48 protein-coding genes and 3 pseudogenes (1 of these 51 running past the window's edge) are annotated in these 53,513 nt (G+C 56.8%); 26 read left to right on the forward strand and 25 right to left on the reverse strand.

The features are described from left to right. Positions 1-471 carry the final stretch of a cysteine synthase A gene (gene cysK / locus MU521_RS05485; RefSeq protein WP_092687624.1) on the forward strand. Its footprint begins 483 nt before the window's first position, so only the last 471 of its 954 coding nucleotides appear in the window; its start codon lies beyond the left edge, outside the window; the stop codon is at positions 469-471. A 34-nt stretch (positions 472-505) separates the two neighbouring features. Here cysK and MU521_RS05490 read toward each other — a convergent pair whose 3' ends face one another. The 3 genes from MU521_RS05490 to MU521_RS05500 all read right to left on the reverse strand — a co-directional run bounded on the left by MU521_RS05490 (position 506) and on the right by MU521_RS05500 (position 3,885). Continuing rightward, positions 506-655 carry a hypothetical protein gene (locus tag MU521_RS05490; protein WP_175452755.1) on the reverse strand — a complete coding sequence of 50 codons (150 nt, stop codon included), beginning with the start codon at positions 653-655 and terminating at the stop codon, positions 506-508. Between the two features lie 147 nt (positions 656-802). Further along, positions 803-2,983 (reverse strand): catalase/peroxidase HPI, encoded by a 2,181-nt coding sequence (katG, locus tag MU521_RS05495; RefSeq protein ID WP_092687618.1) that lies wholly within the window; start codon positions 2,981-2,983, stop codon positions 803-805. Between the two features lie 179 nt (positions 2,984-3,162). Then, on the reverse strand, positions 3,163-3,885 hold the full coding sequence (locus tag MU521_RS05500; RefSeq protein ID WP_092687615.1) for a DUF5828 family protein: 723 nt from the start codon (positions 3,883-3,885) through the stop codon (positions 3,163-3,165). Between the two features lie 110 nt (positions 3,886-3,995). On the opposite strand from MU521_RS05500, the gene MU521_RS05505 reads away from it, so the two are divergent. Continuing rightward, the gene (locus MU521_RS05505; RefSeq protein ID WP_092687612.1) at positions 3,996-4,682 is read left to right on the forward strand and encodes a type 1 glutamine amidotransferase domain-containing protein; all 687 of its coding nucleotides are present in this window, start codon (positions 3,996-3,998) and stop codon (positions 4,680-4,682) included. Positions 4,683-4,752: 70 nt separating this feature from the next. Next, positions 4,753-5,427: a uracil phosphoribosyltransferase gene (gene upp / locus MU521_RS05510; RefSeq protein ID WP_092687609.1), complete on the forward strand. Its 675-nt coding sequence runs from the start codon at positions 4,753-4,755 to the stop codon at positions 5,425-5,427. A 153-nt stretch (positions 5,428-5,580) separates the two neighbouring features. On the opposite strand, the gene MU521_RS05515 is transcribed toward upp, so the two are convergent. Next, the gene (locus tag MU521_RS05515) at positions 5,581-6,177 is read right to left on the reverse strand and encodes an IMPACT family protein (protein ID WP_092687606.1); all 597 of its coding nucleotides are present in this window, start codon (positions 6,175-6,177) and stop codon (positions 5,581-5,583) included. 99 nt (positions 6,178-6,276) lie between these two features. On the opposite strand from MU521_RS05515, the gene MU521_RS05520 reads away from it, so the two are divergent. Further along, positions 6,277-7,659, forward strand: a complete 1,383-nt coding sequence (locus MU521_RS05520) for an RAD55 family ATPase (protein ID WP_092687603.1) — start codon at positions 6,277-6,279, stop codon at positions 7,657-7,659. A gap of 1 nt (position 7,660) precedes the next feature. Here MU521_RS05520 and MU521_RS05525 read toward each other — a convergent pair whose 3' ends face one another. Both MU521_RS05525 and trpY read right to left on the reverse strand, forming a co-directional pair. Then, on the reverse strand, positions 7,661-8,038 hold the full coding sequence (locus MU521_RS05525; RefSeq protein WP_092687600.1) for a 2Fe-2S iron-sulfur cluster-binding protein: 378 nt from the start codon (positions 8,036-8,038) through the stop codon (positions 7,661-7,663). Further along, positions 8,035-8,538: a TrpY family transcription regulator gene (gene trpY, locus MU521_RS05530; protein WP_092687597.1), complete on the reverse strand. Its 504-nt coding sequence runs from the start codon at positions 8,536-8,538 to the stop codon at positions 8,035-8,037. Before trpY ends, MU521_RS05525 begins: the two co-directional genes overlap by 4 nt. Positions 8,539-8,680: 142 nt before the next feature. Here trpY and MU521_RS05535 point away from each other — a divergent pair, with 142 nt between their 5' ends. From MU521_RS05535 to MU521_RS05555, 5 genes are all read left to right on the forward strand, one after another. Beyond that, the gene (locus tag MU521_RS05535; RefSeq protein ID WP_092687594.1) at positions 8,681-9,781 is read left to right on the forward strand and encodes a mandelate racemase/muconate lactonizing enzyme family protein; all 1,101 of its coding nucleotides are present in this window, start codon (positions 8,681-8,683) and stop codon (positions 9,779-9,781) included. Next, positions 9,778-10,575, forward strand: coding sequence for an SDR family NAD(P)-dependent oxidoreductase (locus MU521_RS05540; protein WP_092687591.1), 798 nt, complete (start codon positions 9,778-9,780; stop codon positions 10,573-10,575). The genes MU521_RS05535 and MU521_RS05540 overlap by 4 nt, the downstream gene beginning before the upstream one ends. A gap of 183 nt (positions 10,576-10,758) precedes the next feature. Beyond that, entirely contained in the window at positions 10,759-11,166 is a 408-nt protein-coding gene (locus MU521_RS05545; protein WP_139171043.1) for a hypothetical protein, read from the forward strand. Between the two features lie 82 nt (positions 11,167-11,248). Beyond that, complete coding sequence (locus MU521_RS05550) at positions 11,249-11,680, forward strand: SCP2 sterol-binding domain-containing protein (protein ID WP_092687585.1); 432 nt, start codon at positions 11,249-11,251, stop codon at positions 11,678-11,680. Between the two features lie 45 nt (positions 11,681-11,725). After that, the gene (locus MU521_RS05555) at positions 11,726-12,385 is read left to right on the forward strand and encodes a helix-turn-helix domain-containing protein (RefSeq protein WP_092687582.1); all 660 of its coding nucleotides are present in this window, start codon (positions 11,726-11,728) and stop codon (positions 12,383-12,385) included. Here MU521_RS05555 and hisB read toward each other — a convergent pair. Beyond that, positions 12,382-12,969, reverse strand: a complete 588-nt coding sequence (gene hisB, locus MU521_RS05560; RefSeq protein ID WP_092687579.1) for an imidazoleglycerol-phosphate dehydratase HisB — start codon at positions 12,967-12,969, stop codon at positions 12,382-12,384. The genes MU521_RS05555 and hisB overlap by 4 nt on opposite strands. Positions 12,970-13,088: 119 nt before the next feature. Between hisB and MU521_RS05565 the strand changes: the two genes are divergently transcribed. From MU521_RS05565 to MU521_RS05590, 6 genes are read left to right on the forward strand one after another with little or no spacing between them, the layout of a single operon-like run. Beyond that, a complete protein-coding gene (locus tag MU521_RS05565; RefSeq protein ID WP_175452754.1) occupies positions 13,089-14,171 on the forward strand; it encodes an extracellular solute-binding protein in 1,083 nt (360 codons plus the stop codon). A 9-nt stretch (positions 14,172-14,180) separates the two neighbouring features. Continuing rightward, a complete protein-coding gene (locus MU521_RS05570) occupies positions 14,181-15,296 on the forward strand; it encodes an ABC transporter ATP-binding protein (protein WP_092687575.1) in 1,116 nt (371 codons plus the stop codon). Then, positions 15,293-16,186: an ABC transporter permease gene (locus tag MU521_RS05575; protein WP_092687572.1), complete on the forward strand. Its 894-nt coding sequence runs from the start codon at positions 15,293-15,295 to the stop codon at positions 16,184-16,186. Before MU521_RS05570 ends, MU521_RS05575 begins: the two co-directional genes overlap by 4 nt. Further along, the gene (locus MU521_RS05580) at positions 16,179-16,976 is read left to right on the forward strand and encodes an ABC transporter permease (RefSeq protein ID WP_092687569.1); all 798 of its coding nucleotides are present in this window, start codon (positions 16,179-16,181) and stop codon (positions 16,974-16,976) included. Before MU521_RS05575 ends, MU521_RS05580 begins: the two co-directional genes overlap by 8 nt. A gap of 55 nt (positions 16,977-17,031) precedes the next feature. Then, positions 17,032-17,217 (forward strand): hypothetical protein, encoded by a 186-nt coding sequence (locus MU521_RS05585; protein WP_092687566.1) that lies wholly within the window; start codon positions 17,032-17,034, stop codon positions 17,215-17,217. 53 nt (positions 17,218-17,270) lie between these two features. Continuing rightward, complete coding sequence (locus tag MU521_RS05590; RefSeq protein ID WP_092687563.1) at positions 17,271-18,116, forward strand: rhodanese-like domain-containing protein; 846 nt, start codon at positions 17,271-17,273, stop codon at positions 18,114-18,116. Here MU521_RS05590 and hisA read toward each other — a convergent pair whose 3' ends face one another. Further along, complete coding sequence (gene hisA, locus MU521_RS05595; RefSeq protein ID WP_092687560.1) at positions 18,117-18,839, reverse strand: 1-(5-phosphoribosyl)-5-[(5-phosphoribosylamino)methylideneamino]imidazole-4-carboxamide isomerase; 723 nt, start codon at positions 18,837-18,839, stop codon at positions 18,117-18,119. 129 nt (positions 18,840-18,968) lie between these two features. Here hisA and MU521_RS05600 point away from each other — a divergent pair, with 129 nt between their 5' ends. Both MU521_RS05600 and fer read left to right on the forward strand, forming a co-directional pair. Continuing rightward, positions 18,969-20,162 carry an inorganic phosphate transporter gene (locus tag MU521_RS05600; RefSeq protein ID WP_092687557.1) on the forward strand — a complete coding sequence of 398 codons (1,194 nt, stop codon included), beginning with the start codon at positions 18,969-18,971 and terminating at the stop codon, positions 20,160-20,162. Between the two features lie 90 nt (positions 20,163-20,252). Beyond that, positions 20,253-20,642: a ferredoxin Fer gene (fer, locus tag MU521_RS05605; protein WP_092687554.1), complete on the forward strand. Its 390-nt coding sequence runs from the start codon at positions 20,253-20,255 to the stop codon at positions 20,640-20,642. Between the two features lie 214 nt (positions 20,643-20,856). On the opposite strand, the pseudogene MU521_RS05610 reads toward fer, so the two are convergent. Together MU521_RS05610 and MU521_RS05615 are read right to left on the reverse strand one after the other, a co-directional pair. Continuing rightward, positions 20,857-21,390, reverse strand: a pseudogene (locus MU521_RS05610) (DUF7983 family protein); the annotation flags it as partial. A 177-nt stretch (positions 21,391-21,567) separates the two neighbouring features. Further along, on the reverse strand, positions 21,568-23,370 hold the full coding sequence (locus tag MU521_RS05615) for a hypothetical protein (RefSeq protein ID WP_139171042.1): 1,803 nt from the start codon (positions 23,368-23,370) through the stop codon (positions 21,568-21,570). Between the two features lie 869 nt (positions 23,371-24,239). Here MU521_RS05615 and MU521_RS05620 point away from each other — a divergent pair. Continuing rightward, on the forward strand, positions 24,240-25,451 hold the full coding sequence (locus MU521_RS05620; RefSeq protein ID WP_092687548.1) for a hypothetical protein: 1,212 nt from the start codon (positions 24,240-24,242) through the stop codon (positions 25,449-25,451). A 4-nt stretch (positions 25,452-25,455) separates the two neighbouring features. Beyond that, positions 25,456-25,608 (forward strand): annotated as a pseudogene (locus MU521_RS05625) (IS4 family transposase); the annotation flags it as partial. A 21-nt stretch (positions 25,609-25,629) separates the two neighbouring features. On the opposite strand, the gene MU521_RS05630 reads toward MU521_RS05625, so the two are convergent. Further along, entirely contained in the window at positions 25,630-25,785 is a 156-nt protein-coding gene (locus tag MU521_RS05630) for a DUF7837 family putative zinc-binding protein (RefSeq protein WP_175452753.1), read from the reverse strand. A gap of 346 nt (positions 25,786-26,131) precedes the next feature. Between MU521_RS05630 and MU521_RS05635 the strand changes: the two genes are divergently transcribed. After that, entirely contained in the window at positions 26,132-26,329 is a 198-nt protein-coding gene (locus tag MU521_RS05635; protein WP_139171041.1) for a hypothetical protein, read from the forward strand. 267 nt (positions 26,330-26,596) lie between these two features. On the opposite strand, the gene MU521_RS05640 is transcribed toward MU521_RS05635, so the two are convergent. Together MU521_RS05640 and MU521_RS05645 are read right to left on the reverse strand one after the other, a co-directional pair. Then, positions 26,597-26,839 carry a hypothetical protein gene (locus MU521_RS05640; RefSeq protein ID WP_250864790.1) on the reverse strand — a complete coding sequence of 81 codons (243 nt, stop codon included), beginning with the start codon at positions 26,837-26,839 and terminating at the stop codon, positions 26,597-26,599. A gap of 462 nt (positions 26,840-27,301) precedes the next feature. Continuing rightward, positions 27,302-29,578, reverse strand: a complete 2,277-nt coding sequence (locus tag MU521_RS05645; protein WP_139171039.1) for an ATP-binding protein — start codon at positions 29,576-29,578, stop codon at positions 27,302-27,304. Between the two features lie 358 nt (positions 29,579-29,936). Between MU521_RS05645 and MU521_RS21925 the strand changes: the two genes are divergently transcribed. Beyond that, complete coding sequence (locus MU521_RS21925) at positions 29,937-30,137, forward strand: DUF8105 family protein (protein ID WP_490166456.1); 201 nt, start codon at positions 29,937-29,939, stop codon at positions 30,135-30,137. A 38-nt stretch (positions 30,138-30,175) separates the two neighbouring features. Here the strand turns inward: MU521_RS21925 and MU521_RS05650 are convergent, their stop codons facing one another. The 5 genes from MU521_RS05650 to MU521_RS05670 form a co-directional block, all read right to left on the reverse strand. Continuing rightward, a complete protein-coding gene (locus MU521_RS05650) occupies positions 30,176-30,493 on the reverse strand; it encodes a hypothetical protein (protein ID WP_139171038.1) in 318 nt (105 codons plus the stop codon). Positions 30,494-30,864: 371 nt separating this feature from the next. Then, on the reverse strand, positions 30,865-31,347 hold the full coding sequence (locus tag MU521_RS05655) for a DUF8009 family protein (RefSeq protein ID WP_139171037.1): 483 nt from the start codon (positions 31,345-31,347) through the stop codon (positions 30,865-30,867). After that, on the reverse strand, positions 31,344-32,324 hold the full coding sequence (locus MU521_RS05660) for a hypothetical protein (protein ID WP_139171036.1): 981 nt from the start codon (positions 32,322-32,324) through the stop codon (positions 31,344-31,346). Before MU521_RS05660 ends, MU521_RS05655 begins: the two co-directional genes overlap by 4 nt. Positions 32,325-33,006: 682 nt before the next feature. Further along, positions 33,007-33,414, reverse strand: a complete 408-nt coding sequence (locus MU521_RS05665; RefSeq protein ID WP_139171035.1) for a hypothetical protein — start codon at positions 33,412-33,414, stop codon at positions 33,007-33,009. A 283-nt stretch (positions 33,415-33,697) separates the two neighbouring features. Continuing rightward, a complete protein-coding gene (locus MU521_RS05670; protein ID WP_139171034.1) occupies positions 33,698-34,096 on the reverse strand; it encodes a hypothetical protein in 399 nt (132 codons plus the stop codon). Positions 34,097-34,509: 413 nt separating this feature from the next. On the opposite strand from MU521_RS05670, the gene MU521_RS05675 reads away from it, so the two are divergent. Then, a complete protein-coding gene (locus tag MU521_RS05675) occupies positions 34,510-37,242 on the forward strand; it encodes a helicase-related protein (protein ID WP_245681131.1) in 2,733 nt (910 codons plus the stop codon). Between the two features lie 2 nt (positions 37,243-37,244). After that, a complete protein-coding gene (locus MU521_RS05680; RefSeq protein ID WP_092687533.1) occupies positions 37,245-41,303 on the forward strand; it encodes an Eco57I restriction-modification methylase domain-containing protein in 4,059 nt (1,352 codons plus the stop codon). A gap of 4 nt (positions 41,304-41,307) precedes the next feature. Here the strand turns inward: MU521_RS05680 and MU521_RS05685 are convergent, their stop codons facing one another. Then, entirely contained in the window at positions 41,308-41,895 is a 588-nt protein-coding gene (locus MU521_RS05685) for a TATA-box-binding protein (RefSeq protein ID WP_092687530.1), read from the reverse strand. 93 nt (positions 41,896-41,988) lie between these two features. Continuing rightward, positions 41,989-42,294 (reverse strand): TBP family protein, encoded by a 306-nt coding sequence (locus MU521_RS05690; RefSeq protein WP_175452752.1) that lies wholly within the window; start codon positions 42,292-42,294, stop codon positions 41,989-41,991. 186 nt (positions 42,295-42,480) lie between these two features. On the opposite strand from MU521_RS05690, the gene MU521_RS05695 reads away from it, so the two are divergent. From MU521_RS05695 to MU521_RS05705, 3 genes are all read left to right on the forward strand, one after another. After that, complete coding sequence (locus MU521_RS05695; protein WP_217630101.1) at positions 42,481-42,726, forward strand: hypothetical protein; 246 nt, start codon at positions 42,481-42,483, stop codon at positions 42,724-42,726. A 7-nt stretch (positions 42,727-42,733) separates the two neighbouring features. After that, positions 42,734-48,034 (forward strand): DEAD/DEAH box helicase, encoded by a 5,301-nt coding sequence (locus MU521_RS05700; RefSeq protein ID WP_092687524.1) that lies wholly within the window; start codon positions 42,734-42,736, stop codon positions 48,032-48,034. 170 nt (positions 48,035-48,204) lie between these two features. After that, entirely contained in the window at positions 48,205-48,864 is a 660-nt protein-coding gene (locus MU521_RS05705) for a hypothetical protein (protein ID WP_139171033.1), read from the forward strand. Between the two features lie 525 nt (positions 48,865-49,389). On the opposite strand, the gene MU521_RS05710 is transcribed toward MU521_RS05705, so the two are convergent. The 5 genes and pseudogenes from MU521_RS05710 to MU521_RS05730 form a co-directional block, all read right to left on the reverse strand. Next, positions 49,390-50,595: a hypothetical protein gene (locus MU521_RS05710; RefSeq protein WP_092687521.1), complete on the reverse strand. Its 1,206-nt coding sequence runs from the start codon at positions 50,593-50,595 to the stop codon at positions 49,390-49,392. Beyond that, positions 50,579-52,069, reverse strand: coding sequence for a hypothetical protein (locus tag MU521_RS05715; protein WP_092687518.1), 1,491 nt, complete (start codon positions 52,067-52,069; stop codon positions 50,579-50,581). The genes MU521_RS05710 and MU521_RS05715 overlap by 17 nt, the downstream gene beginning before the upstream one ends. Next, positions 52,059-52,412 carry a histone-like protein gene (locus tag MU521_RS05720; protein ID WP_092687515.1) on the reverse strand — a complete coding sequence of 118 codons (354 nt, stop codon included), beginning with the start codon at positions 52,410-52,412 and terminating at the stop codon, positions 52,059-52,061. Before MU521_RS05720 ends, MU521_RS05715 begins: the two co-directional genes overlap by 11 nt. 260 nt (positions 52,413-52,672) lie before the next feature. Then, positions 52,673-53,233: a hypothetical protein gene (locus MU521_RS05725; protein ID WP_139171032.1), complete on the reverse strand. Its 561-nt coding sequence runs from the start codon at positions 53,231-53,233 to the stop codon at positions 52,673-52,675. 168 nt (positions 53,234-53,401) lie between these two features. After that, positions 53,402-53,513, reverse strand: a pseudogene (locus MU521_RS05730) (IS630 family transposase); the annotation flags it as partial.

A 53,513-nucleotide genomic window follows, 5' to 3' on the forward strand; every position in this document is an offset into this window, starting at 1 on the left:
CGCGCCCATCGCGAGACGACCGGCCCGGAAATCTGGGCGGACACCGACGGCGCGGTCGACGCCGTCGTCGCCGGCGTCGGCACCGGCGGGACGATTACGGGCGTCTCGAAACACATCGAGGAGGACCGCGGCGCCTCACTGCGCTCGGTCGCGGTCGAGCCCGCGGGGTCACCCATCCTCTCGAAGGGCGAGGGCGGCTCACACGGCATCCAGGGCATCGGGCCGAGTTTCGTCCCCGACACCCTCGACCCGGACGTGATCGACGAGGTGCGGACGATCCACGAGGACGACGCGAAAGCGACCACCCGACGACTGGCCCGGGAGGCGGGTCTGCTCGTCGGGGTCTCCAGCGGCGCGGCGGCGGCCGCGGCGTTCGACGTGGCCCGGGACTACCCCGAGGAAGTGACCGTGGTGATCCTGCCGGACACCGGCGAGCGATACCTCTCGACGGGGCTGTTCGACGAGGCGTGACGGCGGTGACCGAACCGACGGGGACGACTACGTCCTAGCCGCGCCCTCGCTCTGACTCGATCCGGCGTCGCCAGTCGAAAACGAGACCGAGGCCGACGAAAAGGAGTGCCGTCACCGCTCCCTCCAGCAGTGTCGTCGACAGGTCGCCCCGATCGAGGAGCGGACTGATCGTGATCCAGGCCACGAACCGGACGACACCGCGTTTCAGTTCTCGCAGCTGAGTCGTGTCTGTCCATGCGTGACGATCTGAGAGACGGTCCAGGTGCTCCGGGCTACAGCGGCAGAACTGAAAGAAGTTCACTCCGGCTACAGGACGCCGGTTGACCGCCGCTTACTCCAGATCGAAGCGGTCGGCCCGCATGACCTTCGTCCAGACGTCGACGAAGTCCTCGACGAGCATCTCCTCGCCGTCCTCGGCCGCGTAGGTCTCCGCGATGGCCCGGAGCCGGTCGTGCGAGCCGAAGATGAGGTCGAGGCGGGTGGCCTCCCACTCGAGGTCACCCGTCTCGCGGTCCCGGCCCTCGTAGACGGTTTCCGAGTCGCGGGTCTGCTCCCACTCCGTGCCCATGTCGAGCAGGTTCACGAAGAAGTCGTTGGTCAGCGCGCCCTCCGCCTCGGTGAGGACGCCGAGGTGGGAGTCGCGGTAGGTCGCACCCAGTGCGCGGGCACCCCCGACCAGCGCCGTCAGCTCCTCGGCGGTCAGGTCGAGCAGGTCGGCCTTGTCGACCATCACTTCCTCGGCCGGCTTCTGGACGTCGTCGCGGATGTAGTTGCGGAACGGATCGGCCCGCGGCTTGAGCGCCTCGAAGGAGTCGGCGTCGGTCTGCTCCTCGGTGGCGTCGGTCCGGCCCGGCTCGAAGGGGACGGAGACGTCGTAGCCGGCCTCGGCGGCCGCCTCCTCGACGGCGGCGTTACCGCCCAGGACGATCAGATCGGCCAGCGAGACCCGGGTGTCGTCCGAGCGGGACTCGTTGAATTCCTGCTGGATGTCCTCGTACGTTTCGAGGGCCGTCTCCAACTCTTCGGGCTCGTTGACCTCCCAGTTCCGCTGGGGTTCCAGCCGGATACGGGCGCCGTTGGCACCGCCGCGCTTGTCGCTGTCGCGGTAGGTCGAGGCCGAGGCCCACGCGGTCTTGACGAGCCGGGTGCGTGAGAGGTCGGAGTCGAGAATCTCGGCTTTGAGCTGGTCGATCTCCTCGTCGCCGATCAGGTCGTAGTCGGCGTCGGGGATGGGGTCTTGCCAGACCATCGTCTCCTCGGGCACTTCCGGGCCGGAGAACCGCTCGGGCGGGCCCATGTCGCGGTGGGTCAGCTTGTACCAGGCCTTCGCGAAGGACATCCCGAACTCCATGGGGTTCTCCTGGAAGTCCTCCATGATTTCGCGGTACGTGGGGTCACGCTTCAGCGCGATGTCCGTCGTCAGCATCATCGGCGTGACCTCCTCGTCGGGGTTCTGGGCGTCCGGGGCCGCCTCGACGTCCTCGCCCTCCGTGGGCGTCCACTGCCAGGCGCCGCCGGGACCCTTCTCGGGTTCCCACTCGTACTCGAGCAGGTTGTCGACGTAGCCCATGTCCCACTCGGTCGGCGAGGACGTCCAGGGGCCTTCGATGCCGCTCGTCGTGACGCCCTCCTCGCGGGCGGTCTCGCCGTCCTGCCAGCCAAGCCCCATGTTCTCGATGGGTGCTTCCTCGGGGTCGGGGCCGTGTGCGTTCTCGGTGCTGTCGGCACCGTGGACCTTCCCGAAGGTGTGCCCGCCGGCGATCAGCGCCGCGGTCTGTCGGTCGTCCATCGCCATCCGGGAGAAGGTCTGACGGATGTTCTCCGCCGACGCTTCCGGATCCGGTTGGCCGTCCGGGCCTTCGGGGTTCACGTAGATGAGGCCCATGACGGAGGCGCCCAGGCCCTCCTGGATCTCGCCGGCCTCGTCGAAGCGCTCCTGGGTCTCGAGTTCCTCCTCGGGCCCCCAGTCGACGCCCTTGTCGGGCTCGAAGGAGTCCTCACGGCCGCCGGCGAAGCCGAAGGTCTGGAACCCCATCGACTCGACGGCGACGTTCCCCGCCAGGATCATCAGGTCGGCCCACGAGAGGTTGCGGCCGTACTTCTGTTTGACCGGCCAGAGCAGGCGGCGCGCCTTGTCGAGGTTGGCGTTGTCCGGCCAGCTGCTGATGGGGGCGAAGCGCTGGCGGCCGCCGGCGGCGCCGCCACGGCCGTCGTAGGCGCGGTAGGTGCCGGCGCTGTGCCAGGCCATCCGGATCATGAACGGGCCGTAGTGGTCGTAGTCCGCTGGCCACCACTCCTTGGGCTCGGTGATGACCTGCTCGATGTCGGCTTTGACCTCGTCGAGGTCGAGGCTCTGGAAGGCCTCGCCGTAGTCGAAGTCGTCGCTCACCGGCCCGGCATCACGGGCGTTCTGGTCGAGGATCTCGAGGTCCAGCCGATTTGGCCACCAGTCCGTGTTCGGTTTTCGCGCGTTAGGGGACGGCGTCCCTGGTGATGACTCGTCGGATGACATTGTGTGCTCGTTCCTAAACAGTGCCTCGCTGGATACAAATGTTTGGTTATGACCCGAGAGTATTTTTACGCACACCGAATTGATTTTTGTCTTTGAATAGGGGCCACCGCGGGCGCAGCGACTCGGCGGTCCGATCGGCAGAGTGGTCGGCGACCGCGTCGGGGGTCTGCTCGCCGCCGTCACCCGTCTTCGGGGGCGGGTTCGTTGGACTCGGCGACGAGGTCGTCGCTGGGCTCGGGCGGTTCGACGCCCTCGGCGGCGGCGACGGTGTCGGTGTCTTTGGGCGTGTCGACGTGCCAGCGGTCGACCGAGGACTCGTAGTCGGCGAGTGTGTTCGACACCCGGATCTTCAGGTCGTCGTCGTTGACGTTGACCTCGAAGACGTACTCGGGGGCCTCGCCGCGGCCGGAGCGCTGGAGGTTCGCGGAGACGAGTTCGTTGTCGAAGTAGTAGGGGGCGATCTGGGTCATCACGTTCTTGTAGACGGCCCCCTCGACGGCCCGGAGGGCCTTCCGGCCGGCCGAGTCGGCGGCGCGGGCCACGTAGTCGATGGACTCGCCCCACTTGTCGACGGCCTCGTCCGGGTCGTCGTCGAGTTTCTCGTAGGATTCGGTGAGTTTCTCGCCGGCTTTCTGGAGGTCCTCGTCGGGTTCCTTGCCGGCCTTCTCCCCCTCGCCCTCGTCGACGCTCGCCTGTTCGGCGGTCTTCTCGTTGACGTCTTCGTCGAGTCGTTCGTCGGATTTGGGCCGCCAGTCGTCGAATTCCGCCAGTGCGTCCTCGTCGACGGCGTCGACGTCGGAGTCTTCGGCGAGGTCCGTCAGCGCGCGCACGATCCGTTCGCCGTGTTCCACCACGTCGACCCAGCGGCCACGCTGTTTGAACCCCGAGACACTCTCTTCCATCGGTTCTCCACGGGTAAGGTACGACCCAATATAGCTTTTCCCCCATCCTCGGCAGTCGTCAGCGGAGCGGAAGACGGGCTTTTCCGTCCGAAACTTCTACCTCGGTGTCCATGCCATCCGCACTGTTCGTCGTCAGCGAAGAAGGTTACTGGGGCGAGGAATGTATCGAACCGCTCACCACACTCAGCGACGCCGGAGTCGACATCGAGGTCGCCACCCCGAGCGGGCGCGAACCGGTGATCGACGAGCGCTCGATCGACCCCGAGGAGGTCGGCGAGGAGACCGCCGAACACGTCCGTGAAGTCGCCGAATCCGACGAACGACTGGCCGACCCGACGCCGCTGGCACAGGTCGATCCCGGCGGGTACGACGCGGTCGTGTTCCCCGGCGGCCACGGCACCGCGTGGGACGTGAACCAGGACCGGCACGCCCGGGCCGCGCTCCGGACGGCGGTCGAGGCGGGCGACAGCAAGGCGCTGGTCGTCTGTCACGCCGCCGGCATCCTCGCGTTCACCCGCGATTCCGACGGCGGGTTCCTCGTGGAGGGCCGTGACGTGACCGGTTTCCCCAACGCCTGGGAGGAGGGCATCGTCGACGAGAACGACACCATGCCCGACGGGCGAAAACTGCCATACTGGGTCGAGGACGAGGTGCGCGCGGCCGGCGGGAATTTCGACCCCGACCTCGGTGACGACACGTCCGTCACCGTCGACGGCGACCTCGTGACTGCGCGGGGGCCGCCGTCCTCGCACGCGGCCGCCGTGACGCTGCTGGCGGAGATGGGCGTCGAGTACTGACGACCGTCGGCCAGCGTGCCAGCGGCCGCGATCCGTCCGATTTTATGCTGTCGGCGGTGACATCGCCAGTATGGCCATCGAACGACGCGGCGACGCGTACCTCGTCACGCACGCGCTCGCCACGCACACGCTCTCGGACCTGCGTAGTGTCGAGACCGAACAGGTCGCCTTCCGCAAAGGACTCGTGAAACTCGGCCGCATCTGTGGCTACGAGATCATCGACGGGGCGATGGACACGGAGTACGTCGAGATCGAGACGCCGCTGACCGACACGATGGGCGAACGCGTCACCGGCCTCGACGATGTGGTGATCGTCAACGTCCTCCGGGCGGCCACCCCCTTCGTCGAAGGGCTTCTGAAGGCCTTCCCGCACGCGAAACAGGGTGTCATCAGCGCCGGCCGCGACGAGAGCGCCGGGATGGACGACGAGGGGCAGTTCCCCATCGACGTGGACTACGAGAAGATGCCCGAGATCACCGACGAGGACACCGTCATCGTCGCCGACCCGATGCTGGCGACGGGGTCGACCATGACCGCCGTGCTGGAGCGGGTCACCGCCGCGGGCGACCCCGAGAACCTCCTGGTCCTCTCGGCGGTCAGCGCCCCGGCCGGGATCACCCGCGTCGCCGAGCAGTTCCCCGCTGTCGACCTGCTCACCGTCAGCATCGACGACCACCTCGACGACGACGGCTTCATCGTCCCCGGTCTGGGTGACGCCGGCGACCGCGCGTTCCGCACGACCTGACCCGACAGTGTGGGGAATGTCGACGCACGTCGAAACCCCCCGGTTTCACCTGGAAAACCGCAATACAACGACCGATCTGTAACCTGCACCCGAACACCAGTTCGGCTATTTATATGTCAGCGTGTTCGACCGTGCTGGCGGTGTGACCGCGTCTCACTCGATGGTCGCCCGGCCGCTGGTCGCGCTCCGGATGCGGTCCCGGAGGGCGGCGGCGTCGGCGACCGGGACGCGCACGTCGAAGGTCACGTCGGCCCGGTACTCGGCGTCGAACTCGACGCCCTCGGATTCGAGGATGCCACGGACGGTGCCGGAGTCGTCGTATTCGACGGTTATCGAGAACGACTCGTGGGGACGGCGTTCGGTGATCCCGGCGTCCTCGACGGCGACCGTGACCCCCTGTGAGTAGGCGCGGGCCAGGCCACCCACGCCGAGTTTCGTCCCGCCGTAGTAGCGGGTGACGACGACGACGACGTTCTCCAGGTTCTCGCCCTGGAGGACGTTCAGCGCGGGTTTCCCGGCGGATCCGGAGGGTTCGTCGGCGTCAGAGGCCCACTCGGTGAGCGGGTCGGTCCGGACGCGGTAGGCCGGGACGTTGTGGGTCGCGTCGGCGTACGCCTCGCGGATCTCTTCGACGAAGGCCTCTGCGGCCTCGACACTGGTCGCGGGGGCGGCGTGGCCGACGAACTCCGAGCCCCTGATCTCGAAGGCGGCCCGGCCGCGCCCGGCGAGGGTCCAGTAGCGGTCGGTCACTGGCGGGGATAGCGGGGCGAGGATCAAACCCCTTCCGCCGTCGTTTTCGGGGCCGAGCCGTGCCGACCTTATTTGTCACTCGGGCACCCTGTAGGGGGTATGTCACGGTCGACCGGTGACGAAATGCTCGACGAGATGCTCGGCGGGGGCGTGCCCGAGGGCCGGACGCTCCTCGTCCGTGGCCCGTCGGGCGTGGGAAAGAGCCGCCTCGCGATGCAGTTTCTCGACGCGGGCGCCGACGCGGACGAGGACTGTCTGTACGTGACCACTGACGAGCCCCTCGGGGTCGTCCGGACATCGCTGGACCCGGCCGAGCGCATCACGCTCGCGGCCGTCCACCGGGACACGAGCGGCGGCGGCGGTGTCCGCTTCGTCACCGCCGACGGTGCCGACACGATCCCGTTCGGTTCGCTGATCGAGCGCCTGAGCGAGGACCAGTGGGACCGGCTGGTCGTCGACGGGGCCGGCGGGCTGGTCGAACTCGCGCCGGATCGCGAGCGGGGCCGTCACGGCCGCTTTCACCTGCTCGAACGGCTCGACGACCACGAGACGACGGCGGTGTTGACCGCCACTGACGACGAACCGGAGTCGGTCGCGCGCCTGGCCCACGGCGTCGTCGACTGCTGGCGCGAGGAGGTCGAGGGCGACGCCCGACCGTTCTGCCGGGTCGAGAAACTCCGGAGCCGGGACCACGACACCCGCCGGCACGCACTCGCCCACGACGACGACGGCGTCGCCGTGTCGGCACGGGAGTGGGCGACCCACGAGGACCCCTTCCGGACCGGTATCCCGGGCCTCGACGACCTCACCGGCGGGTTCGTCCGCAACGGGACCACCCTCCTCGAACACGACGGGACGGCCGACCACTGGCCCTTTACCGCCGCGCTAACCGCCCGCGCCGTCGAGCAGGACGCACCGGTCGTGCTGGTGACCGCGCCGGGAACGCTCGTCAACCGGGTGGACGGCCTGCTGGCCGAGGCGGTCGCCCCAGTCACCGAGTTGATGGACCGGAACCTGCTGTACCTGATCGACCCAATCAGCCGAAGCCCGAACGAACCGGTCGTCGCCAGCCTCGACTCCGACAACGTCGTCCTGCAGGCGGAGGAGGGCAGTATCCAGGAGGCGTTCCGGACGCTGGTCGCGGAACTGGGCGGTCGGGTCGAGGAGGCCGTGGCGATCATCGAACACTCGGCGATGGCCCACCTGGTCACCGAAAACGAGTCCCGACAGCTCTACTACTGGGCCGACGGCAACGTGATGAACGGCGAGTACGACCTCACACTGGTACTGGCCGGCGACCGCTCGGTGGCCGGCGACCGGCTCACCGCCTTCTTCTCGGGCGTCGCGGATCAGGTGATGCGCACCTGGCGCGGGAGCGACGAACTCCAGTACCTCTCGGTCCCCAAATCGCCCGCCGGGACGCCCGGCCACACCCGCGTCGTCGAACCGCTAGAGGACCCCCCGTACGTCCAGTTGCGCTGACTCACTCGCGGCCGCCCCAGACGCGTTTCTCCGGAATCTCGACGGTCACGTCCCGGGTCAGCCGGTACTGGCAGGAGAGTCGCGGATAGCCGAACCGGTCGGCCAGCCGGTCGTGCCAGTGGTCGGGGGCCGTCTCGCCCTCGCGGATACGCACCCCACAGGTGGCACAGAACCCGCGCCCCCCGCAGTTCAGCCGCTCGGTGTAGCGAGTGTAGGGGGAGATGCCGGCGTCGCGCAACACGTCCCGGAGGACCGCGCCGACGGGCGCGGTGAGCTGACGGGTTCCGTCGTCGGTACGGACCGTGACGGTGACGGCCTCGGCGGCGTCGGGCCTGCCGTCGTCGGCGTCACCGTCGGCGGGCGGCGACTGGTCGGTCACTGCAACTCGATCTTGCGCACGTAGTCGCGGTCACGGATCTCGTTGAGGAGGTCGCCGGGCAGGGCCGCCTCGGTCACGATGTAGAGCTTGGGGTCGACGGCGAACTCGGGGTCTTCCGAGACGGTCTGGCGCATCGAGATGCCCTCGTCGGCGATCATGCCTGCGATCTCGGCGACGATGCCGGGCTGTTCGGTGTCGTAGACGTCGACGGTCAGGACGTGCAGGTCCAGCACCGGAGCCAGGTCCATCAGGCTGGGGATCTGGGAGATGTTCTGGAAGATCCGCCGCAGTTGCTCGTCGTCGAGGATGGCGTCGGTCGTCGAGTCCACGACCCGCCGATCCACGTCGATCTCCCGGGCGATGCCGGTGTTGGGAATCTCGATGCCGCCCGAGACGACCCGGCCGTCGTCGTTGACCGAGAAGCCCCGTTCGAGGAGGAGCCGGATGACCGCCTGCTGGGAGGGACTGCCCTCGAATTTCTCCATGATCTCCGCGAACATACTCCCCAACACGACCGCCGACCGTAGTATGTCTTGGCATCGGGACGTCCGGGCGACGGCCGAAACCGTGACGCCCGGGTCATAAAGACGCGTCCCGATTCGTGAGAACCGGTACCAGTGAGGCCGACGACGGGGACACGAGATGCAGATAACCGGAGTCACGCAACATCACGTCAGCCAGCCGCTCGAGGATAGCTTCGGACCGAACTGGATCCCCGGCTACCCGCAGGGGAGCCACGAGGCCGAAGTGTTCGAGATCGAGACCGACGCCGGCATCACGGGCGTCACCGCGAGCCCGAGTTTCGCCGGCGGGCTCGACTACGCCACACCGCTCTCGCTGTTCCTGCAGGGCGAGGACCCCCACGACGTCGAGGGGATCATGCGCAAGCTGGAGACCGTCGACCTGATCGGGCCGCGGCCGTGGCACCTCGAACTCGCGCTGTGGGACATCGTCGGCAAGGACGCCGGCAAACCCGTCTACGAGTTGCTCGGCGGGAGCGACGACCCGATCCGGGCCTACGCCAGCACCGGCGAGGTCCAGCCGGCCGACGAGCGCATCGAGTACGTCCAGGAGCGCGTCGACGAGGGGTTCGAGGCCGTCAAGCTCCGGATCGCCGAGCGGTCGGATCTCGACGTGGTTCGTGCGGTCCGCGAGGCGTTCCCCGATCTCACGCTCATGGTCGACGCAAACAAGGGGTGGGCGGTCCGTGTGATGGAAGAGGAGACCCAGTGGTCGGTGGCCGAGGCCGAAGCGGTCGCCCGCGAGCTGGCCGACATCGGCGGGATCGAGTGGTTCGAAGAACCGCTGCCACGCCACGACTACGCGGGATACGCACGCCTGCGTGACGCCGCCGAGGTCCCCATCGCCGGCGGGGAGTTCAACGGCGGCCCACAGGAGCTGTACGAGTTCCTCGGCCGCGACGCCGTGGACGTGCTTCAGCCCGACGCGGCGCTCGTGACCGGGATCAAGCGGGCCGTCGAGGTCGCCGGGGCCGCCCGGAACCAGGGCGTGCGGTTCGTCCCGCACACCTGGACCAACGCCATCGGCTTCGCCGCCAACCTGCACGTGATGGCCGCGGTCGGCGCCGACTGGTGTGAGTTCCCCCACGACCCGCCGTGGACGCCCGAGGCGTGGTCGGCACCGATCCACGGCGAGTTCGCCGCGGACGGCACCGTCACGCCGCCCCAGGGGCCGGGACTGGGCGTCGAACTGAACCGCGACCTGCTGGAGGGCGACCGATGACGGTCCTCGACGAGTTCCGGCTGGACGGGTCGGTCGCGCTGGTGACCGGCGCGGCGGGCGGGCTGGGCAGTGCCTTCGCGGCCGCGATGGCCGAGGCCGGCGCGGACGTGGTCGTCGCGGATCTCGACGAATCCGGCGCGCAGGCGGTCGCCGACGACCTCGAAGACGAAACGGAGGCCGAGACGCTGGCCCTGGAAGTGGACGTGACCGACGAGGCGGCCGTCGAGGGGATGGTCGAGGCGACGCTCGACCGGTTCGGTCGGCTCGACGCCGCCTTCGCGAACGCGGGCATCGGCGAACTCGAACGCCCCGTCGAACACTACGAGATGGCCCAGTGGGACCGCATCGTCGACGTGAACCTCCGTGGTGTGTGGCTCACCGACCTGTACGCCGCCCGCGCGATGGCCGAGCAGGAGTCCGGTGGGTCCATCGTCAACACGGCCTCCGTCTACGGGCTGGTCGGCAGTGACGCGATGGGGTACAACCCGGCCTACGCCGCCTCGAAGGGTGGGGTCGTCAACCTCACGCGGACGCTCGGGGCCGAGTGGGCCCCCGAGATTCGGGTCAACGCCATCGCGCCGAGTCACGCCCGGACGAACATCGGCGGCGGCTACCTCGACGAGGACAGCCGCGTCGGGCAGGACATCGAGGAGGATATCGTCGAGAACACGCCCGCCGACCGGATCGCGGAGCCCGAGGCGCTCCAGGGGATGGCCCTGTTCCTGGCCAGCGAGGCCGCCCGCTACTGCACCGGCTACACCTACGCCGTCGACGGCGGGTGGCTGGCCCGGTAACGGCGTGTCGTCGAGCGATTCGTTTCCGGTGGATTCCCGTACACCGGCGAGAACACCGGTGAGAGGTGTATTTACGGACGCCAGTGTGAGAGAGAGAGTGGTTTAATTCAGCGCACAGGCTAGAATTACAGTCGTCGACGTATTGTATCAAATACGATGGGCCGAGAGACGCGGGAGTTACAGATGCACGTCACGCCCACGGAGGTCGCGGCCGGGGAGACATCGTACGTGAGGGTTGTTGACGGAGAGGGGGTTCCCGTTTCGGGCGCAGTTGTGTCTCTCTCGTCCGGCGAGAGGGCGACGACGGATCAGGAAGGCATGGCCGCGTTCGTGACCGACGAACCAGGACAATACGTCCTCACGGCAGAGAAATCCGCCGGCGAGTATGCCGAGTTCATCTCCGACAACGCGATCGTCGAAGTACGAGCGGAAGACGTTCGATCCGAACCCTCGGAACCGACGGAGCTCGACGGTGGCGACAGCGATGTGACTGGTACCGAGGCGCAAACGGAGTCGCAATTTTGGGATCAGGTACGGGTCGGGATCGAACGAGGACTGCCGACGATAATCTACGAAGGAAGCGACACGTGACACACAGAAGACAGGCTGTCGCTTATAAAGACACGGCTCGATTAGCGGGAATCACTACGGTCCGAGAGCCAGATCAGCGGGTATGGCACTCACACTACCGAGTGACGCGGACGCGTGGATCGACGCGTGGGGCGAGAAACTGAACGACTCGGCGGAGTACAGCGAGGTCGGCGCGGGCTGGGGCGTCGACTTCAACGGCGACTTCCTCTTTCACATCCGGCCCGACGACACATACGACGGCGAGGACCTGTACTTCTTCGTCGGCCTCGAAGACGGCGTGTGTACCGACGCATTCCGGACGGGCGACCCCGACGGCGTCGACTGGGGTTTTGCCTTCCGTGGCGAGTACAGCACCTGGAAGCGCCTGCTCCGGCAGGACCTGGGGGCCATCGACGGGCTGATGAGCGGCGAGTTCGAGCTGGACGGGGACATGCAGCGGACTCTCCAGTACAGCGACGCGGCCGTCGTCATGACCGAGGAGGCCGCGGCCGTCGAGACCGAGTTCGAGTACTGAGCCGGGGGACAGACCCATGACAGCAGCTCTCGTGAGGGAACACTGATGCGCGCAGTGGAGCTCCGGCTGTTGCCCGACGGGCAGGCGTTCCCGGGCGTCGACGCGGCCATCGGGAGCGTCGCGGGGGTCCGCCGGGAGGCGCTGGTGGCCCTGGAGTGGCACAGCGACGGGACCTACGCGCTCCTGTACCGCCTGGCCGGCGACGACGCCGCGGCGCTATCGACCGTCTTCGGCGAGCGCGACGACGTGTACGACTACGACGTGATCGACGGCGGCGACGGCCAACTGTTCGCGTTCGTCCACGTCAGCGAGCGCGAGACGCTGAGCGAGTTGCTCGCCATCGCCGAGTCCTACGCCCTCCTGCTCGACCCGCCCTTCCGGTACACGGATCGAGGTGTGCGGGTCACGGTCGCGGGCACCGAGGCGGCGCTGCAGGCGGCCTTCGCCGAGGTGACCGACCGGATCGCCGTCGACGTCGAGTGGATCGGCGAGTACACGCCCGACGAACCGGGGTATCTCGGCCGGTTGACCGACCGCCAGCGCGAGGCGGTGCTGGTCGCCCACGAGCTGGGCTACTACGAGACGCCGCGGGCCACGTCCTTCGAGGCCGTGGCCGAGGAACTGGGGTGTGCGCCGAGCACCGCGAACGAACTGCTCCGGCGGGCCGAGTCGGTCCTGCTGGACGCGCTGCTGGCGCAGTCCTAGAGTTCGCCTTTCGTGCTCGGCGTGTCGCTGCGGCGCTCGTCGATCCGGGTGGCGTCGTCCAGCGCCCGCGCCAGCGCCTTGAACAGCGCCTCGACCTGGTGGTGGGCATTCTCGCCGGTGACGGCGGCGTGCAGGGTGAGGCCGGCGTTCGTCGCCAGCGAGCGCAGGAAGTGCTGGCCCATCTGGCTGGTAAAGTCGCCGACGGTCTCCTGGGCGAACGTGCCGTCGAACTCGAAGAACGGGCGGCCCGACACGTCGACGACGACCTCGGCGACGGCCTCGTCGAGGGGGACCTTGCGGTCGGCGTAGCGGCGGATGCCGCGTTTGTCGCCCAGCGCCTCCTCGAAGGCCTGACCGAGAGTGATCGCCACGTCCTCGACGGTGTGGTGGTCGTCGATCTCCAGGTCGCCGTCGCAGTCCACGGTGAGGTCGAACAGGCCGTGCTTGGCCAGCGATTCCAGCATGTGGTCGAAGAAGCCGATCCCGGTATCGACCGTCGCGTCGCCGTCGCCGTCCACGTCGAGGGTCACCTCGATCTCGGTTTCGGCGGTCTCGCGGGTCACCGCCGCCGTCCGGTCGCTCATACCACGACACAGACGGCCGGATGCTAAATGCCCTTGCGTTCGTTCACGAGCCGGGACCGAACGGTGAATCAGGTTACCGAAGCAGGGGTCTTTTTTGAATGGAGTGTTATCGAAGATTGATGACCGAATCCGGGCGGCGGTCTCTGGTCAGTAGACGAGCGTTCCTCGCAACGGGCGCCGCGACGGCGACTGCACTGGCTGGGTGTGTCGGGAGCGGCGGCGGGAGCGACACTCTCAGGGTATCGACTTGGAGCGGAACGAACAAAACGGTCTTCGAGAACGTCGTCAAGCCGAAATACGAGGACGAAACCGGAAACTCGCTGGAAGTGGTCGGGAACTGGTCGGGTATCGTGCCGAAAGTCCGCCAGTCGCCGGAGGACAGCCCGCCGTTCGACGTGACAATCGGTGGGAGCCGAATCACGTACCGTGGCAATCAGGACGACCTCTGGGAGCCAGTCCGGTACGACAATCTCAGCAACAGCGACAAGTTGAAAGACCGGCTCATGCAGTACGAAGCGGCAAAGACGGCCGTCCCGGTCTCGTACGGAGTTCACGCCTACGTCTACAACAAAGACGCGACTACCTGGACGCCGGAGACGTGGAGCGATATCGTCTCGGACGAGGCGTCGAACGTGACCCTTTCGAGTGCATTCTGGTTGAAGAACCTGATGATGGCGGCGGTGATCGACGACAGCGAACCGCTCGCACAGGAGGTGTACGACAGGCAAAACGCCGATGCGCTCTTCGATCTGATCGAAGAGGTACCGACGACGAGTTTCTACCAGGGTGCACAGGACCTCTGGACGAAGCTCAATCAGGGGATCGCGAACGTCGGTCACTACTTCTTCGCGTACGGGCTGGCGAAGGCGGCGTCCTCGGACAAACTGAACATCGGCGTGACCGTCCCGCCGAAGACGACGGGATACATCGACTACTATCACGTCGTCCGTGGGTCGGGCAAGCGGGAGATGGCCGAGGAGTTCCTCGACTTCCTCATCAGTTCGGAGTTACAGACGGCGTACGCAAAGGAGTTCAACCTGGGGATGTCGAACACGAACACGGAGTATCCCGAGCAGACACGGGAGCAACTACCGACGAGCAACGACGAACTCGGCGACGTCGGGTTCCGCGACTTCGCACGGGTCGCGGACTACTCCTCGGAACTGAACAAGCGCTACCGGAAGCTGGTGCAGAACAACTGAGGACGGACGATGCTCGAAGTTGAGGGGGTCACGACACGGTACGGAGAACTGACCGCTGTCGACGACGTCTCGTTGACCGTGGCGGACGGCGAGCTGTTCTGTCTGCTCGGGCCGAGCGGGTGCGGGAAGTCGACAGTCCTGCGGACCATCGCCGGCTTCGAGGAGCCGGCGAGCGGGGACATCTCGATACGCGGGACCGACATAACCGGCCGGCCGCCACACCAGCGGGACTGCTCGATCGTCTTCCAGGACTGGGCACTGTTTCCACACAAGACCGCCTTGGAGAACGTCGCGTTCGGTCTGAAGATGCAGGGGGTCGATGCGGCCGAGCGCCGGGAGCGGGCACAGGAGGCGCTCGACCTCGTCGAGGTGGGGTCACAGGCCGAGGCAGCCCCCGACGAACTGAGCGGCGGGCAGCGACAGCGGGTCGCCCTGGCGCGGTCGCTGACGGTCGATCCGGATCTGCTCTTGCTCGACGAGCCGCTCTCGAACCTCGACCGTCGGCTGCGCGAATCGATGCAGATCGAGCTCAAAGACATTCAGCGCCGTCTGGAGACGACGATGGTGTACGTGACCCACGATCAGAACGAGGCGTTCACGCTCGCGGACCGGCTTGGCGTGATGAACGACGGGGAGCTGGTGCAGGTCGGGGACCCGGGGACGGTATACGACGATCCCAAAAGCCGCTTCGTCGAGGCGTTTCTCGGGTCGACAAACTTCGTCCCGTGTCGCGTCGTCGCTGTCGAGGAGCAGCCGATACTGGCGGCACCGTTCGGCGTCCGGTTCCAAGCGCCCATCGACGCCGGGTCGCTGGCGCAGGATGATACCATCGTCGTCTCCCTTCGTCCCGAGCGGCTGGACCTCAACCCGGCCGCGGAGGTGGCGGCGAGGGCCGTCGAGGACGGTGGCGTCGCCACGGACGAGGTGAGCGTTCCCTGTGCAGTCGTCGAGACGATTCGCCGGGGTTCCAGCGTCCGGATCCGGCTGTCGGCCGAGGAGACGGACCTGTTCGTCGAGGTACCGGTCGAAGAGGGTATCGATATGACGGCTGGCGATACCGTCGCGTTACAGTGGGCCACCGATGACGCCGTCTACTTCGCCGAGACGGGTGAGCGGTGCCGATGAGCACGGGAACGGGTCGGCTCTCCGTTCCGGCGCTGCCGGAGCGCTGGCGGACGCTGTTGTTGTTGCTCCCCGTCTTGCTTCTGGACATCGGCGCCTTCCTCGTGCCGATGGGATACCTGCTCAGGCTCAGCGTCACCGCGCGGACGTCACAGGGCGCGTTCGTCGAGGGGTCCTGGTCAATCGACGGGTACCGGTACGTCGCCTCGTCGGATCTCGTTCACCAGATCTTCGCGTTCACGGTCTCGTTCGGGGTCGGGGTGACGCTGCTCGCGGTCGCCATCGGCGTCGTGTACGCGTACGCGGCGTGGCAGGCGGGGCGTGCCGGCCGCATCGCGCTTTTGAGCGTGGCCGTGCTCTCGCTGTTTACGACGCTCGTGATCAAACTGTTCGCCGTCGTGTTGGTGTTTGCGCCACAGGGTGTTCTCAACGACCTGCTAACCGGGGTCGGACTGCTATCGGAGCCGGTACTGCTGGTCGACAACCTCGTCGGAGCGGTGCTCGGCCAGCTGTACATCGTCACGCCGTATGCGATTCTCGCGGTGTACGCAGTGCTGTCGACGCTCGACAGGCATCAGGTCGAGGCCGCACGGGACCTGGGCGCCGGTCGGTGGGACGCGTTCCGCGAGGTGATACTCCCACATATCCGTCCCGGTATCGCCGTCGCGACCGTGGTGAGTTTCACCTGGTCCATCGGTGCGTACGCCGCCCCGTTGCTGTTGGGATCGGGAAGCGAGCAGACGACGGGCATCCTGATTTCCGAGCTGTTGCTCACGCAGTTCGACTGGCCGGCGGCGGCGGCACTCGCAGTCATCACGGTGACGCTCGTGTTCTCGATCCTGATGGTCATACTGTGGCGGTTCGACGAGAGCGGAGGGATCCTCAATGCGTAAGCGTATCGGGACGTGGTTGTTCCGAGCGGTCGTCGGTCTCCTCGTCGTGTTTCTGTCGCTTCCGCTGTTGATCGTCGTCGCGACGGCGTTCGACGCGTCGGGTGCGGTGGTGTTCCCGCCCGAACAGTTCTCCGTGCGGTGGTTCGGGGCGCTTCTCGAACGACCGACCTGGATCCGCTCGGTACTGAACAGCCTGTTCATCGCAGGGGGAACGACGGTCGTCTCGATGATCGTCGGTGTGGCGGCCGCACTCGGTGTCCGTCGGTTCAGTGGGGCCGGTCGAACGGCGGTCGTTGGCCTGACCGTCCTCCCGCTTTTCGTCCCGGGTATCGTCATCGGGATCGTCCTGTTGACGTTCTTCAGTCGCTTCGGCCTCCAGCAGAGTTACCTCGCGATCATCGTCGCACACTCGCTGTGGGCGACGCCGCTGACGTTCTCGGTCGTGCAGGCGTCGTTCGCCCGGTTCGACTGGCACGTCGCAGAAGCGGCGCGAGACCTCGGTGCGACCCCCAGACGGGCGTTCCTGACGGTCGTCGCTCCGAACGTTCGTGCCGGACTCCTCGTCGCGGCACTGGTCGCGTTCGTCGTGAGCCTCCAGGAGTTCATCATGACGCTGTTTCTCTCCGGGCCGGATACCCGAACCGTCCCGGTCCAGGCCTGGAACTCGCTCAGACAGGGGCTGGATCCGCTGGTCAGCGTCGTCTCGACGATCCTGATCGTCGCCGTGACGGTTCTGATCCTCGCGGCGAGTGCCCTCGTCGGCCTCGACCGACTGGCTACCGACACCTGACGCGATGACGCGCGTCTGACTGAGTTATTTGTGTGTGACCGGTGACCACACTGGTATGCACAAGCGCGACGCGCTCGGCGCGCTCGTGGCGGCCACAGGACTGTTGTTCGTCGACACCGGCCCGACGCTGCCCGTCGCTGTGGTGCTGTTCGCGGCTGGGGCGTACCTGCTCGCCGCCCCGCGGTTTTCCGGGTCTCGGCGGCGCGTTGACCGCCCCGGCGGCCGGCAGGACCGGACCTGAACTCGAACACGACAGGCGTCATCGTTTTGCCTCCGGGGTGCTGGCTTACTGACATGGATCGCCGTCGATTCCTGGTGGCGGTGGGGGCCGCCGCCGGCCTGACGGGTTGTATGGGGGGATCCTCGGACGGGACGCCGAGCGACGCCGGACCGGGGAGTGGCGGGACCGACAGCGGGACGCCGGAACCGGTCTCGGCCGAGAACGACGGGTATCCCGATCCGTCGGGGATCGACGAGACGCCGCCAGCACCGGACGCGGACACGTCGTCGTTCCGGACAATCACCTACGAACAGGGGATCGAGGTCCCGCTGGTGCCCATCGACGTAGCCTACGACTGGTACCGCCGGCGCGACGCGCGCTTCGCGGACGCCCGTGGCGAGCGACAGTACGCGACCTCGCACATCACCGGCGCAGTCCTCAGTCCGGCCAGCGGCCGCCGGGACGACCCGGCGGCGGCCTGGCCGCAGAGCGACCGGATCGTAACCTACTGTGGCTGCCCACACCATCTCTCGTCGATGCGGGCGGCCCAGCTGTATCAGAACGGCTACGAGGAGGTGTACGCCATCGACGAGGGGTTCTGGGAGTGGCACCGGCTGGACTACCCGATGACCGGCGAGAACGTCGAGTACCAGCCCTACGGGTTCCTGATCGAAGGAGCCGCCGACCCCGCGACCGCCGGCGAGTACGCCTGGGCCCGGACGGCCGACGGGAGTCAGGAGGAAGCCCACCCCATCGGATCGGACGGCTCCTACGAACTCGTCTTGCACTTCTCGGACGTGACCGACGGGACGCAGATCACCGTCGAGACGCCCTCCTACAGCCTCACCGAGCCCCTCGGCGAGTTGACCAGTGGCGTCGTGACCCGGGAGGGAACCGTCGCTGGCGGCACGCGGGCCTGACTACTCGACCGCGGCCATCGCGTCTTCGAGCGTGAACTGCCCCTCGTAGAGGGCGCTCCCGACGACGACGGCGCTCGCGCCGGCCGCCTGCAGGTCGCGCACGTCGTCGATGGTGGCGACGCCGCCGCTGGCGATCACGGGGATGTCGACGGCCTCGACGACCCGGCGGACGGGGTCGGTCCGCACTCCTTCTAGCTGGCCCTCCACGTCCACGTCGGTAAAGAGGATCGCCCCCGCGCCGCGGTCCTCGTACCGGGTCGCGGCCTCGGCCGGGTCGAGGCCGGTGCCTTCGGTCCAGCCCGAGACGACGACCTCGCCGTCCTTGGCGTCGAGACTGACCGTCACGCTTCCGGGATGGGCCTCGCTGATCTCCGCGACGATCTCGGGTGTCTCGACGGCGGCGGTGCCGAGGATGACGCGGTCGACGCCCCGGTCCAGCAGATCGGTGGCGTCGGCGACGGTGCGGATGCCACCGCCCAGTTGTACGTCCACGTCGACCTCGTCGAGGATGGCGTCGACGGCGGGGGCGTTCTCGCGCTCGCCCTCGAACGCGCCGTCGAGGTCGACGAGGTGGAGGGTGCGTGCGCCGGCCTCGACCCAGCGGCGGGCGGCCTCGACGGGATCGCCGTACTCCGTGCCGGTGCCGCGCTCGCCGCCGACGAGCTGGACGACCTGCCCGTCCTGCATGTCCACGGCGGGGACGACCTCGAACTCGGGAAACATGTGCCCGACTCCGCGGGCGACTGCGGAAAGCGTGTCGGTCGCAGGCGGCCGAGCGACGGGTACCTCCCAACGATGGCGGGTATCGTCGGAAGCGCCATCGTTTAATCGCCGGCACTCGGACGGCCGAGTATGGTATCGGTGCTTCTCGTGGTCGGACTTCTCGTCGCGGTGTTCGTCGGGTTCAACATCGGCGGTTCTTCGACGGGCGTGGCGTTCGGTCCGGCGGTCGGGAGCAAAACCATCTCGAAGATCGTCGCGGCAGGGCTGATGAGCGGCTTTTTCCTGCTCGGCGGCGCGACCCTGGGAACCGAGGTCATCGAGACGATGGGCGGGGACATCGTGCCGGCAGAGATGTTCACGCTCGCGACCAGCGTGGGCGTCCTGTTTTTCGTCGGGTTCGCGCTGCTCATCTCGAACCTCTTCGGCGTCCCCGCCTCGACATCGATGACGGCGGTCGGGGCCATCGCAGGGCTGGGCGTCGCGACCGGCACGATAGACTGGAGCGTCATGGGGCAGATCGTCTCGTGGTGGCTGTTCGCGCCGGTACTCGCGTTCTGGGTCTGTGCCGTCATCGGTCGGTACTTCTACCCGTACATCCAGCAGTGGTTCCCGCTCGAAGGCGCAAGGGGTTCGCCGGTTGTAATCGACAGATCAGGGGCGATTCCGCTGCCGCGGAAGCGACCCGGAACCGGGAACAAGGAGGTGCTCGCCGGGTTCCTGGTCGTCGGCATCGCCTGTTATATGGCCTTCTCGGCGGGTGCGTCCAACGCGGCCAACGCCGTCGCACCGCTGGTCGGAAGCGGCCGGCTCGGCCTGTATCCGGGCGTGTTCCTCGCCAGCGGCGCGGTGGCGCTCGGCGCGTTCACCATCGCCCGCCGGACGCTCGATACCGTCGGCAACGACCTGACCGACCTGCCGATCCTAGCGGCGCTCATCGTCGAATCGGTGAGTGCGACCATCATCACGGCACTCTCGTGGATGGGGATTCCCGCGAGTCTGGCGGTCAGCGCGACCATGTGTATCGTCGGGCTGGGCTGGGGTCGGGCGACCCGGACGACGACCATCTCCGACGCCGCGAGCGCAGCAGTCAAAGGCGAGAGTGCCACGGAGATGTCGGTCGACGTGCTCGCGGCCGACGAGGCGGAGGCGATGGACGAGGGCACGAGCGTCTCGAAGATCGGTGAGGAAGAGCAGACCGAAATCACGGCAGCGGACCTGTTCGACCCGGCAGCGACGGGGCGAGTGGTGATGCTGTGGATTCTCACGCCGACGCTGTCGGGCGTGGCGTCGTACCTGCTCTTCCGGTTCGCGCCGGTGTTTTGACCACCTGCCCCGAAAAATCCGGCATAATTGTTCATCGGGGGAACCCGAAAACAGCAAAGTCTAACAGTCGGGGGACCGAATGAAAAGGTGATGCCCACGGTAGAGTACCTTAATTACGAAGTACTGGACGATCACGGTTGGGACATGTACGACAACGAGACGTTCGACAAGGCCGCAGACGCCGACCTCGACGACGAGGACTACGGCACTCTGGAGGTCAACGAGGGTGAGTACATCCTCGAGGCCGCCGAATCCCAGGGCTACGACTGGCCGTTCTCCTGTCGCGCCGGCGCGTGTGCGAACTGCGCCGCCATCGTCGTCGAAGGCGAGATCGACATGGACATGCAGCAGATCCTCTCAGACGAGGAGGTCGAAGACAAGAACGTCCGTCTGACCTGTATCGGCAGCCCCGACGCCGACGAGGTCCGGATCGTCTACAACGCGAAGCACCTCGACTACCTGCAGAACCGCGTCATCTAAACCTGCAGCGTACCCACAATGTGGGTACACATTCTTGAGTGAACGACCGTGGAAACAGTTAGTAGTGGAAATACTACGCGGTAGAAGCCCTCTATCGGGTTTTCCATCATGTGTTGAGTTGCCCCCAGATGCTCCTGTAGGCCCAAGGTTGGTAGACAGGGCAAAGGACTGAAGCAAAATTTGAGGCGTGTGTCCCGTTCCCCATCTCGCTTGATCATTCACTACTCGCGCGCGTACGGAAGGAGGCACCAGACTTGAACTCGGTCAGTTCTTCGATGCGCGATTCCAGTTCTTCAATCTCATTGCAGAGTTCCTCGGCTCCGTCGCTTTCACTCGCTGCGAGTTGGTCCTTGAGACCCTGCAGTCGCGTCTCCTTCTCGTCTTCATTGACCTCGGATTTTCGGGCATACTCGCTTTCGTTTATCTCGTATACGTCCGACTCTGAGAGTTCGGTCACATCAAGTGCGTCGTCTACCTTGTCAGTATCGACACTCGTTAGTTGTTCGCGATTGATACCGGCGGCTTCCAGCGCCTTCAAGACCAGCTCCTCATCTTTGAGCGAGCGATTACGGCGGGAGGTACGTTGGACAGAGCCGAACTGGCCGCTGACGGGTTGGTCGTGGTGCAGTCGGCTGATCAATACTTCGGCAACCGACTTGCGCAAGTCGTTAGCATTCCGCTGCACGTCCGAAAGTAGCGTGTAGATATTCACAAGTGCAGGTGTCTCCACGTTGTTGAGTTTCCCGACGAATAGGACGACAATCTACTCCGGTATCTCATATAAATTTGCGATAAAACGGCTCCACAGTAAATCTGTATTTGAGATCTTAGTAGTGAATTTAGAAGGGAAATTGGTAAGACCGAGTGAGACAATTATCAATTCTTCATTATGAGGTTGTTCGATAGCTTGTAGGAACAACTTAGACTACCGATTGTAATCGACAAATACAGCCTGCGCGCTGCGGTTTTTACCACCGTAATCTACAATCTTCACGCGGATAGTGTCATACTTTTCAAGATCCTGTGGGGCTTGATTGACAAAAATCTTCAAACTATTCTTAGTTCCCATAATCGTCGCCGGAGGGGAACTGTAGTCAACTTCCTTAAGAACAAGTAATATTTCTTCTCCTAACTCTACTACTTCAGATGGATCACGCTGTTGCGCACGTCGGTGTGCCCGTTCCGCTTGATGATCATCATACTTCGTTGATGAAGTATACTTGCTGTCCCCTTCACCTTTCGTACTAGATGCCATTTCGCCGGGTATCTCTTGTCTGAGAACAGTCTTCTCACTTTCAGTTTTCGACATCGACTGTTCTCCATCAGATTCTGGTTCTGAAGAAACACCATCATCTATTGACGAGCCGGGTTTTGATTCAGTATCACGGTTTATAGATTCCTTTACAGTATTTCCGCTACCATTTGATCCAACCCCTGGAAACCTGTTTGGATCAAGTAAGTTTGATTCCACTCCTCTATCATTCTCATCTCCCGGGTCTGTAGGAAATTCATTTAATATGGCGAATGCTTCTGGGAGTTCTTCCGGATCAGGGTTAATAGGGATAACCCGGCCAGATTCTGGCGATACTGGCAGTTGAACTTCTCCATCAAAATATTCTTCATCTTGTTCCAGTGGGGCACTGGTAGTTATTGCTGGAAAATCTGTTACGATGTCACCATCACCATGAACCGTTCTGTATCCAGCAAAATTAAAATCATTATACTTTGCGTATTGCTTTCTGTAAGAAAGGTTACCACTAGCAAGACCCTCTTCTTCAATCAAAATTGAGTTGATTGCAAATTTCCAAAGTAAATCAGCATCTCTAGGCAAGGCTCTATAAATAATGGAAAACCCGTCAGTAAGATCAGCTAGTTCGTTAGGGGGGATTTTGATATTTGCAGAGCGTGCAGAGTAATCTACCGGGAAGTCATCTAATCGACTTCTAGGGAGAACTATCCCAAATTCAGCACCATACCGATCCTCCACTTCCATAGAAGTGAGCTTGACAAACCCGTAGCTGTTCATCCTTTCCCACAGGCTATTCAATTCGTTTTTGAGTTTATCGTTGATTTCCCCAGGTATTTCTTTGGGAAGTTCAAATATATGAGTATCTATTTCTGGAGTTTCAATAAAAACAACATCCCTGTCAATACCGAGGACATTTCGGTTTGATTCATCGCTATAATCATCTTTAAAAGTTGCAGAATCTTGGAACCATTTAGTTTTCAGATAGCTACACAACGCAATTTCAAGGGCTTTCTCATCATCTCCCATCTCTGAGGAATGCGTAATAATTGTCATATATTTGTATCCAGCAGCCCGCGCAACTGTCGACAATAGAGGTCGAATGAGGTTACCAGATTCACCAAGGATAGAGTAGACCCATCTCCCTGCTTCACCGGGATAGAGGGCTTCAACATCATGGGTTTCTACAATCTGAATTAAAATATCAACACGCTCTTTGACAGGTTGCTGTTCGAGAGTTTGGATATATGCATCGGAGTTCTTCAATTCCGCATCTAAGTTGTCCTCACTCTTTTTTGAAATATGTCCGAGGTCGCAAACGAGAGAAAATAATCGATTAAAAAAGAATTCGCCGACTTCGTTACCGCCGCTCTTGATTATTTCAGCACCCTGCTTGGTTATCTCGTAAGTATTGGCTGAAGTATAATCATCCGTAACACGAATATAGTAGTTACCGTCCTCACGACACTTCAAATATGGCATATGCACTCATATTGTAGTTGCATAAATAAACCCCCGGCAGAGATTGTCTCTGATGTGATGTTCTTATTGTTAGATCATCGGTGTTCGGTTAAGCACTGGATCGCCTCGTGAAGGCTTCAACCACTCGTTCGGGCAGTAGTTGGCGGGATCGCTCTGGTTGTCGAGCTTCACGGAACAACAACTCCACGTCATCTAAACCTGCAGCGTGCCCACATTGTGGGTACACATTCTTGAAGGAGCGACCGTGGAAACAGTTAGTAGTGGAAATACTACGCGGTAGAAGCCCTCTATCGGGTTTTCCACCATGTGCTAAATTGCCCCCAGATACTTCTGCGGGCCCAATGTTGATAGACTGGACAAAAAGGTCTTTCCACGCTTGGACTTGTAATAAATACGGCGTTTCGAGTATAATAAGATATAACAGCGAGCATATAAAGGTGGTGTCCGGAGAGGTGATCACGGGGACGTGGCGTCAAACCCACAGTCTAGCCCCTAGCCGTGAAAATGGCCGCAAGGTAAGGGGCGGAGCCTCTCCTACGAACACCCTATGAGGTGTTCACTGCGAGAGATCCCTCGCGAAAAGGCCACAACAAGTTCACATGGGCTTGTTGGGTGCGGTTGGATGGCCACTCGCGAAGCGGACCCCTGACTGATCACCAGTGGTCGCAGCAGGCGGGTGGGCCCTTCTCCGTGAGGAGAAGTGCGCTCCGGTATAGCCTTCGGGCAAAATACCGGGTCGTTCGTCCAGCCGATTTTGAATGCATCTGACTAAGCTGGGAGATATAGTTATCCTACAGATCGATCACCGGTAGAATCTCTGTGCCAGAACTATGCGAGGTACTTTATACCGAGGAGTCGCGCATGTTGACATGAAGACGAGATTTATCAAGACAACGAGCGGAGTCGATATTTGCGAAGGTGCAGCATGGTACGCATACCGCGAGCGTCTGGGACTCAGCCACTACAATGAGTTCCCAATCGCTACCGACTTAGATGCATTCAGCGAGGGTTCGCAGGCCCGAGAAACCCTCAAGAAATTCAGTGAGTATCTCGATGAGGGCGTCATCGCGATGGTTAGAAACCAGAGCCCTGACCTGCTGATGGGGGGATTCCTCATCTCTTCAATTGGCGATGTACCCGGCGCTCAGTCACCAGAACACGGCTTCAGGTTCATCATTTGTCGCTCAGGAGAGTGGGAGTGTAACTGTGAGGGTAGTTGCACAGATGGGTGCGGCGTCATCGCAGACTTCCCGGTCTCTCGGAGTGCTAGCCCGGAAGACATCGTTACAAGAGCGAATGCTGAGAGCGAGATTGCTGCCTCGATTTTAGAATCTGCACTGAGGCTCCGTCAACAAGGGGATAGCGCTTCGGAAACTGTCAAAACATCCGATGGCGAAGAAATAACCTTCGAGTACGACAGCGAGGAGGACAGGTTGCGTGGTGTGAGTTTTCTTCAGGCAGTCACACTCAATCCATCGGACACACAGTGGTGGTCGTATCAGACGTTCCCCTACTGGTCGAGTACTCCGCATCAGGGGACGACAGGAAACGTCAAGAACGCCGGTCGCAAGCAGTTGCTCGCGGCCTACCACAACTACGATAACCGGCTTGAAACACTGGAAGAGGAGGACACGACCGACCCGACAGCTGTTGACGGCGCTGAGGCCATCGATGTACTGGGAACAGATCAGGTGGAAACGCTCTGTACGGAGTATCTCAGGACACACGAGTACGAAGGGTACCAGCACGTATTTCCGACCGGAGGCGATCTGCAAGCGGCGGATACGCTGGCACGGACTGCTAACGGCACCCGCGTCGCAACTCAGGTGACGATGGAAGGTGGCAAGGCCTCAAAATTCCGGAAGTTGGCCAGTTTCGCAGCAGAGCAGGACGACTCTGGTGCAGTTGATCTGTGGTACTTCGGCAAGGGTGTCGATGAAAGTGATGTTCCAGAAGATGTCGAAGTCAAAATTGAGGTTCGGTCCATCGGTGACGTGTTCGAGTCAATGACTGATTCTGTCTGCTTGAATGCGATGCTAGAAGTCCCTGATCCGCAGGGAGAACCGGCCACAATGGGATAGGGAGGACTTCATCTGTCTTCTCCAAGCAGACGCGCGTGTCGACGTTCTGGGACGCATCCAGAACGTCGAGATTACCGACGAGCGAGGAACACGACACATTCGTGATGAATGGATCGAACTCGCGGAGACAGGTGAAGAATTCCGCCGTATCGTCTTGCACAAGCTGACTAACGCTGGGTCACTCTTCTGGCGCGATGACCTTTTCGCAAGCAGGACACTCGGCCCAGATGCCCTCGCTGCCGTCGTCCCTCTTGAATTCGACAAGGAGCCACGTCTCAGGGACCCGCTCGCCGCAGTCCGGACAGCGACCAAGAGACGATTCGTCGGTGTTCATGCAAAGGGGAATGGAAGGAGTGTGTGACTGGTTTTTCCAATCGGTAGTATGGTGTTCTCGAACGTAAGGTTTCGGTGAGAGTGGGCTTCTGGGAAACACTGGAATTCCGGAGGGCTGAGTTACCGCCACAGTTAACTCACAGATATTCAGGGATTAGGATGCGACTCAACCCCCAAAAAGTGGATGTAGCTGATCCAGTATAACGAGTGGGTGACCCGAGGGAATTTGAGGCCTCACTGCGATTTTAGAGTATGATCAATGACCCAGACCCCAATGATACGTGTGCCGGTGGAATTGGCCCTGAGCCCGGACTGGATAGGATCAGCGAGGAGCCGGACTTAGATGAATGAGCAGGGAAGCCCACCGACAAGCCGCCTGTCGACAACTCAAACGAATGTTTGCCGATTATCACTTGGAAGACAGCGAATCCAGATCATTTCCGGAAATTAATGAAGAAGCACTTGAGGCCAAGGTTAGTGAAATAGAATCTGAACTCAGAGCCGAACTACACAGACAAGGCAACAGCACCGAGGCTGAACAGTAGTCGGAAAACCCGAGACCTCTAATTGGGGATCTTGATCTTATTCACCAGAGCCATAGACACGGTGTACTCCTACTCGGAGGGCCACATCTGAAACCCGTAGTTGTATCTCAAATGTAGTTGTCCGGAAGTGCTGCAGTCTTATGTTATATATTTATGGAAGAGAATTAAATGGGAGGGAAGCTTCCCTCACCATTCGACCATCGCTGTCTAATGGATACGGCTCCCTCACTTCCAGCCGTATTCCATTATGGGCCTCTAGTCTCAGTACTACGAGAGATCGCGTTGAACTTCTATTCCATCTGACTCTGTGATGAGTGTAGCCTCCATTTCGTAATTAGTTTCACTAGCATACTGCTGTGTGATTTCCATCCATTGAGACTGATGAACATCCGAGACAATAATCGCAGCACCCCACTCATTTAAATCGTCATTCATGTGGATTTCTAATTCACGCCCAACTGGATCATCAGCATCCCTGTTCTCTGGAATAAACAGGTAGAAAATCGGCACAAACTCTGTTCCTTCAGTGGTCTTATGGACTACAGTCTGAATACTCGCACCTAATCGATCCGCGATGTTCTCGGCTTCATCTGGGCGAAGCGGTCGAGGTGGGAGTTTACTCGCTAACGCTGATGGACTAATCATAGTTCAGCACCCTGAGAGACGTTTTTTCGAGTACACGGGGACATACGCGGTGTTGGCTTCAGGGGTGCTACATCTTCTTTCATTTTCCCTCTAATGAGCTGCAACGGTCTGAGCCCGATTTGTGAGGAGTGTTTTGATTTCATCACATAAGGGGAAAAGGAATCGGGTATAAAATCCTTTGTGGGCTAAGTCAGAGTTCCGACATTACTATAATAGACTCTAAGACAATATTGGCGGCGAACCTCGGACATCTGGTTTATACTATAACTAAACAATAAGTTAAAGTAAGTGTATAGAACCACCGTTCACCTACCAAGAGGCATTACCTCATTTACTATTACAGGTATGATTGATGACTGGAATATTCTGGATGCTGTCCACCGGCTCCTGATGGCGAGAGTATTCATCCCACGTATCGTACCCACCCGGAGGAAGTAATTCATCTCTTTCGGCGATCTCGGCAATAAGTCTCGGTTCACGCAACAGCTCTACAGGATCAACCAGCTTGATACAGAAGGGGAGGATTCTATTCCAACCATTGAGTTGACGTTTGACCCGCCCTGATACATCGTCTTCGAAGGCAATGATCACGATTTGTTGGATCGTACACTGCGGCCGTTGCTCCGCGATTTCTGCAGCATAGTCCGTTACCCGACTAAGCTTATTGAGATCAAGGCTAAGACTTGGATCACCGAAGACGATGTCACCACTCTCCCCGTGTTCACCGATTACATCAATATCTCCAACTGCGATGCGTAGCTCAATATCGGTGTTGTAGCCGTTCTGTCGAAGGACGTCTTCGAATCGATTCTTCAATTCCTGATGCAATTCGCTTTCTCCTCCGACATCCGCACCCCAGAGTTCATCTTCACGTAGAAGATCCCATGGGGTTCTGGAGCTTATCATCTCACTAAGTCGCTCTATGAAGGAGGAATGGACGTCGATGTCATCCTTATTCGTCGTGAGGGGGAGGTCTGCGTCAGGGTCCAAGGAAAGCGTATTGACGTACCCTTTGATGTGGTTGTCTCGGTTGTGTACCTTATTCCCCGAGAAGTCGGGAATTGTCTGCTGACGTACCTGCCGGCCATTCACGTAGTATCGGATGTCTGCATCCATGATACTATTATCTGCAACAGTTCTGAATCCGGGATTTTGACCCGTTTCGTTCTGTCTTAGCGGAGTTCCGTTCGGGTATCGATCAGCTCGATAGTATTGGATTGTGTGCGACTCATCCCAACGGCTAATCTGCAGGTCAGTCAGCAGGTAGTCCACAGAATCATGAGTGAATTCGCTGTTGTTCGCAGTAATTGGGAAGGTCCACTTGTTTCGTTTCTGAGGACTATCGCTATCGTCTCGGTACTCATTCCCACGCAGTTTCGGGAGTAACGGGATGATTGCATCCCAGACCTGAGTTGCCTGCTCAGCCTGCGTGCCCATGTCTGTTGCTTCCGAAGAATTGCTACTCTGCTCGTAGCACTTGTCCCGGTAGCTATAGTAGATGGTCAAAGGCATTCTATCAATGATTTCAACCGGATCGGCGTCCAGATCAGTGTCATTAGGGATGGCATCATTGCCATTGGCCATCTTCAGCAGCATCGCATAGACAACGCTAATTTGTTCTCTCAGGGCTTGAGCGTAGGTCCAGAGTAGTTCATTCGAGTTCTGATACCCCTCCTTCCAAACATCTTTCCGGAATCGATTGTACGGGCACTCCAGTCGGACACGAGTCCCAGATTCTCCGAGGTCCATCTGCCCATCCCAATCGTACCAACGGTCGTTCGACACAACCCGAGGATGTTTAGATTCTGAGAGCGGGCCATCAACCAGATAGACCGGATCATCTTGACCGGTTGTAGTGAGGATCTGGAAGGAACTCTGAGCCGGTTCGATCCCTTCGTCCCTGAGAACCCACTCGAAGAATGCTATGGAAGCCTTGAGCCCAACGCCAAATTCATTATACAGACCGTCTCCTGCGCTGATACCGGGTCCGAACAACTTCAAGAACAGAGTGGCTGGGCCGATTCCCGGCCCTCGATCGGCTATTTCAATGAAGACTCGGTCTCCATCCTCATCTCGAACCAGTCTAAGTTCGACAGTCGCTTCTTCGTCGATTTTGCCACGAGATGTCTCGAAAGATTCGACCGAGAGTTGCGAACTGATCGCGTTTTCGAGGACGTCATAGATGCCGCCCTGAGTCTTCTTAATAAGGCTGCCAAGCGCATCTACCATCCGGGTGAGAGACGTCGTTTCATTCACTGCCCAATCCAATTGTATCTCTTCGCCCGGTTCAATTGCGCCGCTGTCAAAATCCTCGGATTTAACGAGGTCTTCAACCTCGAAGTCTTCGGGGTCAACGCTTGCTTCGCCGACGCCAAGCAGATCAACAGCGATGTCCTCGACGGAAACTCCAAATTCAAACTGACGGTTCAGGTCTTCGACAAACTCTGGGAGTTGTCCATGGAGGCGTTTAGCTAATTCTTTTTCCAAGACTTCCCGATCTTCGTCGTCTAACTCTTTATCTACTCGAAGGGGGACGTCTACCTCTGTTGTATCCTCAGAGGCTCCACCACTTCTTTCGGGATGGTTTTCGTCTTTTGAGAGCATTCGCCACAGATTGGCGGATGGTTTAAAATATAACCTTGGGTGGGTGCTGCAGTGCAGCAGAATATTATTCTAATAGAATAGACCTGCCTGAGTTATTTGTACAAGCGCGACAAAATGTCACTGTTCAGTCGACCGTCAGGCTTGCAGCCCAGTAGTAAACCTTCCTAAATTACCAGTAGTGGAGTTCTGTGACCTCTTGATCCACCTGTAGATTATGGAGGCTTAGCCACTTACTGGTTGTATGTGACTGTACTACAGTATTCTTTCACCGCTGGACATGGCAATCGGGATTCAAGGTTCGATTCCTTGGGCGGTGCTGGCCCTCAAGGGCCGTGAAACAATGACTGAAGAGTTTGGTATGGAATGTCCACAGTGTGGAAATCGTACAGTGCGAGTCGACATGCCTCCAGAGTTTCCAGATACAGCTCGACTCGAAGAAATCATTCTAAAAGCCGGCAGGGACGAGATAACTGTAATCAGTTTCGTGTGTGCCTCGTGTAGCTTCAATCTGGAACGTGAAGTCACCGTCAAAGACTCCGAGAGCGATAAGTCAACGTAGTTAATCCTCCAACAAACCGAGTAAGTACTTGGATGGTTTTACCAACCATCGAAAAGCCGATCATCACCGTCAACCTGAATCAGAGTCTCACTTGGGTCTAGCCCTGATGAGAGATCGTCGAGTTGGCGTTGATCGCGTTTAGAGGTGTCTACCCCAGTATCTATTTCGACTACGGGATCACGTCCAAACGGACTATCAGCGGTTACATCAGGAATCCGGCCGTTTCGTTTCTTTGGGTCCGGGTATTCTGATGTGTGATCGGCACGGACGTCTGAATAGCCGAGATTCTTGAACAGATCTGCTTGGGATTCTACACGGTCGTCGTGATCATCGTCACCACCGAAGAGGTTGAACATGGGTACCAATAGCATACCCTATGACTAAGAGTTGTCGGTGGTATAACTACATCACAGGATTCGTGTGGTGCCTGTGCTGTGTCTATCGGGAAAGTTAGAATAAGGACTGGGAATCTTGTATGACGCCCTTGACCCAATAACAGAAGTGGGACATAACATTGGACCGCTTATTGATCTGATCAAACCATCAGGGAGTTGCGGATAACCCCACTAACGGTTTCGTACGGTAATAGAGAGCGGCACTACGGAATACTCCGCCGATCTCCTGGCGCGCTTGCATAGTCAGGGCTTCCGGTTGCCGCTCTCCAGTGTATGATCGAGACTGATGGTACTTGTATTTTGAACAGCCCCTGTTTTCCTGTCCTCCCTCGCTATTCGCCGTACTCAACGGGGATCTCTCGTGGTACCGTTTTATGGCTATGTATATTGATTATCACCTTGTCTTGGAGGTTATCCCGGACTGCGTTCTCCCAGATTTCAAGATGCAATTCCCAACAGTCTTCAAGCGTTTCCTGACTGACCTCCACAAGATAATCAACACCTTCGGTCTCCATTGCTGCTTGACCAACAGTTGATTCCAGCGGATATATCGTATCTACGGGCGCGTCGTCGGCGAGGAAGTCCACTGGAGGTATATTCAAAGAGGCATCCGAAATATTCGGCCACAAGTCTCCTTGTATATTCTCGTAGAGAGTTCCTTCAACTCGTCCTTCCAATGGACGGTCAAATCGTACTTGATGGTCTCTATTTACGGAGTCGGCGGAGAAGTTCCGTTCCAGTCCTGTAAGGATGTCATCTACCTCGACTACAAGGACAAAATCCTCCGATAATTCATGAAGTTGCGGTTGAGTCATTGTTCTGTCCCCCAGATAGCCGACTCAAGAGAGCCCGATTCAACGACATCAGAAAACGGAGTGTGATTTCGCATGAGATCTCGCGCCTCGGCAGGCGTCCAAATACCGTCATCCACACCGATAGCTAGCATTCGGGACAGAATTCGGCGGCTTGAATAGCAGTAACGCTTGTCATCGTACTCACGCGCGAGAACTTTCTGGACGTACTCGGCATTCCGTTGTTTGGACTTCTGTCTGGCGCGGAAATACTGAGGTGTCGCGTCGTACCACTTCCGCACAATCTCGCCTTTTGTGGGGTCATATGTCCCAGACAGGGCGGATAGCGTTCCCGTGTCTTCGTACTCTTCAGCAACATCATTGAACACTGCATCGGTCGCGCCCCGCTCATAATAGTGGGCGGCGATGTCGTTCCGGAGTTCTTGCACAACCTCCGGGCTGCAGAGACGCTCGTCTAGAGTTGTGTGCGGGTGAAGCACACCCTTTCTTGCCAGTTGATGTATGTATTTGTCTACCGTTTCAGTCGACGTGTCGAACAGATTTGTAGCAATCTGCCGGAGATGGTACCGCGAATACGGAGGCCCACTGATTTCATCATGGCAGTCATGCCACCGAATAGCCCCAGCAAGGACTTTGCTACGATTGGTCTGACTGACGACCTCAGTATCGGAAAAATCCGCCTCGCCCGGGTCAACAACCGCATCACGTGAAATATTGTTGTAGTCCACTCTACTGCTACAGCTGTCCTCGTCCTGTAAGGGGGCATCCTGCCGCCTCCCAACAGATGAGTCTTCAATAGTGCCGTCTTCGAGAGCCGAAACCATCTGATCCGGTTCTAGCTCATCCATGATGTAGACAAGCTCAATACCAGCTCTGGCGGCTTCAGAAAGGGAAATACCCTTCTCAGAACACCAATTTTCTAGCGATTTTTTTCGTTTGTCACACAACCTTGTTGTGATAGTCGATTCTTTTTTACTCATCTATTCTCACACGGGTGGTATTTTGATCCACCCGTACCGGAGTTTTCAAGGGTTGGCGTATAAGACTTCTCTACCTAGTAAAAGATACCACACATGTATTTGTAACACATCCGAAGAACATTCTCTCGAACATTATGGCCCCGTTGCTTGTCCATTCTCAACGTGGGAACAAGCACCTTTAGGCCTGTGGGGCCGATATAGCGCACTAATTCGAGAAGTCAATACAGTCGTAGAATTATTACTATTCTTTCTAGGGATGGAACTCTTATATGGTTAGGTGACATAGCTGGTTACAACGGTACCGTCAGCTAGCAATAAAAGAAAGAAATTTTATACAAACTATCTCTAAGGATGTAACCCTTATAAGCAGAGAGATAATAGGTTAAATTGAGAGGCCAGTCGGAAACTCGTGAAAGGAACGATCACGAGTGAAACAGAGAGTGGGGACAGCGAGACTCCGACATATGAGTGAGTCCGCGTTCCAACGACTCGTTCTATTCTGTTCGATCTCTATTAACTCACTCAACTAACGGTAGCAACCACCCCCCACGGGGGGCATAGGTTTCGAGATGACATTCCTGAGATGTGTTACACAAAGTTGGATGAATATTGGCGATTTTTGCTTAGATTCTCTTCTCAAACCATACGAGTGGAAATCGACTGTTGATGATGTGCTACAGGACTACTCCAGCCAGACACCAGCCTGCGTCATAACTTCTTCAAGCGATTCGATACGATTGCGTAGGTCATCAACTTCGGTCTGGAGGTACTGGACCTGTTCATCCACACTCAGGCCGTCTGCGGGAGACTCAATCCGTTCCAGCACATCAACTGCATCGCCCGTCAGCTCGACCCGGGTATCTGGAAGACTTGGTCTCTGTGGATGAGATACTTGCTCGATCTCGGCAATACCTGCTTCCGAGAGCCATTCTAACCGACGTCGAATGCGGTTGTGGTCAACACCGATGGACTGGGTGAGTTCGCTTGTGTGATTTGCATCCTCTTGATCTATGCATTTTAGTACGAGCTGTGCTAGAGCATCTAACTCTCGTCCATTCACAACTAGTGATTGGGTATTTTCTATCGACATATGTATAGTTGATCTTTATGACATAAAAGACTTCCATGCTTTCTAGTTCCGCACGAGAGATGCTGCACGTAGCGTTCTACGGACGCACTATAACTATTTCACAGCGTTTCAAAGCAGAATAATTCGGCGTCGGGTATACCCCGTGGGTAAGGCCGGTAATGGATCATCGACCGAGGCTACAACGCTCACTACTCAAAAATGATTATTATTTTATAATTAGTCTAGAGTGCAGGGTTGGGGTCCCGTCAGAATGCTTGAAACATCGTCAAATCCGTACTGACAATTATGTCGATGTAGATGGGGTGTCTCGTGAGATATTGAACCGGCAAATGCGGAATTCTTGAGCATCCGGTGGTAAGCCGAAAAGATAGAGGTACCCCTGCTCACAATACCGTATCCAGTAGGCCGTTGAGTCACTCAACAGCTTGGCTTGCAAATATGGTCGAGTTGGATATTCTCTGTCGGAATAGTAGTGAATCCGATTACTATGGATATACCTCTCAGTCTCTTTCTTCTCAGCCCTTTTCTCAACGATCTCTCGAACCTCGTCCCATGGCTCCAATGCAGGACTGTCAACTAATTCACTCTGACCTTCAGCCCGCCACGAGATTCCCCGTATATCCACGAGTTCATCGAATACTCCACTGATTTTTTGGAAGGCTGTTTCTTCGCTGTCTGTCATCAACGGTTGTCGAGAAGGGGTCGTTGATAAGACTTCAGGGCTTATCCAACACTGTTTGAAATTAGAGCGTCTTCATCGATTCATCGGCGGAAATAGAGGCGCGGATTTTTATGTCATGGATACGACCGGCGAGACATGACTATCCAGAGGCTCACATCAGTTGGCAACGCCGACTGGGATTCTATACAAAATGGTCAACAGAGGCCTCAGTCAAACATTGTCACTATGCGGGCCGAGCCGCCAACAGCTCCTTCCTCTTCAATTGACGAATGAGTTCACAACTCCCCTCAAATATCCAACCCGGGTCTGTCGTAGAAAACCGGAATCGTCTATGGAGAGTTGACGCTGTAAATGGTAGCGTTGTTACGGCTACTCCTTTAGACGGAAACACCGGCGATAGGCATCGATTCTATGTGCCGGTCGAGAACATCGAGGAAGGAAGGCTGGAACCACCGGATTCAGAGAAAATCGGCAACCCAGAATTTCAGCGTCTTCTGAATCGAGCTTACCGTCTCTCGATGCTACACGGGACAGCCCCACTTGTGAGTCTCCAGCGATCAAGGGTGATCCCGACTGAATACCAGCTTACTCCAGTTGTGATGGCTCTGGATATGCCCCGTGTCCGGATGCTACTGGCGGATGACGTCGGTCTTGGGAAAACTATCGAGGCGGGGCTCATCACCAGCGAGCTTATGGCTCGCAACAAAGCGGATCGAATTCTCATCATCACGCCTGCGAATCTTCGGGAACAATGGCGGGAGGCGTTCAATTATTTCTTCCACATTGATGCGGACATCATCAGCCGACGCCACCGGAAGGCGATGGAGAAGGAGATTCCACCGGGAACCAGTCCGTGGGAACACTTCTCGAAGCTAATCGTCAGCATCGACTATGCCAAGCAAAACAGCGTTCGGCACGAAATTCTCGATCAAGACTGGGATCTCGTGATCATTGACGAGGCACATCAAGCGGCGAAGCCTCACGAATCTGGGGCAAACGAAACGGTTGATATGCAACGTTGGGATTTTGCTACCGAAATCACCGACCACGCAGAACACTGTCTCCTCTTGACGGCCACGCCGCACAACGGTTACACTGATTCCTTCGCCAGTCTGATCCGAATGCTTGACGTCGACGCTGTCTCCGGGCCTCGACACGACCCCACGATTCATCGAGAAGTCGCTCGAAAGCACGTCGTTCAACGCCGGAGAGATGACGTCAAACAATGGTTCTCCGATAGTGACGGGAAAAGTCCCTTCCCAGAACGTGACCAAGACGAGGTTCGGGTCACACCGACGAAGTACGAACAAGAGACGTACGACGCCGTCAGAGAGTATGGTGAACTGCTGATGTCGTCCGCCCAGCGTTCCAGTTCTAAGAGCCAAACGCTGGCACGCTGGTCCGTTATCCACTTCCTCAAGCGAGCGCTGAGCAGTCCAGAGGCACTCCGACAATCACTGAAGAATCGTCAAGACAAGCTCGAAGGCCGGTTGGATGATCTCGACGAGGAAGATACACAGACTGTAATCGAGGAGACTGCCGGGATTTCTGAATCGATGGCACAGGCAAATGCACTCGACGACGATCCCGGAGAGGAGTATAGCGAGGAGGAAGTCGGAGAGCGAGTTGAACGGGTTGTCACCGGTGACAAGGCCGCTATCGAACAAGAGCTGGAAGTCCTCGAAGGCGTCGCAGAGAAGGCGGAAAAGGTCACTAAAACCCGTGACGCAAAGCTACAGCAACTCCTCGACGAAACCCTTCCCAATCGGTTCCAGTACCCCCGTGTCATCATCTTCACAAAGTACGTGGACACGCTGGAGTACCTCGAAGAGCAGATCAAGGACTCGCAGAGCGACGAGACCGATGTCTTCACCCTTCACGGGTCTCTTAACGAAGCCCAGCGGAAAGAGCGCTTCAAGGAGTTTGAGGACTCCACACGGGGCGTCCTCATCGCTACCGACGTCATCAGCGAGGGGATGAATCTCCAGCACGCCGCAAACCAGATCATTCACTACGAGCTGCCGTGGAACCCGAACCGGCTGGAACAACGGAATGGTCGAATCGACCGGTACGGACAGAAGAACGACGAGGTCGTCATCCGGACGATGGTCGTCGAGGACCAAATGGACGTCGCCATCCTCGAAAAGCTGGTTCAGAAAGCGAACAACATTAGACAGGAGTACGGGTTCTCACCGCCGTACTTCGGTGACGACGAGGGGATCCTCGAACTCCTCAAAGACGAAGGGATCGACGCCGGGGTTCCACAGGCGACACTCGAAGAGTTCGGAGGAGGTACCACACCATCTGAGCGAGACAGTGCAAGCGTCTTCGACGACGAGACGCTCGACCGAATCAAGTCAGAGTCCTTCTACGGTCACACCGAAGTCGGGCTACAAGAGGTGCAAAAGCGCAAAGAAGAGACGCACCAGCGGATTGGCGGGCAGGGCAGCTTGGAGCAGTTCGTAAAGAGTGCCCTGAACCTGTTCAGCTGTTCGTATGACATGAACGTCCAAGGGCACCTCGACATAGAGGTCACCGCTGATCGGCTTCAAGGGCCGGACATCGAGCGAGAGTACGAGGATGTGACGTTCGACCCGAACGAGGCATCCCAGTCCTCCGATACGGAGATGCTCGACATCGCTCACCCACTCGTGCAGCGGCTTATCGAAGCAGTCAAGGAAACTGCATTAACCGACGAGGAACGGTACGGGCGGACGGCCATACGGGGAACGGATGAAGTAAGCGAACGAACAGCAGTATACACAGCACTTGTGCGATATGTGGCAGACACCAAGCCTGACCCAACGATTATGGAGGAACTGGTGCAGGTTGGGTTGCCCATCTACGGGAACGAACCGCTCGATCAGGAAACCGTCGAGGCACTGGAAGAAAGCGAAGCCAAACCGGTTCAGCGAACTCAAATGGAGAAAGAAGACGACCTCGAAGCGGCGCTCGGACACGAGGCATTCGAGCAGACGCTGCAACACCGAGCAGAACAGCGCCGGGACAAGATCGTCGAACAGCGGACGGAGATGCGAGCGGAGCTTGAGAAGTCAGGAACTGGGAGTTGGCTGTCTGGCATCGACGACGTCGAAATCGCAAGTAAAGATCTGCTGACTGTCACGGTCTATTACGGGAGCAACTAACAATGAGTATCGATACACCCTCCACCGACGCGGACGAGGAATCAAGTAGCAGCACGCGACGAACCGGATCGACGACATTCATCACCACTAGCGGTGGTCTGCTCACAGACGAACTGGTGAGCAAACTCCGCCAGCGTCAATGCGGGGAGTCTGCCGTTCGTCCAGAGACCTTCGCGTTACCAGATACAGAGCCGCCCGAAGAGGCGGACCTCGAACAAGAGATTGGGGATACGTGGGACACGCTTCGAGAGCGTTGGGACGAACTCACGATGGACGAGACGTTGTTCCATATGGACGTCTCGGACGCTCGCCAGAAGTGGATCCTCAAGCTGTTCCGGAACCTTGGCTTCGAGCCAGTTTTCCAGCGTGAGAATCTCGAAGTGGGCGGCATCGAGGCGAACCTCTCACATAAGGGGTGGCCCGACGGTGACATCGAAAGCTACGGCGAGATGGAAGGGCGGACGGCTCCGATCCTGCATACCGTCGAACCGGAACAGAAGTTGGACGAGAAGCCAGAAGATGCTCCCCGTGGGGCTAAGAGTCCGCACGACACGCTCCAAGAGTTCCTCAACGCCAGCGACGAACACGACTGGGCAGTCGTAACTAACGGACTGACGCTCCGTATTCTCCGGGACTTCTACCACACGTACACCCGTGGGTACGTGGAGTTCGATCTGGAGAATATGTTCACCAGCCGGAACTACGGGGACTTCCGAGCGCTCTACCGGCTCTGTCACGCCACACGCTTCATCGAGCCAGTCGTTGCTGAGGAAGAAGAGGATGATATTGAACCTCCGGTGGAGCAGCTGTATCAGGTCGCTCTGTCTACCGGAATCAAGGTCGGGAAAGACCTACAGTCTAACGTCGTAAGCGCCATCGAGACACTAGGTACTGGACTACTCAATCAGGAGATTCGAGAATTCCTCCAAGAAGGCGGCGAAGAGGAAGCTAAGGAGTACTATCAGGAGGTTCTCCTGTTAGTGTACCGCCTGCTTTTCCTAATGTATGCGGAACAGCGGGGGATGATGGCGTCCCGTGACAGCCTGTACACCGACGAGTACAGCATTACGAACCTTCGTGAGAAGGCCGAAACACGTCGAAGTGGGAGTGATCGGAACACCGACCTCTGGCATGGTCTGCAGTCCACATTCCGACTCGTCGAGAAGGGTAACGACGAACTCGGTGTTCCCTGTTACAACGGAATGCTCTTCGATTCAGAGCGGCTCAAATGGGTATCTGAAAGTGAGTGTTCCAATGACGACCTCTTAGACGCAGTCGAGGACCTGACCCTCATTGAACATGAGGGAACGCGCCAGCGGATCTCGTATGCTGATCTCGGTGTAGAGGAGATTGGGTCTGTCTACGAGAGTCTGCTCGAATTTACACCAAGGTTGGCGACCGAGGTTATTGAACTGGAAGACAGAACGGTATCTCGTGGCGAGTTCTATCTCGATGACCGAGGAACCGAACGGAAAGAGACCGGGAGTTACTACACGGATCCCGGTCTGGTTCAAGAACTAGTTCAGAGTGCGCTCAAACCCGTCGTGGAAGACCGTCTGGAAAACGCCACTACAACTGCCGAAAAGGAAGATGCTCTCCTTGATGTCTCAGTCTGTGACCCAGCAAGCGGAAGCGGTGCGTTCCTAATTGCTGCGAACAACTTCTTAGCACAACGGCTCGCACAGATCCGCTCTAAAAATGACTATCCGCCTGAGGACCAAATCCGTGAAGCCCGGCGAGACGTCCTTCAGCATTGTATCTACGCTGTCGACCTCAACCCGATGGCTGTCGAACTGGCAAAGGTCAGCCTTTGGATTAATTCCGCTGTAGAAGATAAGCCATTGAACTTCCTTGATCACCACATCAAATGTGGGAATTCCCTGATTGGGACTAATTCAGAACTTCTCGAAAGAGAATTCCCCGTGGATGCCTACGAAACGTCAAGCGGACGTGACTGGCATGTCGGAAACGAGATCCGAAAGCGGGTTAGGAGCGAAAACAAGGAACGGTCAAAGGGATCCTCAGAATCATCGCTCCAACAGTGGGGTGCGGGAAAGGAGGAGTACGTCGATATAGCTGAGCAGTTGGATGCGATTGAAGAAGAAGACACAGAAGATATAGAGAAGAAAAAGCAGCTGTATGATGATCTACGCCAATCAGAGGGATTCCAGCAGGAGATGTTGGCATACGACATCTGGACTGCGGCGTTTTACTGGCCAATGGACGATTCTGTGAAAGAGTACCCTACTCCGTCAACTATTGAAAAAATCCGGCGTAACCCGGACCCAAAAGATGAGGCCCTAGAGAACCTTATTTCGAGAGCGACTGAAATATCAGAAAATCAATTATTCTTCCACTGGGAGTTGGAATTCCCAGAAGTGTTTAAAGGAGGATCAGATGGGTTTGATTCAATTATCGGGAACCCGCCTTGGGAAAAGCCAAAATTGGCACAAAAAGAATGGTTTTCCGGAAGAAATGACGAGATTGCGTCTTCTGATTCAAAAAGCGACCGCGAGCGCCTAATCGACGAACTCGAAGGGAAGAATCCGGAATTGTATCAAAAATGGGAAAAAGCACAGAGGAGGACAGATCAGACTCTGAAATTCCTCAGAGAATCAGGTCGATATTCACTATCTGGCCAAGGTGATCTCAATACGTATCCAATATTTACGGAACTTGCATCTGAATACCTAGTTGAATCCAAAGGTAGAGTCGGTTTAGTGGTCAAGACAGGGATTGCAACGGACTATCATACTCGTAATTTATTTGCCCACTACGTAGAAAATGACCGGATTGCTAGTCTCTTTGATTTTGAGAACACTAAAGGTCTGTTTACCGATGTAGAAAGAAATGAACGATTTTGTCTACTTACGTTGACAGGGCCTGATTTGCAAGCCGGAGGAGGAAAGTTTTCGTTCCACAATCAAACTGTGGACCAAGTTCGAGATGACAATAAAGTATACAAATTAACACCCTACGATCTTGAACAAATCAATCCTAATACGAAATCATGCCCTACATTTAAAAATAAAAGGACGCGGGACATTGTCGTAAAACTCTACAGAAACCATCCTGTGTTAATCAATGACCAGAGAGAAGAGAATCCATGGGGGGTTAAATACCATTACATCTATCATATGTCGAACGACTCTGGTTTATTTAGTGATAATAAGCTAGAAAACCTTCGACAGGAAGGCTATAAATTGGAACAGGGTAACATCTTAGAATGTCAAGATGGTAAATATTTGCCCCTATATGAAGGAAAACTCATTAATCAATTTGACCATCGATTCGGAACATTTGAAGGAGTTCCTCCCGAACAGCGGTTCAACAGAAAAGCGGAAACTAGAAAGTTGACTGCGGAAGACAAGACGGACCCAGATGTTGAGCCTCTACCTCGCTATTGGGTTGCCGAAGAGGACTTTAATGATAGGAAAGATGAACTGGAATGGGACGAAGGATGGATTTTCGCATTCCGGAACGTAGCTAGATCACATACAGACTTTCGGACTTCAATCGGGACAATCACTCCCTTCTATCCTCACGGGCACAGCGCACCCGTATTGACCTTTGAAAGCGATCAGCCTGCAAAGATAGCGGTCCAATTTACTACCCTCTTTACTTCATTTAGTTTTGATTTTGCCCTGCGACAATCCATAGGTGGTGCAAACTTCACCCTGTATATCTTAAAGCAATTACCAATCCCGACACCGTCGGAGATTGCCGAAAAAGAAGTTGAAACTAAAACTGGGAGTGAGTCTTTAGATAACTTCCTCATAGAACGGGGGTTGGATCTACTGTGGACTTCTCGTTCATTAGATCCTCTCGGCAACAAATTTGATCTTCGGGACCAACCCAATGAATGGAGTGAAAACGAAAGGCGTGAGCTTAGAGCTGAGCTTGAGGCAGCTATCGCACATCTATACGGTCTAAATAAGGATGAGTTTGAGTATATTCTGGACGATTTCGATATACTTCGGGAACAAGAGCGAGAAGAATACGGATTCTTCCGGTCAAAAGAGGAATGTCTAAGAGAATTTGAGCAAATGAATGTGGTATAATATACTATACTTCAGCGTACTTGTCCTGCAGAAGGTTTTGAATTCGAGTGATCAGGGGTTCAATCAGTTCCTTTTGTTTAATTCCTTGGATGGAAAATTTCCCATTTGAGAATAGTAGAAACGTAGCAGACGGCTCTTCAAGTCTTATGATCGCTGCAGGGAATTGCTCGGGCTCATATTCCACTTCGATTCCCTCTTTCGAAAGATCAACAGCAAGACGTTCCAATTGTAACGGATACCCAAATTCACCACTTACAGCAATATTCGTAATTTCAGGCCCACTAATCAGTTCTGCATCATGGCCAATTTCTTGAATACGCTCTATAACTGTGTGGGTGTGTTCATTCGCCTCTTCAGAGCTTCGACAGCCATAGATTAGTAATCTTTTTTCTGACCAATCTCGACCACTAATAATAAGCCGGACATTGGAGTTCTCGGGAACGAATTTATAACCCGTATCAGTCCGTTCGAACCCATCAACCATTTCCAGCTTAGTCGGATCCATGCAAACGACCGACTTATGCATCATCGAATGGGCTCGATATTCCACCCCATTTACTTGATGGGGCTCTTTTTCAGTGCCGGCGGTCATCTTAGTTACTGAACGGTAGGAACCATAGTGGCCTGACTCTTTTGCATTATTGAGATATGTGATGAATCCTCCTGTTCGGAATTCACAGGTCTTCTAAACGGCTAAAGAGGATTTTATTTGATCATAAATTTTCTCAGCAGTACTCTGATGGCGCACACCAGTTATCGACACTTTGCCAGTTGAAAAGATAGTTGCCGTACAATCAGAACTTCTAGGACGGTAGATGACAGCTGGAAATTGTTCTGGCTCATATTCGGTTTGCCCTTCGAGTACTTCTATAGCGTCATTGAGCTTAATGTGACCTCCTAAATCACCCTGCAAAACGATAAATTCAGTAGAGGTCGAATCATTTATGTACGATTCTACAATGTCTAAATTAAGTTCTTTCAGTGATTTCACCAGCCATTGTATTGTTTTCTTAACATCTTCAGGAGATTTTGCACCAGCTATAGTAAATTTCCCAGACCTATAATTGTAACTGTAGGTAGATTTTTTGGTCGAAAATAGGCCCGTCCAGAATTTATACTGTATTCTGAAACCTGAATATCTTCTGCTAATTTGTCGGTATCTACTTCTCCAATCCCGATGTCCCCACTGACGACCAAATTTACAGTATCAAGATTATTATTATTCATTGTTAAGTCGACTTGGCCCCAGTCCAAAATTGTTGGAGCAGATGCTGTTTTTCAGCAATTAGCGATACAGGCATTTAATGCTCCTCTTCCCGATATAGGCAATAAACAACTGTTAGCCGTCTTGAAATTGCCGACACTGGGTGGAGGAATTGGCATTCAGATCAGCATAAGCATTTTGTCCCACTTGGCCATCTGACAATGTAATGGCTACTCGTCTCAATCCTTTCGATGCCCTCGACAACGTACAATCCTCCTATCGTTCCTATGTCGAGACTTTCCAAAATGTCGACGATGAGACAATCAACGCTTGGATCGAGAACCGCATCGAGACGGGGAAGGTTCTGTGGAAGGAACCATTCGTCCAACTAAATCAACGCTTCAAGTACGGAGACAGACTCGAAGATTTCGTTGCAGACGATAAGCTCCATGAGGGTATTCTAGACGTGTTTACCGGTGCTGGCGGCGACCCTATTGAGCCATACAAACACCAGACTGAGGCGATCCAGTCGATACAAGCCGGAAACAACACCATCGTCTCCACGGGCACGGGGTCCGGGAAGAGTTTCGCATTCGGGATACCCATCGTTAGCCACTGTCTCGAAGCCAAAGAGCGGGGAGAAGACGGTATCAAGGCTGTCATCATCTACCCGATGAACGCTCTGGCGAACTCTCAGTACGAAGACTTCGCAGAACGGCTCAACGGAACAGGCCTCCGTCTGGGCCTCTACACAGGAGACACTCCACACAACCCCGACGAGGCACCTGAATTCCTCCGACAGTTTGGCCGTGAGGAGGCCTTCGATTCCGAAGTCGTCTCTCGGGAGGAGATGCAGAACGACCCGCCAGACATTCTGATGACGAACTACGTCATGCTCGACCTGATCCTTACGAGGCATGACGACAAGAAGCTCTTCCCAGAGATGCATGAAGGTGCCTTACAGTATCTGGTCCTCGACGAAATCCACACCTACACCGGCCATCAGGGTGCCGACGTCGCCGCACTTGTCCGCCGGCTGAAGGAGAACACCGACGCCGGGGACGAACTCGTCTGTATCGGTACGTCTGCAACCGTCCAGAGCGACGAAGGAATCAACGCTAACGACGAGATTGCAGACTTCACTGGGAAGATTTTCGGCGAAGAAGTGGACGCCGAGAACGTCGTCCGTGAGTCTCACTATCCGCTGCCCCTATCTGAAGATGAGCCCCTACCCGGTGACATCGAAGTCACCCCCGACGACATCGCCAGCTTTGATGGGAGTCTCGAAGCCGCTCAAAACCTCACCGAGAAGCTGCTCGACCGAGAGTTGGTGCCGGCGGAAACAACGGATGCTTCCACACTCGGGGACACGCTGGAAGACCATCCCACAATCAAGTTCCTCGATGAAGAACTGAGTGCCCGGAGTCAGCAAATCTTCGCCGGTGAGGATGATAGCGAAGATAGTGATGATCTCGTCAGTCGCTATCAGGACCAGTACCGACCCGAGGCATCCCGCGACGAAATCGAGCAGGAACTACAGGCAGCCCTGCTCGTCGGGACCGTTGGAACAACTGAGATACAAGGTGAGGAACAGCCGATTTTCATCCCGAAACTCCATACCTTCTTCAGTCAGGGAAGCGGCCTCGTCTCCTGTCTCACCGAGGCGTCCTTCGAGGACGACGATCCCCATCTGAGTGATGCCGGTGACATCGAGTGCCGCACGTGCGCCCAAGAGCATGACCGCACTCGTACTGCCTACCCACTTTCGTTCTGTCGCGGGTGCGGACAGGAATACTACACCGTTGTCGTCGACGAGGAATACAACGTATCTCAGGGAGCATTGAGTACCTTCGTGGACACCGAAGAGGATGAAGAAGATGCGTACCTGATGCGGGGCGATTGGGATCGAGACACTGCCCCACTCCCGGACGAGTGGCTCAACGACAACGGCCAGCTGCGAGATACCTACATAGAAGCCGAACCTCGACCGGCGACCTACTGCCCAGAATGCGATCAGCTAACACCCGGTCGAGTGGAGCAGGGACAACTCGAATGTGGGTGTTTCGCCGCACAGGGCGTTGAAGTGATGAAAGTCAACGAGCCGTTCCTGTTCTGCCCGAACTGCGGTGTCCACTACACACGCCGGGTCAAGAACGAGTTCAACAAGCTGTTCACGTTCGGTACAGTCGGTCGCTCGACTGCGACGGACGTCCTCATCGGGAATACGATGCGGAACCTTCCCGACGATCAGCAGAAGACGATCGCCTTCTCTGACAACCGGCAGGACACTGCACTACAGGCAGCTCATCTCAATAATCTCTACCAGCGAGTTCGGTTCCGACGGTCGCTATTCCATACGCTCGCTCAGAGCGACGACATTAGCCTCACGTCACTCGGAAATGACGTGTTCGACCTGCTCGAAGAGGAAGAAGCTCTTCCCCCAGCGATAGACACAGGGATGTTCGGTCCCTCCGCAGAGGACCGCCAGAACTACAGTAACTATCTCCTGTTCAACGTCATCCTCGAACTCGGTCGAGAACAGCAACGCACTCAGCAGAGCCTCGAAGACGTCGGGCTAATCGACGTTAAATACGAGAACCTCGATAAATTAGCCGAAGTTGACGACGTGTGGGACTCAACCCCTGTTCTCTCGAATGCCGATCCACAAGTTCGAGAGGAGTATATCCATGGGTTCTTGGACATCTTCCGTCGGAGCGTTGCGATCGACCACGAGAGTACCACGAACTTCGCCGACTTCAAGCGCAATGTTATCAACCAACTCGACGAAGAGGTCCATTTCCATGGACAGGAGTTCTTCAACTTCCCAGTTGGGTACAGTGACACCGCAAACACTAGTGGGCGACACCGAGTGCGTCGTCTCACGCATTCCCGGTCTCGCCACGTCCGATGGACCTCGCGTGCGTTGGACGTAGACACGGATACTGCGAAAGCGATCATCAACAGCGTCATTGACGTTATCAGCGACGATGAGATTCTCAAGCTACTGACGCAGAAATCACTACAGTACACCGGCAAGGTGTACATGCTGAATCACAGCGCAATTCGGGTGACACACGCTGATCCTGATGACGTGCGAGTCTGTCCGAAATGTGGAACACCGACGACGCGTGACGAACTCGATGTTTGTCTGAACTACAGCTGCGACTCGATTACGCCAGAAAAGACGGATCTCGAATCGTCCTACTTCTACGACCTCTATACTGAGTCGTTCGACGATGCTGTGGACATCATCGCCGGCGAACACAGCGGACAGGTCGAAAACGAGAAGCGAAAACAACTGGAGTCGGACTTCCGAGAAGGCGAGAAAGTGAACACCATCGTCTCGACGCCAACGATGGAACTCGGCATTGACATTGGTGACCTCTCCAATGTCTATATGCGAAACGTCCCACCGAACCCGAGCAATTACGCCCAGCGTTCGGGCCGCGCCGGTCGGCAAAATCAGCCATCCCTCGTTACGACATTCTGTGGTCGTGGATTCGGAAAAGGATCACACGACCAGTACTTCTACCGACATCCTGAGCGAATCATCGCCGGTGAAATCAGTCCACCGACGTTCTTGCTCAACAATCAGGATCTGGTCGAGTCGCATATCAACGCGCTCGTTCTCGAACAGATTGAACTGAAGTTCAAGAGTAAGCCCCGCCAGATGCTTGTCATCGAAGAGGGGAGCGACTACGAGATTATGCCCGATTACCGGGCAGATTTAGAGGACGCTGTCTCGAACAATCGGGAGAAAATCATCCGAGCGGTAAAACAGGCGTTCGCCCGTGAACGCGAACAGGATTCCGTTGGCGAGTGGTTCACTGACGCGTTTATCGAGCGTAAAGTGGACAATTTCGTCGATAATCTCGATGAGGCATTCCAACCGTGGCGACGTGAATATACCCGCTTAAGCAGGGAGTTGCGGCGATTGAATAGTCGTCTTGCGACAGAAGAGGGGTCATACCAAGATAAGATTGAGCGAAGTGCCATCGAAGATCGGCTAGAGGATATGCGCTCTGGGAATAAACGCTTCTACACCTACCAGTATCTCCGCTCGCAGGGATTCCTGCCGAACTACGGATTCCCGAGACAGAGTACGACACTGACGTTCACTTCCCGAGAGGATGACATCCAGCGGGACCAGACACGGGCTATCAGCGAATTCGCACCCGGAAACCACGTTTACTACGCTGGAGAGCGGTTTGCTGTTCGGTATGCCCGACCTCGGACGAAGGATTCAGAGCCAGTCACCCGGAATCTCCGTGTCTGCCCAGAATGTGAGACAATCCTGATGGGTGAGGATGCTCAGGAGGCCGCAGCGTGTCCCTCCTGTGAGATGTCTTTCGATGGGACTCATCCGAATCCGAATGCGATGGAATTCCCGAACCAACACGCTCGACCAGAAGAATATATCACCAGCGACGAGGAAGAACGCCGACGACAGGGATATGACATCAATAGCTACTACGAGCGGTCTGATCCCCAAGCCTACGACTTAGAGGGCGCTGGGATCGAAGCCCGAGTGACCTACGAGGGAAGCGCGAATATTGTCTTGGTCAATAGCGGCCTCCGAGATGCTGATGACGATGATCTGAACGGATTCGCCCTCTGTATGCAGTGTAACCGCTGGCTGACAAGCGAGGATCAAATCGAGAGTCACATTGACGAAGACGAGCCAGACTGCTACGCTAATGCATCTGAAGAAGCGATCAAACGTGAAATCGAGTTGTTCTCTGAAGGGCAACACGACACGGTTACATTGACAACACCGCTTCCGGGCGACCTAGACCCTGAACAAACTGAGGACTTCTATCGAACCCTCAAAGAGACTGTCTATCAGGGGATTCTGGTTGCGTTCGATCTGGACGAGGAAGAAATTGATACATTCATCAAACCAGCAACGGGAGAACACGGGCAAGTCACCATCGTAATTTACGAAACCAGCGAGGGGGGTGCAGGCGTACTACACTCGCTGATGGAAGAGGCACGCTTCAGAAAGGTCATTCGAGAAGCTCAGACTGTTCTTCACGGTGAACCTGACGATGACGGATGTGAACGGGCGTGTTATGAGTGTCTACTGTCCTTCTACAATCAACGGGAACACGAGTCCCTTGACAGGACCCTCGTTGAGTCGTGGTTGGATAGTCTGGAGGCTGCAACGCTAACAGAACTGGCTGAGGAGAGTAGTAGTCAAGATGATGGGAGTTTTGATGAGCTGTTAGAAGCTTGCGACTCCAGTTTCGAGCGTGAGGTACTTCACGCTATTCAGGATCAAGGCTTCGAACTTCCTGACGAGGCACAGAAAGTCATCTATGACGGTGACGAGCCGGTAGCAAAGCCGGACTTCTTCTATGAACGATCTGGTAGCTCCGTCGCGGTGTTCGTAGACGGCCCTGATCACGAGAAAGACTACGTCAAAGAGGATGATGATCGCAAGAGGACGAGACTCAAGCAGATGGGTTATAGAGTGATTGGAATTTCAGATGTAGAATGGGTTCCTGAGGTTTGGGAGAATATATAACTCGATGTGATTAACGTCTAATAAAGGAGATCCGCTGGTAAAGATTTCGTAGTGGAGACGATATATTCGTCTCCTGCACCGGTAAACCATTGGACAGTAGGTGTGTGCTGTATTGATAGAATGATGAATCAGACTGTTGATTTTTAACTACGGTGTTAGAACCAATGGATATGGTCAGAGAGGACCTAAGGTCCCACCCAAAATATGAGTCCTGTCATCACTGTAAAGAGGCATTCGAGAATATTTCCCTCCATTGGCAGACTGATGGCTACTGCGATCATCCAAGCTACAATCCCGGTCAAAAAGCTACAATCACAGGGATGCTGTTATATAAGGGTGTTTTGACGCCAGACGATAACAGAAGGAATAATTCACTGGTCTGCTTCTTTGAAAACGAAGATGTTGCGAACACATTGTTCGATTTCTTTGACGATTTAGCGCTAAAAGTTAGATACGTCGATAGTAAGGAGTACTACGGTGATCATATTCGACGGAAGTATGCTTTGTTTCTCAAGTCACACCCATATCTCACATTGCGGAAAGAAAACTGGGGTGCGGGACGTGATAAGTCGGTTCCTGAACCGGGGTCAATAGATGATGTAAGTGTCACTACTTTTAAATTTTTGTATAGTATTGTTGGAGAGTGGGGGTTTGACGGTCATGGCTGGCCTGTTTTCGATTGCACACGATGTGACGTTACCCCCCATCATTTGCGTGGGATACTCAGTAGGTACGATCCCTTCGTTGACCAGTCGAATTTCAATTCCGTCGTACTTCGGAATGCAGAGCAGTTCTTTGACGATCTAAGTATGGTTTCTGTGGACTTCTAATTCAAAGGGCCACTCCAATTCAGGTTTCGTTCCCATAAGTGACTTGAACCATCAGTCTTTTCTCCACTTCCGAATCTATCCTGAGAAGATATTGAGTAAACCAGTGAGTTTACTCGTTTGTTTACTGGTATGTTTCATGTGATGTTTTCTAGTAAGGGCTTTGCTTAGACGCAGTGCAGATGGTCCACTTCAAGTTCCGCCGCAGAGAACAAAATCTGGGAAAGAGACACTCATGGACCGGCTGATTCGGAATAGCGGATCTAATCAACGCCTTCAGAAGCATCTAAACAGGTAAAGAGGGTTTTATTTACAGGCTAGAACGTTTATCTGATCAAAACAGAGGGTACAGCCAACAGAGCGTTACAATGACCATGGGACGAGGAACGGATCGGAGAACGGGAGCAAAGGTTGAGGAGTTGTGCAACAAGTTGGACAAGTTGTTACTCCGCGAAGTGTACGGGCGGGACGCGTTGGCGGAGGACATCGTCAAGGAGTACTTGAATATAAGGTGGTCCGTCGGGGTTATTAGTCCGCCTCGGAAGTGTTCTCTTGGTCAAACGGCCTGATATTCCAGCTGAACCGGTAGTCGAGGTAGTAAGGACGGGTGATGACGGCGGCAAGGACGATGACCGCGATGGCATCGAGAATCAACAGTCCGACACCGAGGGCCTCCAGACTGCCTCCCAGTTGGAACTGTTCGCTTAGGAACGACGAGAGGGAGCCGAGACGGTCAAAGAGGAGAACGACGAAGACCACGGAGAAGAGGGTGGAGATGACGGTGACGAATCTGGAGGCGGTCTTCTTGTCGGTCTGGATGTCGAGGAAGGTGTTGATTTTCTCCTCGATCTTGCCAATCATGTCCTCTATGATCGGGGTCTGCTCGGCGGATTCGATGCGGCCGTCGACGAAATGATGGACGTGCCAGCCGGGCGTCTTCTCGCAGTGACAGACGATGTAGTCGCTTTCATCCTTTGACGCGACGAAGTCTGTCTTGCTGGTGTCTATCCCATACTGAATGGTCTCCACCGGACACACCTCACCCACCTCTCGACGTACCTCATACCCGGAGTCAGAAAAGTACCTTTGGAGGCTCTGCCGCACCCTGTCTCGGAAGTCTTCGAGAGGTCTGTACTCATAGAAATCGGCCCCAATCGTCTCCTTGAGGCGCTTCACGCCCCGGGTGAGTTGTTCTCGGAAGTCGTCCTCAAGAAACTCTCGCCACGAGTAGCAGTACTCGCGCTCGACGGCCGAGTGGTTGCCGAAGAAGGAAACCCCAAACTCCAGCGAGAGTGGCTCGAAGTCGTACCGTTCGAAGTCGTTCCTATCGAAGAAGCATTGGAAGGTGATCTCAGTTCTGTCGATCTGCCCCGTGAGGACGTATCTGGTGGGACTCAACTTCTCCAACTCGGTGGAGTTGAACACGCCACTGTCCCGCACGGTCCTGACCCAGTCCTCAATGAGTGCCTCTGGTTCGAGTTGGTAGATGGAAGTCTCGGTTTCCCGCCTCTCACTGCATCCACAGGACGAGATAGGGATGTTGTGCTTCTCGCAGCGCCGCTCCGTGGAGACCGAAAAGTAGGGGTTGAGGGATGGGACGATGTCGCGCTCGATGTCGAGGTAGTCAGCGTACTGGTGCAGTTGCTCGCCACGGTATTCGAGGGCGGAGACGTCGCTCACCTCGGCCCGGTAGAAGGCTTCCTCCAGTACGTCGGCCTCATCGGCTAAGATCATACTGCTCTATCGCGTATTCTATCACGTCCGCCGGACTGTCCCAGTCCTGAATGAGAAGATGGTGGAGGTGGTTAGAAAGGGCGTCGAAGTCAATGTCGGGCCTGTCGAGCCGGTGACTGGCGTAGTCATTGAAGAATTCCTCTATCTTACCGTCATACTCGTAGAAGTCGTCAAATTCGGTCACGCCGTCGACATCCTCGGCATCCGGAATTCCCTCATCACACAGCTTGATGCCGATATTGGCGATCATGGACTTGTGGAGTCGAAGTTCCTCCGTCTGTGTGTCCTGCTCGCCGAAGTAGGTCTCGATGAGGTTGTCGAGGGCGCGGTTGGTGTCGCTGACGTGGCTGTTGGTCATAGTGGATGATTGTCCCCTAAACTTCACGCCGGCGTAGGAGCGGATGAGTTCGACGAATGGAGTGAGGAACTCCTTGTACCCACGGATGGTGTGTATTTCTCCAACGATTGCGTCGAGGAGGTCTGCCGGGACGGGCTTGGAGGTGGTCAGGTGGCCGTCATCAAAGATTCGGAGCATCACGTCTCGCTCGTCGCCTGCGTCCGCCCGAGGATGATCGACGTAGAACTTGACCTTCCGGATCTGGCCTGCGTCGTCGGCGGCGCGCACGAGTTCGGTATCGAAGATGTCCTCGTCGTGCTGGCCGGTGTAGTCGGCGGTGTCGACGCCGGCGATTTCGATGGTGTAACCCAGCCCGGAGATCTCGCCCTCCATCTCCTGCAGGAGGAACAATAGTTCTGTCTCGTTCAGTTCAAGGAGACTCGTTTCACCAACGCCAGTCAACGTCCCTGTCCGCCCCATCTCGGTAACCGTCTTCGCTATGTCGGTCTTCAGGCCTTCAGCGATCTTCGAGTAGTTGGAGACGGCGACGAGACTGGTCTCTGTGTACACCCTCGCCTCGATTCGGTACCGGGCAGGTGCCTTGATCTTGTAGTTCTCTCCGTACTGCTCGACTGTCTTTCCGGACTCCTTGTTGATAATCTGGATCGGGATTTTCTCGTCCGGGTTGATGTCCTCCAGCCTCGCCGTGGTTCGGAACTGCAAGTCCACGGAGTCCGGGTCGGTGTTGCAGTCGGTCAGGACGATGGGTTCAACGAGGGAATCGAAGTCGGAGTCAATACGGTCGCCCTTGTGGTTTTCGGCCCGTCGAGAAAGTTCGTTCTGAGCGATGTTCTCCCCGGCGACGAACAACTGCATGTTGAACTTATCGCCCTCGGTACCGTAACTGTTGAAAAGCGTTGAGACCAGCCGGCGGTACTCGGGTGTGCCCAACTTCTCCTTGGCCTCGTCGAAGAAGTCGCCCTTCCCGATGCGTTTCAGATCTTCTTCGGTGAGTTGGAGTTCGTCGAGTCTTCGGTTGATCTCGGGGGTTTCGGGTGAGATGTTCGGGGTGGGGATGCGTCTAATCTTCTCGTCGATGGAGTACCCGTCTCTGAACAGGAAGCGGTCAGTCGTCATACCGATTCTCCGCGTAGAGCGGGGACTTCTCCAGCTGTCCGTCAATCATGTTTTGCATATAGCTGAGGTGGCGGGATGTCTCTTTGATGAGATCGTGAGGCTGGGTCACGGAGTCGATGGCCTCCTGCACGTCACGTTGCTTGACGGTCTTCCTATCGTCGTCCTCAGCTTCTTTGGTCGCCTCCAGCCAGATGCGTTCGGCGATGAACTCAAGATGGTGGTGGAGTTCATCCACAGCGTCTGAACCCGCCCGCATGTCGGACTTTTCTTTCACGAAATTCTTGAGAGAGTGGTTTTTGACCGGGGACGGTGGGTTGACAGAGCCTTCCTCATCACCTTTCATAAGTGCATCCAAACAATCATATCAATTAGTACTTTGCACCGATTCGTGGTGGAAGGCGGTGTTCCGTCCAGTTAATCTTGTGAAACACTGTTAGATGAGTTGGATACTTGGGCGGGAGACCCGTCCCCGCCGCTCTAGAAATCAATCTCCTTGGGCACTGTTCTATGACATCTTTATGATTCTGAACCAATCATCACTTCTAGCACGATATGAAGTTTGATCGCGCTCCAAAATTTGCTGTACTGACTTCCCTTGTCGAGTCAATCTGTCGCGCCAGAGCTGGGAATGAGAAATGCCTGAGGGACATGAAGAGATTTGCTAAGATGGGGTTCGTTATCGATTACGTGGTAGTCTCTGGTCCGGTAGGCTTGTAGAGCCGATCGAATGAGATGTAATCCATCCTCATCTAAGGGGCCGATGTAGATGGGAACATGGTATAATTTGTTTTCTCTGCTCCCAGCGAGCGAAACGTAGAGTTGTCCGACTGCAGCATACTCGATAGCCACATCGATCGGACCAAATCTGCCATATAGATGACCATGATGGTAGTCATGGTAGTTGGAGTGCTTCCCGGCATGGATTGTAAACGGCCTCCTCAGGTTGTGGTGTTGTAAGGTATTGCTAGTATATCGGCACATGATTTCATGGACTTCTTTAGCGGTCTCGAATCCGGGGCCGTCTGTGAGGAATTCAACCTCATCACTGACGTCGCCATGACATTCCCATTTATTCGCGTCGATATGAGATAGTTCGGTACAGATGTCTTCAACGATGAAACTGCATTCTTCGACGTCAGCAGTCGTTAGTCGTTGTTCTTCCATATGGAGGTTCGCTGTGGACTCGTAGTCTTGGAGACTGGTCTGTTCTAATGTCATTCTTTGCCCTATCGGTGGTGCGAACATGCTCGGAATAAGACTTCGGGGCTTAGCGAATTAGTTCAAAAATGTATAATTCCATGATATGCAAAATAGCGTCCCGGAATCTAATACTCAAGGACATAAGTACGTGAAGATATTCGGAGGCTCGATGTCATCAAGCGCAATGAGTGCAGCCTCACGAAGTTCATCTAATGTGTCGAAGAGACGGTTTCCAAGAGACTGA

It is taken from the genome of Halorientalis regularis (genome assembly GCF_023698535.1).
Lineage (GTDB): Archaea > Halobacteriota > Halobacteria > Halobacteriales > Haloarculaceae > Halorientalis > Halorientalis regularis.

Bases quoted from the DNA above. Each gene is read 5' to 3' on its own strand.
- MU521_RS05665 (WP_139171035.1), bottom strand. From the start codon at position 33,414: ATGTCGATAGAAAATACCCAATCACTAGTTGTGAATGGACGAGAGTTA.
- MU521_RS05680 (WP_092687533.1), top strand. From the start codon at position 37,245: ATGAGTATCGATACACCCTCCACCGACGCGGACGAGGAATCAAGTAGC.
- MU521_RS05715 (WP_092687518.1), bottom strand. From the start codon at position 52,069: ATGACGACTGACCGCTTCCTGTTCAGAGACGGGTACTCCATCGACGAG.
- MU521_RS05710 (WP_092687521.1), bottom strand. From the start codon at position 50,595: ATGATCTTAGCCGATGAGGCCGACGTACTGGAGGAAGCCTTCTACCGG.
- MU521_RS05535 (WP_092687594.1), top strand. From the start codon at position 8,681: ATGCAGATAACCGGAGTCACGCAACATCACGTCAGCCAGCCGCTCGAG.
- MU521_RS05570 (WP_092687575.1), top strand. From the start codon at position 14,181: ATGCTCGAAGTTGAGGGGGTCACGACACGGTACGGAGAACTGACCGCT.
- MU521_RS05650 (WP_139171038.1), bottom strand. From the start codon at position 30,493: ATGTTCAACCTCTTCGGTGGTGACGATGATCACGACGACCGTGTAGAA.
- MU521_RS05550 (WP_092687585.1), top strand. From the start codon at position 11,249: ATGGCACTCACACTACCGAGTGACGCGGACGCGTGGATCGACGCGTGG.
- MU521_RS05645 (WP_139171039.1), bottom strand. From the start codon at position 29,578: ATGCTCTCAAAAGACGAAAACCATCCCGAAAGAAGTGGTGGAGCCTCT.
- MU521_RS05500 (WP_092687615.1), bottom strand. From the start codon at position 3,885: ATGGAAGAGAGTGTCTCGGGGTTCAAACAGCGTGGCCGCTGGGTCGAC.
- MU521_RS05695 (WP_217630101.1), top strand. From the start codon at position 42,481: ATGTCCCCACTGACGACCAAATTTACAGTATCAAGATTATTATTATTC.
- MU521_RS05630 (WP_175452753.1), bottom strand. From the start codon at position 25,785: ATGAACACCGACGAATCGTCTCTTGGTCGCTGTCCGGACTGCGGCGAG.
- MU521_RS05600 (WP_092687557.1), top strand. From the start codon at position 18,969: ATGGTATCGGTGCTTCTCGTGGTCGGACTTCTCGTCGCGGTGTTCGTC.
- katG (WP_092687618.1), bottom strand. From the start codon at position 2,983: ATGTCATCCGACGAGTCATCACCAGGGACGCCGTCCCCTAACGCGCGA.
- MU521_RS05505 (WP_092687612.1), top strand. From the start codon at position 3,996: ATGCCATCCGCACTGTTCGTCGTCAGCGAAGAAGGTTACTGGGGCGAG.
- trpY (WP_092687597.1), bottom strand. From the start codon at position 8,538: ATGTTCGCGGAGATCATGGAGAAATTCGAGGGCAGTCCCTCCCAGCAG.
- MU521_RS05580 (WP_092687569.1), top strand. From the start codon at position 16,179: ATGCGTAAGCGTATCGGGACGTGGTTGTTCCGAGCGGTCGTCGGTCTC.
- hisB (WP_092687579.1), bottom strand. From the start codon at position 12,969: ATGAGCGACCGGACGGCGGCGGTGACCCGCGAGACCGCCGAAACCGAG.
- MU521_RS05540 (WP_092687591.1), top strand. From the start codon at position 9,778: ATGACGGTCCTCGACGAGTTCCGGCTGGACGGGTCGGTCGCGCTGGTG.
- MU521_RS05660 (WP_139171036.1), bottom strand. From the start codon at position 32,324: ATGAGTAAAAAAGAATCGACTATCACAACAAGGTTGTGTGACAAACGA.
- MU521_RS05555 (WP_092687582.1), top strand. From the start codon at position 11,726: ATGCGCGCAGTGGAGCTCCGGCTGTTGCCCGACGGGCAGGCGTTCCCG.
- MU521_RS05565 (WP_175452754.1), top strand. From the start codon at position 13,089: ATGACCGAATCCGGGCGGCGGTCTCTGGTCAGTAGACGAGCGTTCCTC.
- MU521_RS05700 (WP_092687524.1), top strand. From the start codon at position 42,734: ATGGCTACTCGTCTCAATCCTTTCGATGCCCTCGACAACGTACAATCC.
- MU521_RS05670 (WP_139171034.1), bottom strand. From the start codon at position 34,096: ATGACAGACAGCGAAGAAACAGCCTTCCAAAAAATCAGTGGAGTATTC.
- MU521_RS05575 (WP_092687572.1), top strand. From the start codon at position 15,293: ATGAGCACGGGAACGGGTCGGCTCTCCGTTCCGGCGCTGCCGGAGCGC.
- MU521_RS05655 (WP_139171037.1), bottom strand. From the start codon at position 31,347: ATGACTCAACCGCAACTTCATGAATTATCGGAGGATTTTGTCCTTGTA.
- fer (WP_092687554.1), top strand. From the start codon at position 20,253: ATGCCCACGGTAGAGTACCTTAATTACGAAGTACTGGACGATCACGGT.
- hisA (WP_092687560.1), bottom strand. From the start codon at position 18,839: ATGTTTCCCGAGTTCGAGGTCGTCCCCGCCGTGGACATGCAGGACGGG.
- MU521_RS05635 (WP_139171041.1), top strand. From the start codon at position 26,132: ATGAGCAGGGAAGCCCACCGACAAGCCGCCTGTCGACAACTCAAACGA.
- MU521_RS05725 (WP_139171032.1), bottom strand. From the start codon at position 53,233: ATGGAAGAACAACGACTAACGACTGCTGACGTCGAAGAATGCAGTTTC.
- MU521_RS05590 (WP_092687563.1), top strand. From the start codon at position 17,271: ATGGATCGCCGTCGATTCCTGGTGGCGGTGGGGGCCGCCGCCGGCCTG.
- MU521_RS05545 (WP_139171043.1), top strand. From the start codon at position 10,759: ATGCACGTCACGCCCACGGAGGTCGCGGCCGGGGAGACATCGTACGTG.
- MU521_RS05620 (WP_092687548.1), top strand. From the start codon at position 24,240: ATGAAGACGAGATTTATCAAGACAACGAGCGGAGTCGATATTTGCGAA.
- upp (WP_092687609.1), top strand. From the start codon at position 4,753: ATGGCCATCGAACGACGCGGCGACGCGTACCTCGTCACGCACGCGCTC.
- MU521_RS05720 (WP_092687515.1), bottom strand. From the start codon at position 52,412: ATGAAAGGTGATGAGGAAGGCTCTGTCAACCCACCGTCCCCGGTCAAA.
- MU521_RS05705 (WP_139171033.1), top strand. From the start codon at position 48,205: ATGGTCAGAGAGGACCTAAGGTCCCACCCAAAATATGAGTCCTGTCAT.
- MU521_RS05685 (WP_092687530.1), bottom strand. From the start codon at position 41,895: ATGACCGCCGGCACTGAAAAAGAGCCCCATCAAGTAAATGGGGTGGAA.
- MU521_RS05520 (WP_092687603.1), top strand. From the start codon at position 6,277: ATGTCACGGTCGACCGGTGACGAAATGCTCGACGAGATGCTCGGCGGG.
- MU521_RS21925 (WP_490166456.1), top strand. From the start codon at position 29,937: ATGGAATGTCCACAGTGTGGAAATCGTACAGTGCGAGTCGACATGCCT.
- MU521_RS05585 (WP_092687566.1), top strand. From the start codon at position 17,032: ATGCACAAGCGCGACGCGCTCGGCGCGCTCGTGGCGGCCACAGGACTG.
- MU521_RS05615 (WP_139171042.1), bottom strand. From the start codon at position 23,370: ATGCCATATTTGAAGTGTCGTGAGGACGGTAACTACTATATTCGTGTT.